Below are 51,236 nucleotides of genomic sequence, written 5' to 3'. Positions count from 1 at the left end.
GGGGGGCCCGGCCCGGGCGCCGGTTTTTTTGGGGGGGGGGGGGGGGGGGGGGGGGGGTTGGGGGGGGGGGGGGGGGGGGGGGGGGGGGCCCGGGCCCCCCCCCCGCCCACCGGCACAATCGGGTGGACCCGGTCGTCCGTCAGCAGCGAGAGTGAGGGCATGACTTCACTCGTACGACACGTCACCATCGACTGCGCCGACGCCTACAAGCTCGGCAGTTTCTGGGCCGAGGTGCTCGGTGCGCAGCTGTCCGACGAGGATCGGCCCGGTGATCCCGAGGCACTCGTCGAGACCCCCGGCGCCGCGCTGCTGTTCATTTCGGTACCCGAGCCCAAGACCGGCAAGAACCGCGTCCATCTGGACATCCAGCCGCAGGACCGTACCCGTGACGAGGAAGTCGAGCGGCTGCTCGCCCTCGGCGCCACTCTCGTCGGCGACCACCGCAAGCCGAACGGCCGGGGCTGGGCGACGCTCGCCGACCCCGAGGGCAATGAGTTCTGCGTGGAGTGCAGCGCCGCGGAACGGGCCACGCTGACGGCGACCCGGCTGCCGGTCACCGCGGACGACGTGACCACCGCGGTCCATCTCTCGCTCGCCGCGCTCCGTGAGGTTCCCGAGGACCACTGGCGGGTGCCCGCCGGGACGTTGGAATGGGACTCCTGGGAGACCGTGGAGCATCTGAACGATGATCTCTTCGCGTACGCAGCCCAGTTGGGCCCGAAGAAGCCGCCGCTGGACCGCGACGTGCCGTACCGCTGGGGAGCCGACCGCAAGGGCGGCCCGGCCAACGCGATCTTCGCCAACCCCGACGCCGGTGCGGTCGGACTGCTGCAGACCCTGGAGGCGAGCGGGGCCCTGCTGACGGCGATGGTACGGACGACCCTGGCGGATGTCCGCTCGTTCCACGCGTACGGGATCTCGGACCCGGAGGGCTTCGCCGCGATGGGAATCGTGGAGACCCTGGTGCATACGCACGATGTCGTTCGGGGCCTGGACATCTCCTGGGCGCCGCCCGCCGATCTGTGCGACCGCGTACTGGCCCGGCTGTTCCCGGACGCCCCGGACGACGCCGACCGGTGGTCGGTACTGCTCTGGTCCACCGGTCGCGCCGAGCTGCCCGGGCGTCCCCGGGTCACTTCGTGGAAGTGGCGCAGTGCGCCACTGGAGGAGGCCGGCCAGGAGCAGTAAGAAGCCGCTAGGGCGGCCGTCCCGGGGTGGCTGCCCCTGCGGCCCGGCAACATGATCTCCTTCGATTTCCTGACTGAGATCGCACCATGACGGACATGGGGTGACTGCTCGCGACACGGGCCCCGGGACGCGGACCCGTCGGTCAGGCTCCACGGGGACCTGCCTCAGAGTTCCGCGTCAAGGATGTTCAAGAACGCTGCGCCGTCCCCGGTCCCGTCGGGTCGGGTCGGGTCGGGGCAGGGGAAGCTCTGCCCAGATGACCTTTCCCTGGGGGGTGTAGCGGGTGCCCCAGCGTTCGGCCAGTTGTGCGACGAGGAACAGGCCGCGGCCTCCTTCGTCCATTGCGGTGGCGTACCGCAGGTGGGGTGAGGTGCTGCTGCTGTCGGCGACCTCGCAGGTCAGGGTGCGGTCGTGGAGTACTCGTATCGTGACCGGTGCGGAGGCGTGGCGGATGGCGTTGGTGATCAGCTCGCTGAGTACCAGTTCCGTGGCGAACGCGAGCTCGGACAGGCCCCAGTCGTCGAGTTTCTCGGTCACGGCGGCGCGCATCCGCGCCACGGCCGCGGGGTCGAACGGTACGTCCCAGTCGGCGACGTGCTCGGGCGGGATCGCCCGTGTGCGGGCGATGAGCAGCGCCACGTCGTCCTTCGGCCGGCCGGGCAGGAGTTCGTCGAGCACTGCCTGGCAGCTTTCCTCCGGTGACCGGTCGGGGTGGGAGGCCAGTGCCTGGCGGAGCAGCTCTATCCCCACGTCGATGTCCCGGGTGCGGTCCTCGATGAGTCCGTCGGTGTAGAGGACGAGTTGTGTACGCTCCGTGAGCTCGAGTTCCGCGGTCTCGAACGGCATGCCGCCCAGGCCCAGGGGCGGGCCGGCCGGCAGATCGGGGAAGGACACGCTGCCGTCGGGTTGGACCAGGGCGGGCAGGGGGTGTCCGGCCCGTGCCATGGCGCAGTGGCGGGAGACGGGATCGTAGATCGCGTACAGGCAGGTGGCGCCCGTGATCCCGGCGCCGGGGGTCGTTTCTACTTCTTCCTCTTCCTGGTCGATGCGCCCGACGAGGTCGTCGAGGTGGCCGAGGATCTCGTCGGGTGGCAGGTCGAGTGTGGAGAAGTTGTGCACGGCGGTGCGCAGCCGTCCCATCGTGGCGGCTGCGTGCAGGCCGTGGCCGACGACGTCCCCGACGACCAGGGCCACCCGGCTGCCCGGGAGCGGGATCACGTCGAACCAGTCGCCGCTCACTCCGGAGAGTGCGGGCAGGTAGCGGTGGGCGACCTCGAGGGCGCTCTGTTCGGGCAGGGCTCGTGGGAGCAGGCTGCGCTGCAGGGTCACCGCCATGGCGTGTTCGCGGGTGTAGCGGCGGGCGTTGTCGATGCTGACCGCTGCTCGGGCGGCCAGTTCTTCGGCCAGGGACAGGTCGTCCTCGTCGAACGGCTGGGGTTTCTCCGAGCGCCAGAAGTTGGCCATGCCCAGGATGACGCCCCGTGCCTGGAGGGGAACCGTGATGAGTGAATGGATGCCGTAATCGACGATCATCCGTGACCGCTCCGGGTCCTGGGCGAGCCAGCCGGGTGCGGCGGACAGGTCGGGTACCAGTTCCGGCCGGCCGGTGCGGAATGCCTGTGCCTGTGGGGTGGAGGGGAGGAAGCTGATCAGGTGACCGGTTTTGTAGAGGGGGTGGTCGTTACGGATGCCGTGAACGATGGTGCGGCGCATGTCGGTGTCCGCACCTGTCGGCTCGTCCCCGTGCATGACCGGGTCGGCCAGATCGACGGTGGCGAAGTCGGCCAGCCGGGGGACCGCGATCTTCGCCAGTTCCTCGGCCGTACTCACGACGTCGAGGGTGGTGCCGATGCCGAGCCCGGCGTCGTACAGCAGCCTCAGGCGCTCGCGGGCGATCTCTGCCCTGCCGGACAGCGACCGCAGCTCCGTGGTGTCGCGCAGGGTCGCGACCGTCCCCTCGGGGCCACCGTGACGATCCGTGAGCCGCTGGTTCACCGCAAGCAGCCTGTCCCCCGCACGGTGTACCTCGTCCGTGGCCGGGCGGCCCGAGGTCAGCAGCTCCACCGTGCCGGGATCGAGGCTGGGCAGGTCCGGGATGTGCTGCCCCTCGGCGTCGTGCGGCAGATCCAGCAGCCGTCTGGCCTCGTCGTTCGCCAGGAGCAGTCGGCCGTCGCTGCCGACAATGAGCACGCCTTCGCGCACGGCGTGCAGCACCGCGTCGTGATGCTCGTACATGCGCGTCATCTCGGCGGGGCCCAGACTGTGGGTCTGCCGCTGCAGCCGCCTGGCCACCAGCGCCGTCCCGACCGTGGCCACGGAGAGCGCGACCGCTCCCGCGACGAGGATGATCGGAATCTGCCGGGACACCATGCCGGTCACTTTCTCGACCTGCATGCCCGCAGACACCAGACCCACGACCTTGTGCCCGTGATCGAAGATGGGGACGGTCGCCTGCACCTCGTAGCCGAGCGGGTCCTTGATGCTCTCGACGTACACATGGCCGGCCAGCGGCGGCCCGATGGTGGCGAAAACCTTCTTCCCGATCAGCTCCGGCCGGGGATGCGTGTAGCGGATCCCCTTTGTGTCCGTCACCACGATGAAGTCGACGCCGGCTGCTTTCCGCGCCGCCTCGGTGAGCGGCTGGAGCACCCTGGAGGGATCGGGGGCCTTCAGTGCGGCCACGACCCCCGGTGAGTGCGCGAACGTCTGCGCGACGGCGACCGAACGATGTCTCGCCTCCGCGTTGCTGTCGCGCTGGGACTGCAGTACGAGCGCCAGCACCGCGGCCGCAACGAGCAGCACCACGACAGCCACCTGCAGAGCGAAGACCTGCCCTGCAAGGCTCTGGGGGTACTTGCCCGTGAGTGACCGAACCTGTCCGCTCCGGAATCGGCCGAAAGGTTGCACCATATCGCCCTTTTTACACCGTAAGCACGAAGATGCGTTCGCCAAGGTCGGCGGGGCCCCCTTCGGACTCCCCTGGGCGGCGGCTGATTCTCCGGGCGCCGGGGGATCAGCCGGGCATCCCGGCGGGCTCAGCCGGCGAGCACGTCCAGGGCCCGGTCCACGTCGGCCTGCGTGTTGTAGAGATGGAAAGCCGCGCGCAGACCACCCGCCCGGTTCGAGACCATCACCCCGGCCCGCGCCAGCTCCGGTTCCCGCCCGCCGAGTCCAGGCACGGCCACGATCGCGGACTCCCCCGGCACCGCCTCGTGCCCCAGCCCGGCCAGCCCCGCCCGCATGCGGGCCGCGAGCCCGGTGGCGTGGGTGTGAAGGGCGTCGATGCCGACCTCGCCCAGCAGCGCGAGGGAGTGCTCGGCACCGTGGTACGACAGAAAGGCGGGCGGTTCGTCGTAGCGGCGGGCGGTCGGGGAGAGCCGCCCGACCGGGCCGTACGTACTGTTCCAGGGGTCGTCGGAGGCGACCCACGCGGCGGAGACGGTCGGCAGGGTGCGCTGCGCCTCGTCGGTGACGGTGAGGAACGACGCGCCCCGCGGGCAGAGCAGGAATTTGAAGCCGCCGGTGACGGTGTAGTCGTACGCCCCGGCGTCCAGCGGCAGCCAGCCGGCCGACTGGGTGGCGTCGAGCAGCGTCCGGGCCCCGTGGGCAGCGGCCGCCGCGCGTACCGCGTCCAGATCGGCGATCCGGCCGTCGGCGGACTGCACGGAGGAGAAGGCGACGAGATCGGTGCCGGGCCGTACCGCGTCGGCCAACCCGTCCAGCGGGACGTAACGCATCTTGAGATCGCCACGCACCGCGAACGGGCTGACGACGGAGCTGAACTCCCCTTCGGGCGCCAGGACTTCGGCCCCCGCCGGCAGCGACGCCGCGATCAGCCCGACGTGCACGGAGACCGAGCTGCCGGTGGCGACCCGGTCGGCGTCCACACCGGCGAGGCGGGCGAAGCCGGCCCGGGCCGCGTCCACCGCCTCGAAGTCGCCGGAGCCGGCCCTGCGGCCCGTGGCGGTCGCCTCGGCGAGCGCCTTCACCGCATCGACGGTGCGCCGGGGCAGCAGCCCGCAGGTGGAGGTGTTGAGGTAGGTGGTCTCCGGTGCGAACTCGTCATCCACCGTACGGCTGAGCGAAGTAGTCTCCATTCGCCCAGCCTGAAGCCCCCTTAACTCATCGTCAATTACCAGGAGTCAAGGGGTGCTCCCAAGCAATGCTCATGTATGCGGCTGAGCGAGGTGTCGGGCGATGGTGCCGGCCTGCGGGCTCAGGCGTTGCTGCCCGTCTGCGGGACCTCGCAGACACCGTCGGCGTCGCACGCCGCCGCGTCCGAGCCGATCGCGGTCAGCGGTCGGTCCTTCCACGCCTGTTCGAGCGCCTGCGCGAACACCTCGGCGGGCTGGCCGCCGGAGATCCCGTACCGCCGGTCGAGCACGAAGAACGGCACGGCGTTGGCACCCAGCTCGGACGCCTCCTGCTCATCGGCCCGCACCTCGGCCGCGTACGCCTCCGGGTCGGCGAGCACGGCACGCGCCTCGTCGGCGTCGAGTCCGGCCTCGGCGGCCAGCTCGACCAGCACCTCGGCGTCGAAGACGGACCGCTCCTCGGCGAAGTTGGCCTTGTAGGCGAGCGTCAGCAGCTCGTCCTGGCGGCCGCGGACCTTGGCGAGGTGGAGCAGCCGGTGAATGTCGAAGGTGTTGCCGTGGTCGCGCCCCTCGGTCCGGTAGCCGAGCCCCTCGGACTGCGCATTGGCCGCGACGTTCGCCTCCATGGCCTGCGCTTCCTCACGCGTACGCCCGTACTTCTGCGCCAGCATGTCGATCACCTGCTGGGTGTCGCCCTTGGCCCGGCCCGGGTCGAGCTCGAAGGACCGGTGCACGACCTCGACCTCGTCGCGATGGGCGAACCCCGCCAGGCCCTTCTCGAAACGGGCCTTGCCTATGTAACACCAGGGGCAAGCGATGTCGCTCCAGATCTCGACGCGCATGACTCTTCTTCTCTCCAGGATGTCGGGACGGACCGCGGGTTGCCCACGGCAGCGCGGAAGCACCCTCCGCGCCCCTGGTGAACGCCTGTCCGGCCCCGGTCATTCCCGCACCAGGGGGTGTCCGGCCCCGATCCGCCGGACACCCCTCAGGGCCCGTCTCTCGGCTCGATGACCGGACGGTCGCCGACCAGGGCGACGATGATCATCGGAGCGTCGCCGTCGCACTGGTTGACGGTGACCGCGACCCATCGGTCGGACCCGCCCGGCCCCCCGGCCACCGGTCCCCACACCGCCAGGTCACCGAGGCAGTCGTGGTCGCACAGCGCCTGGAACAGCGGCTCCATGCTACGGGACAGCCCCCGGGTGAAGGATCTCCGGAGTCAGTGGCTGACCGCGAGGCGCAGCGCCAGATGGGCGCCGTGGCGCGGGTGCTCGGGGTCGGGGGTCCAGCCGTGCCGGACATAGAAGGCCTGGGCACGGGTGTTGTGCACGAAGACCTCCAGGCGGGCGCCGTCTACTCCGGCCCGCCGCCAGGCGTCGACGCAGGCGGTGTGGAGCGCGGTGCCGATTCCCGTACGCCAGTGGACCGGCGAGACATGGAGCTGAGTGAGCGTCATATCGCCTTCACGGACCGCGTAGGCGGCGATGCCGGCGAGGGTCCCGTCCCGTTCCGCACAGAGCACGGTGGCGTCGGGGCGGTCTACCGCACGGGACCAGCCGCCACGGCTGCGTCCGACCTCCGCGGCGCCCGCGTACTCCTCCTCCGGAAGATGCCCCCGGTAGTAGGTGGCGCGGGCCTCCGTGTGCAGCTGGACGATGGCGTCGAGATCGGCGGGCGTGGCAGTTCTGATCATGCGGGGAGGGACGCCACCGGTCGGCCCGTGGTTGCCCCGGGCCGCACTGGCGACGACCCGGCTGCTGCGGGCCGGGGGTACCGGTTCCGTCCTCAATCGCCGGACGGGCTCGGGGTGTGCTGCCCGGCAACGGGGAGGCCCGCGTCCACCCGCTGGTCGTACCGGGACCCCGTGGCCCCACCCCAGTCCGGGGTGCGGGGTTGCGTCCTCGATCGCCGGACGGGCTTGAGTGTGCTGCCCGGCAACGGGGGCGCCGCCGCGCTGTCCGGTGGTGGGGCGGGCGGGGCCCCTCCGGGGCGTCTCCTCGGGACTGGCGCGGAAACCGGCAACGCGGACGAACCCGGCACGTACGCCAGCCCCTGCGGGGACTCCCCTGCACAGCCCCACCCTCGCATCACCCGCGCCCGCGGCCCGGTGGTCGTGACGCGAGGGCGTACCGGGCCGCACCCGCGGGACGGCCGGTCCGGGGCCGTGCAGGGGAGTCCCCGCAGGGCGACGAACAAAGACCCGGGCTCCCCTCGCGTACCCGCCGAACGTTCGTCGCCCGAGGAGACACCCCGGAGGGGCCCCGGACCACCACCCACCGGGCAGGCGACGGCGCCACCACGGGGCCAGACGCACACCTCCAGCCCGTCCGGCGCTTGAGGACGGAACCCCCGCCCCGGACCGGGGCACCACGGCGGCGAACCCCGCCCCGGGGGAACGCGATCCGGTTCACGCGCGACGCCCGTCGACGCGGCGCGGCAGGCCCAGCGGGTTGTCCTCGCGCAGCTCCGGCGGTAGCAGGGACTCCGGCGTCGTCTGGTAGCTGACCGGGCGCAGCCAGCGCTCGATCGCGGTGGCGCCGACCGACGTGGACGTGGAGGTGGTGGCCGGGTAGGGGCCGCCGTGGTGCTGGGCGGGGGCGACGGCGACTCCGGTCGGCCAGCCGTTGACGAGGACCCGGCCGGCCAGCGGGGTGAGGGCCGCGAGGAGTGCGGGGGCGTCGGCGTCGGCGCCTTCCGTGGCGATCTGGAGGGTGGCGGTGAGGTTGCCCGGGAGCCGGGAGAGGACGGCGGTGATCTCGTCCTCGGAGGCGTAGCGGGCGACGACGGTGACCGGGCCGAAGCATTCCTCCAGGAGCGCGTCGTGCGGTCCTTCGGTGGCGAGCAGCTGTGCCGGAACGGTCAGGAAGCCGGCGGAGACGGTGTGGTCGCCGCCCGCGCCGGGGGTGACCGGGGCGTCCACGTCGGGGAGTTCGGCCCGTTCGCGTACGCCTGCGACGAAGGCGTCCCGCATCCGGTGGTCGAGCATGACCGCGGCCTCACTGTCGCTGACCGCCTCGGTCAGCGCCTTCAGCAGCCGGTCGCCGGTCTCGCCGGCGGGGGCCAGGACGAAGCCGGGCTTGGTGCAGAACTGGCCCACGCCCATGGTCATCGAGCCCGCGAGCCCGGCACCGATCTGCTCGCCGCGCTCGGCGGCGGCCGCCTCGGTGACGACGACGGGGTTGAGGGAGCCGAGCTCGCCGTGGAACGGGATCGGGACCGGCCGGGCGGCCGCGGCGTCGAACAGCGCCCGCCCGCCGCGGATGGAGCCGGTGAACCCGGCGGCGGCCACGAGCGGGTGCTTGACCAGCTCGACGCCCGCCTCGAATCCGTGCACCAGGGTCAGTACGTCCGCGGGCAGCCCGACCTTCGCGGCGGCCCGGCGCAGCACGGAGGCGCAGAGCTCCGAGGTGGCGGGGTGGTCCGGGTGTGCCTTGACGACGACCGGGCAGCCGGCCGCCAGGGCACTGGCGGTGTCACCGCCGGGGACGGAGAAGGCGAGCGGGAAGTTGCCGGCCGCGTAGACGGCGACGACGCCGAGCGGGATCTTGTAGCGGCGCAGGTCCGGCCACGGCGGGGTCCGGGTGGCGTCCGCGTGGTCGATGTGGATGTCGAGGAAGGCGCCCTCGTCGACGACTTCGGCGAACGCGCGCAACTGGGCGGTCGTGCGGGCGAGTTCACCGGTGAGTCGGGCCGGGCCGAGCGCGGTCTCGGCGTCGGCGGCCTCGATGACGTGCTCCCCGGCCTCGGTGAGCAGATCCGCCGCGGTACGCAGGAACGCGGCGCGTACGGTGCGGTCGGCGAGCGCGTCGCGTACGGCATGTGCGGTCCGGACCGCACGGTCGACCTCCTCCGCAGTAGCCTCCACGGCAACCTGCTCACGCGGGTTACCGGTGCGGGGGTCGACGCTCCAGACTGGTGCTGCTGACACCGTGTTTCCTTTCGGCCTCTGCCACACATCAGAAGTTGTTCGATATTTTGAACAGAATTCCTGATCGTGAATATGTGGGGACTCTATTTTCGGGCGTTCCGTGTTGGCAAGAAGTGGGCTGGAAGGGGCGAGGGCGATGTCGGTTGCCGAGTCGGGCGGGGCACAGGTCAAGTCCGCGGTACGGACGGTGGAACTGCTCGAGTACTTCGCCGGGCGTCCCGGCATGCATTCGCTGACGGCCGTGCAGGAGACCGTCGGCTACCCCAAGTCGAGCCTCTACATGCTGCTGCGCACCCTGGTCGAGCTGGGCTGGGTGGAGACCGACGCGACAGGGACCCGGTACGGCATCGGCGTCCGGGCGCTGCTGGTCGGCACCTCGTACATCGACGGCGACGAGGTCGTCGCGGCCACCCGCGCGACGCTCGACCGGCTCTCCGACGACACCACGGAAACCATCCACCTCGCCCGTCTCGACGGTACGGACGTGGTCTACCTCGCCACCCGCCAGTCCCAGCACTATCTGCGCCCCTTCACCCGCGTCGGCCGCCGGCTGCCCGCCCACTCCACCTCGCTCGGCAAGGCGCTGCTGGCCACCCACAGCGCCGAGCAGGTCCGCACGATGCTGCCGGAGACACTGCCCGCACTGACCGAGCACACCCTCACCGACCGCGAGAAGCTGATCGAGGAACTGCACCTCATCCGCGAGCAGGGGTACGCCGTGGACCGCGAGGAGAACACCCTGGGGCTGCGCTGCTTCGGCGTCGCGATCCCGTACCGCACCCCGGCGCGCGACGCGATCAGCTGCTCGGTTCCGGTCGCCCGACTCACCCCGGCGCACTGGCCGGCTGCGCGGCCGCGGCCGGGGCGCTGCTGGCCCGCCGTGCTCCGATGCTGCTGGGCCCGACCCCCGACGACCGGCCGGCCGCCGCCGGACGCCGCGCGGCCTGCGGGTCGTCGGCGAGGCGGCGACCGGCGCCGAGGCCGTCTCCGTCGTGCGGGAGCTGCGCCCCGATGTGGTGCTGATGGACGTACGGATGCCGGAGATCGACGGGATCCGCGCCACCGAGCAGATCCTCGCCTCGCTGGACGCGCCCCCGCGGATCGTCGTCGTCACCACCTTCGAGAACGACTCCTATGTGTACGACGCCCTGCGCGCCGGAGCCGCGGGCTTCCTGCTGAAGCGCGCGGCGGCCGAGGACCTGGTCCAGGCGGTGCGGCTGATCGCGCGCAGCGACTCCCTGCTGTTCCCTTCGGCGGTGCGGGAACTGGCGGCCGAGCACGGCAGGCGGCAGGCGTCCGCCGCACCTCCCTGGGTGGCCCGGCTCACCGAGCGGGAGGCGGACGTGCTGCGGCTGATGGCGGCGGGGCTGACCAACGCGGAGATCGCGGAACGGCTGCGGGTGGGGCCGGCCACGGCGAAGACGCATGTGGCGGCAGTGCTGGCGAAGACCGGAACCCGGGACCGCACTCAGGCGGTGATCGCGGCGTACGAGTCGGGGTTCATCACGCCCGGCTGACCCGGGCCCCGTGGCGCGCAGTATGAAGAATGGGTGAGAAGCGGCACAGACGGGAACGCGCCGGACGCCGCCGCTCGTCCTGCCAGTGGGATGAACAGAACAATCAGGCACACCGCGGTCTTCTGCCTGCTGCTGGTCCTCGCCCTGCTGGGGCGGGCGACCTGGGTGCAGGCGTACCAGGCCAAGGCACTCGCGGACAACGACCACAACCGGCGGAAAACCATCGCGCAGTACGCGCAGCCGCTCGGTGACATCATCGTGGCCGGATCACCGGTCACCGGATCGAAGAGGACCCAGGGCAGCGATCTCGCGTACAAGCGCACGTACACGCAGGGCGAGCTCTATGCCGCTGTCACCGGGTACAGCTCGCAGGCGTACGGCGCCACCCAGCTCGAGGGGATCTACAGCCATGTGCTCGACGGCACGGACGACCGGCTGAAGAACCCCGTCGACGTGGTGACGGGCAAGCAGACCGCGCCCGGCAGTGTGCTGACGACGATCGACCCGGATGTGCAGAAGGCGGCGTACCAGGCGCTCGGCAACGACAAGGGCGCGGCCGTCGCGATCGACCCCGCGACCGGGAAGATCCTGGGAATGGTCTCCACCCCCTCGTACGACCCGTCGAAGATCAGCGGGACGAACGACGGCGACATGTGGAAGAAGCTGCTCTCCGACCAGGACAAGCCACTGGTCAACCGTGCTCTGCGGCAGCCGCTGGCACCCGGTTCGACGTTCAAGCTGGTGGTGGCGTCGGCCGCGCTGGAGAACGGTCTCTACAGCTCCGTCGACGAGCGCACGAACAGCCCCGACCCGTACACGCTGCCCGGCACCACCACGGTCCTGAGGAACGAGAGCGCGTCCGCACCCTGCGCGAACGCCACGCTGCGCACGGCGCTCCAGTACTCCTGCAACAACGTCTTCGCGAAGGCCGCCGCCGATCTCGGCCAGGACAAGGTGCGGGCGATGGCCGAGAAGTTCGGCTTCAACACGCAGAAGCTGGATGTCCCGGTGCGCGCCTCGGAGAGCGTCTACCCGTCGGGGATGGACAAGGCGCAGACGGCGCTGACAGGCATCGGCCAGTTCGAGGTCACCGCGACCCCGCTGCAGATGGCCATGGTCTCCTCGGCCCTCGCCAACGGCGGTGAGCTGGCGGCCCCGCACATGGTGTCGAAGGTGACGGACTCCAAGGGCAACACCCTGCAGTCCTTCGCGGACGGCGACACGAAGCGGGTCGTCTCCGCCTCGACCGCCGAGCAGATGCGCAGCGCGATGGTCACCGTCGTCGAGCAGGGCACCGGCACCAACGCCCGGATCGACGGGGCGGAGGTCGGCGGCAAAACGGGCACCGCGCAGAACGGTGTGGGCAACAGCAACACGCCGTACGCCTGGTTCACCTCGTACGCGAAGTCGAAGTCCACCGGCAAGGAGGTCGCGGTCGCCGTGGTCGTGGAGGATTCGGGCTCGGCCCGCTCGGAGGTCAGCGGCAACGGGCTGGCGGCGCCGATCGCGCAGAAGATGATGAAGGCGGCGCTCAAGGGGTGAGAAAGCCGGGCGCGGAGGGCCGGCTGCGGCTGTCAGAATCCGGATCATGGCCTCGGGGAGCGCGACGCTCCTCCACTTCACATCAAGCCCTGCGTCCGCTGCACAGGCAACAGCACGGGTGCCGAGCCGACCGAGACGGGCAGCGGCCCCGGCGGCACGTCCTGCCGCTGCACCGCCTCGGACATCACCTACGACCGACCGGGGTCACCGATCGGCCGCGGTGGGTGGGCCGTCACTGGCCCGCCCACCGCTTCACGGTCGCCTCCGCAGCGGCCCGGTCCGCCGGCTTCAGCTTGGAGATCAGGGCGCCATGGTTGCTGTTCGGTGCCTCGAAGAGCATCGAGTCGTGCTTGCTCGGCTTGAACCGCTCGGCGCTCCACGGGTCGTTCTGTCCGTAGACGAACATCATCCGCTCGCCGCGAGTGGCGACCCAGCGGTCGACGTCCTTGATGGTGCGCCCGTCGTACCCGACCCGCATGTCGGCGGGCAGCACCGAGTTGGGCTGATAGATGCCGGGGTAGTGGCGGACGTCGGCCAGATGCTTGAACTTGAGGTCGGCCCAGCCCAGTTGGGCTGCGGCCTGCCGGTAGTACGGTCCGCTGCCCTCGGCGCCGTTGCCCTGGTCGGCGTACGGGCTGAGTCCGTGCCCCAGCGACCAGGTGTACAGCTCGTCGTCGGTGGCGGTCCTCGCGTCGGGGATGGCCGGGCAGTCGGCGTACGTACCGCTCTGCCAGAAGTTCCACACCTGGTCCAGTACGGAGAACTCGTAGGCCCGGTCGGCCGATCCGAGGTATTGGAAGGTGAGACCCTGCTTCTCGGCGGTGGCCTCGAAGCGGGGCAGCATCCGATCCCGCCGGACCAGCATCTCGCGCTGCACGGCGTTCAGGGCGGCCCGGCATTCGGGGGTGCCGACGGTCTCGAAGAACTTCTCGTAGCCGCTGTCGTCGTTGTTGGCGGCGTCGTTCGGTGCGACGTACGCGATGACGGCGTCCAGGTCGTCCGGGTAGAAGCGCTCATGGTAGACCTGCGTCATCCCGCCCTTCGACGCGCCCGTGCCCAGCCACTTGGCCCCGTAGATCGTCTTGAGGGCCTGGACGACTGCGTGTTCGTCACTCGCCTCCTGCTGGACGTTCAGGTCGTTCCAGTCGACCGTCGCGGGGCGGGACCGGCTGAAGTAGCGGTGCTCGATACTGACCTGGTTGGCGCCGAGAAGCGTGGTGATCTCACGGGTGGAGCTGGAGAGCGAGTAGCCGCCCGTGTAGAGGACCATCGGCGCGGTCTCGGACTTGTGCCAGAGCGTGAGGCGCTGCTCGAACGTGCCGCGGTCGGGGTGCCCGTGGTCGATCGGCTGGGTCAGCGTGAGGGTGTAGTAGGGGAATCCCTCCTTGGTGGTCTGCGAGACGACCGCGAGTCCCGGTATCCGGTCCAGCCGTTCGCGTACGTCGGTGGCCTGGGCAGTCGCCTCGGCGGCGGAGGAGGTGGGGCCGGCGGACGGGACGGGAGCAGCGGCGGTCGCGGCCGTGCCGGTGAGCAGGCTGGTGGCGGCGACGAGCCCGGTGCAGAACAGGGCGGGAAGCAATGGGTGACGCAACGCGGGATCCCCTCGGACGGGTGTGGTGCTATGGACACGACGGCGGCATATTAACCGCTTGCCGCAGCCATGTGATCACTTCGCACCGAGGGGATCCGTGGGCCGGTGGACGCCCAACGGCTTTTGCTCGGACAGGTTGTTGACGATCCGTCGGTCGGCGAGCGAGTGACACGGTGGTGCTACCTCTCTGCCAGGGGAGGTACCGGCGGCGGGGCGCGCCCCGGACCGCCGCCGGCCCCCCGGTCACCGGGGCGACAGCGAAATTCCGGCAATCCCGGTGTAGGGCATCTGCCCGATGCCCCGGCCCGTCCTTAGTCGCCAGCATGAGTCCGTATCGGAACCGCGGGTCAACGAGGAACGGGGAGCGCAAAAATGACAGGGTCGGCGGCAGGAAAGGTGCTGCGGGACCGCAACGCCGGGCTGTATCTGACGGCGGTGGTGGTCTCCGGCTTCGGGACGTCCGCGATGTGGCTCACCGGCGGGATCTGGGTCAAGTCCCTCACCGGGTCGAACAGTCTGGCGGCGCTCGCCGTGTTCGCCATGTGGCTTACTGTGCTGACCGGTCCCGCACTCGGCGCGATCGCCGACCGGGTGCCGCGCAAACCCTTGCTGATCTGGGCGAATCTCGCCATGGCAGGGCTGCTCACCTCGCTGCTCGCGATCGATTCGGCGGGGCGGATCTGGATCCTCTTCGCGGTGCTCGTGCTGTACGGGGTGAGCGGCGTGCTGATGGACGCGGCCGAGTCAGCGCTCGTCGCGCACACCGTCGATCCCCGGCTGCTCGGAGACTTCAACGGGTTCCGGATGATCGCGAACGAGGGCATGAAGCTCCTCGCACCACTGACCGGCGCCGGCCTCTATGCGCGGTTCGGCGGCGGCGCGGTGGCGCTCCTCGACGCGGCGTCGTTCGCCCTGGCCGCCGGGGTCTACGCACTGCTGCGGGTACAGGAGCCGGCCCGGCCCGCCCGCACGGACCGGCGGGGCGAACTGGCGGCGGGGTTCCGGCAGGTGTGGGGGTCACCGGTGCTGCGGCCGCTGGTGCTGGCGGGTGCGGTGACGATGCTGTGCGCCGGGCTCAACGGAGCCGCGCTCTACGCCGTCATCGACGACGGGCTCGGGCACTCCCCCACGTACGCGGGTGTGCTGTACGCGGTGCAGGGCTGCGGGTCGATCGCGGTCGGGCTGCTGGCCGGTCCGCTGATGCGGCGTCTGCCGGAGCGGGTGTTCACCGCGGCCGGGATCGCTCTGTTCGCGCTGGCGGTGGGGGTGCGGGCGCTGCCGTACGACGCGGTAGCGCTGGTCGCGAGCGTCGCGATCGGGGCGGGGCTGCCGTGTGTGCTGATCGCGGCGATGACGGCGGTGCAGCGCGAGACGCCGGACGCCGTGCTGGGCCGTACGAGCGCGACCGCCAACTCACTGATGATGGTGCCGAACGCGGTGGCGCTGGCGCTCGGCGCGGGGCTGGTCGCGGTGCTGGACATCCGGGTGCTGCTGCCACTCATCGGTGCGGCGGGCCTGCTGACGGCGGCCTTGCTGGTCACGGACCGGCGGGGGCGGCCGGCGGGCACCGCCACCGGTCCGCTTCCGTCATCGACCGAGGCGTGAAAGCGCCTCGGCGACGGCCTCGATGTCCGGGTCGGATACCAACCCGACGTGGTACCGAGGTGGCGTCCGGGGACGCCCAGCTGGTGACGGCCCGCTGGACCGGCGCGTACCAGCACGGCAACGAGCGGGCGGCCCGCAGCCACCCCCGTAACCAACCCGGCCGAAGGTAAGGGAACGGCAAAGCGGGGTTGTTCGTTACCTCGTGCATGACCGCTATGACACCTGGCTCGAACATCCCTCTCTCCGCCGCCCGTGTGGCGGTGGACGTCGCCGCCCCGGTGCGGCTCGACGTCTCGGGCCTGCTGCTCACCGTCGACGGCAAGGTGCGTTCCGACGACGACTTCATCTTCTACAACCAGCCCACGGGCCCGGGCGTGACCTACCGCTCAGGCGGCGGCACGGCGCCGGACGCGATCGTGGTGGACACCGCTGCGGTGCCCCCCGGCATCGAGAAGATCGTCGTCACGGCCAGCCCGGACGCGGCGGGCCAGACCTTCCAGGGCATCGAGCCCACCGCCACCGTGCGTAACGCGGACGACGGCAGCGTCCTCGCCACCTTCACCCCGCCCCGGCTGGGCGCCGAGACGGCGCTCGTGGTCATCGAGGTCTATCTCCGCAACGGCGCCTGGAAGGCCCGCGCGGTCGGCCAGGGCTATGCGAACGGGCTGGCCGGCATCGCCACGGACTTCGGCGTGTCGGTCGAGGAGGAGCCGGCCGCCGCGCCCGCCCCGGTCGCACCCCCGGTGCCCGCCGCCGCTCCCGTGGACCCGCGGATCGCCGCTCCCCCGGTCCCGGCCGCGCCGCCGGCTGCTGCTCCGGCGCCCGCCGGCTCGGGCAAGATCAACCTCGACAAGGGCCGGGTCAGCCTCCAGAAGAACCAGACGGTGTCCCTGGTCAAGGGCGGCCGCCCGCTGCTCTCGCAGGTCAAGATGGGGCTCGGCTGGGAGCCCGCGTTCCGCGGCAAGGACATCGACCTCGACGCCTCGGTGATCGCCTACGGCCCCAACCGGAACCACCTGGACAGCTGTTACTTCGGCAAGCTCTCCATCCTGAACGGCGCGGTCAAGCACTCCGGTGACAACCTCACGGGCGAGGGCGCGGGCGACGACGAGGTGATCGTCGTGGACCTCGGCCGGATCCCCCCGGAGGCGACCGGGCTGGTCTTCACGGTCAATTCGTTCAGCGGCCAGAAGTTCACCGAGGTGGCCAAGGCCTACTGCCGGCTGATCGACGCGGCGACCGGTGAGGAGCTGGTCCGCTTCGACCTGACCGGCGCCGAGCCGCAGACCGGCGTGATGATGGCGAAGCTGATCAAGCAGTTCTCCGGCGAGTGGGAAATGACGGCGATGGGCGACTTCGTGAAGTCGCGCACCGTCCGCGGCATGGTCAAGCCCGCCGCCCAGGCGCTGTAGGGCGGCGAAAAGCCCCCAGCACGGCTTCAGGGGCACCTGCGGGTGCAGGTGCCCCTGAAGCCGGAGAGTGTGACGGGGACGCGGACTCTGCGCGTGCTCGCCGCCTCTCTCAGAGCTTGGTCAGCTTGGAGTACGGGCTCAGGATCCTCCCCTGTCGCCCCGAGAAATCGATGAGCACTGCGTCGTTGTCGCCCTCGACGGCAAGGACTCGACCGAGTCCGAACTGGTCGTGCGACACCCTGTCGCCCACATCGAACAATTCGACCGGTGGGGCCGCCTGGGCCGGGCGGTTGAAGGGACTGGAAGGCAGGTGACGCCGGGATCCGGCTGACTGTTTCATTACCTTGAGTATGCGCCCTGGAAACGCCCGACGCCATGCCCGACCACTCCTGGGGGCGCACTGATGCCGGATTCGTAATCAGCGATTCCAGGGCCAGTCGGCGTCCCTACCCGCTTCCAGCAGGGGCACCATGCGGAATGCCGCGTCCGAAAGCCCCCCGAAGGTGTGGCGGTTCGCGCTTCCCGACGGGGCGTGACCGACCCGGTATCCGGCCAGATTCCAGGTGTGGACTGGCACGTCGGACGGCACGGCCGCGGTGGCATCCGCGGCGTACGAGAACGACGCCCGCTCGTCGGTGACGATCAGTACCCGGTCGTGCTTCCGGAAGTGCCGGCGCACCGCCTCCGCGGTGTCGGTGCCCGCCGAGTTCACCGAAGCGCACCCTGCAGCCGGCCCGCGAGGGCCTCCCACGTCATGCCCGCCGCGGCCGGTCGGTCGGCCCCGCCGGGTGCGGTCACGGCGGCCCGCCGCTCCTCGACCGGCAGCTCCATCAGCGCCCGGTGGGCGGTGAGGATGCGGGTCGAGGCGGACGGAACCGCCGCCTCCGGGTGTCAGCGTCGGTTCGGCTGCCGCTTCCACGGGCCCGTGATGGCAAGCATGATGCCGGGCGTCTGGATGTTGGCGAACAGCGTCTTCCCGTCCGGCGAGAAGGTGACCCCGGTGAACTCGCTGTACTCCGGCTTCTCAGCCGTGCCCGCGTTCAGCTCGTTGCGCGCGATCGGGTACGTACGGCCGCTCTCGGTCGCCCCGAAGAGGTGCTGGATGCCCTCGCCGTCCTCGGCGATGACCAGACCCCCGTACGGCGAGACGGTGATGTTGTCCGGGCCGTCGAACGCGCCGTCCATCAACGGGTCGGCGTTCACCCCGAGGAGCACCTTCAGCGTCAGCGTGCGGCGCTTCGGGTCGTAGAACCAGACCTGGCCGTCGTGCCGGACGGGGCTCTCCGCGCGGGCGAACGAGGAGACGATGTACGCGCCGCCGTCGCCCCACCACATGCCTTCGAGCTTGCGGGCACGGGTGACGTCCTGGCTGCCGAACTGCTTGCGCACGGAGACGGTCTTGGCGTCACGGTCGACGACGTCGACCCAGTCCACGCCGTACACGGTGCCGATCTTCGTGGCGCGGGACAGGTCGTCGACGAACTGGCCGCTGCTGTCGAAGCACTTGGTGGCCTGGAGGACACCGGCGTCGTCGGCGAGCGTGCGCAGCCGGCCGCGGCCGTGCTTGAAGCCGTGCGGCGGGACCCAGCGGTAGAGCAGCCCATTGGGACCGGCCGCGTCCTCGGTCAGGTAGGCGTGGCCGCGCTTGGGGTCGATGACGACGGCCTCGTGGGCGTACCGGCCGAACGCCTTGATGGGACGCGGGTCGCGGTTGGCGCGCTTGTCGTACGGGTCGACCTCGAAGACGTAGCCGTGGTCCTTCAGCAGACCGTTCTTGCCGGCCTTGTCCTCGGTCTCCTCGCAGGTGAGCCAGGTGCCCCACGGGGAGGCGCCACCGGCGCAGTTGGTGGACGTGCCGGCGATACCGACCCACTCGGCCGTGTGGCCGTCGCGGCGGGTCTCGACGACGGTGCAGCCACCGGCGGCGATCGGGTCGTAGACGAGACCCTCGGCGAGCGGGACCGGGTACTCCCAGCCGGCCCGGGTGCCGCTCAGCTCGTGGTTGTTGACCAGCAGGGTGACGCCGCGCGGGCCCTCGAAGGTGGCCGTGCCGTCGTGGTTGGAGGGGGTGTACTCGCCGGAGTCCAGCTTGGTGACACCGCTGTGCGTGATGACGCGGTACGAGAATCCGGCGGGAAGCGCGAGTATGCCCTTCGGGTCGGGGACCAGCGGCCCGTAGCCGGGCTCGTCGTCATGACCGTGACCGGGGTCGTCGTCGTGGCCCTGCCGGGAATCCTCGGCGGCAAGGGCGCCGGGGGCGGTGGCCAGGGCGGCGACGGTACCCGTCAGGGCAATGCCGGCGCCGGTGAGGGCGGACTGCTTGGTGAATTCCCTGCGCGTGAAGGGCATCACGAACTCCTGGAGCAGCTGGGGTGGGTGGGTTGCGGGCTCACGCTCCCGCCCCTGCGCCAACGGAAGTTGAACTGACGGCGACGTCGATCGGCACGCTTCCTGTGAACCTTCACGGAGTTCCTGCCGACGTCGTTCCCTCAGAGCCTGTCGGGCGACCGCCCCGGCCGCCGTGCCCGGCTTCAGCCGCCCGACCGCGACCGTGCCTTGAACGCCGCCTTGCGGGCGTCCTTCGCCTTCTTCTTGTCGCCGTGCAGCTGCCCCATCGCCTCCAGGACGTCCGCCGTCGCGGGGTGCTCCACCCGCCACGCCTGGTCGAAGAAGCCGCTGTGCTGGCCGGACAGCCCTTCGACCAGCCCTTGGAGCTCGCCCAGGTCGCCGGCCGCCTCCAGCTGCGCGGCGATCGTGTCGATGGCGAGCCAGAAGATCATCGCCTCCGGCGGCGGGGGCACGTCCGCCGCACCGTGCTCCGCGAGCCAGACCCGGGCGAGGCCGCCCAGCTCCGGGTCGTCGAGCACCGCGCGGACCGCGGGCTCCGCCTCCGCGCCGACCAGGGCAAGCGCCTGCTGGCAGTGCAGCCGCCGGAGCGGGGCCTGCTGGTCCGCGCCGCGAGCCGCGTCCAGCAGTTCCGCCGCGGCGCCGTCCGCGCCGCGGCGGGCGAGCCACTGCTCGACCTCGCTGCGGGCCGCCGCCTCCGGGTAGTACGCGACGCCGCCGAGGAGCGCGTCGGCGCCCTTGTCGGCGAGATCGCCGATCGCGGGGGCGTCGACACCGGCTTCCAGCATCCGGGCCCGGATGCCGTACAGACCGAGGGGGGTCAGCTTCACCATGCCGTACCGGCTGACGTCCTCGTCGTCGGCGGGCGGCTCCGCCGGGTCGCCCTCCTCGACGAGCAACGCCTCGTCCACCGGCCGGTATGTGACGAGCCCGATCGGCTCGAGGACCCGGAACTGGTCATCGAGGCGCATCATCGCCTCCGACACCTGCTCCAGGATGTCGTCGGTGGGCTCGCCCATGTCGTCGGGCACGATCATCGACGCGGCGAGCGCGGGCAGCGGGACGGGTGCCTCGCTGCCGCTGCCGTCGCCGACCGTGAGCAGGTACAGGTTGCCGAGCACGCCGTCGAGGAATTCGGCTTCCGCCTCCGGGTCCCAGTCCAGGGCGTCGAAGTCGATCGAGCCGTCCTCGCCGACGAGGTCGGCGAGGTCGTCGAAGAAGGGCGCGGTGGCATCGGCGAGCACGGCCTCCAGGCCGTCGAGCCAGATCGCGAGGACGTCCTGCGGAGAGCCGCCGGTCAGCAGCCCCAGATTCTCGCCCGCGGACACGGTCCCCTCCGCGTCGTCCCCCTCCGCGTCGCCCTCCGGGTCGTGGACGTCGAGAAGCCCGGTGTCGACCGCGAGCCGCCACGCCTCGCTGGCCTCCGCCGCGCCGTCCTCGTCCGCCGCCAGTCCGAGGTGCTCGGCCGCCGCGGGCAGCTGTGTTTCGACGAGCTCGCCACCGGCGCCGACCCGGGTCTCCGGTCCCGCCCAGCGGGCGAGCCGGACTGCGCGGGCGAGCAGCGACGCGACGAGCGCGTCCCGTGCCAGCTCCGCCTCGGTGTGCAGCCGTACCGGCGGCAGGGTGGGGCGCTCTGCGGACATCAGGTGGTTCTCCTCGGGCGACGGGTTTCGGTCCGGCCGGCAATGGGGGCGGCGTCACGGGGCTCGGGCACGCACCTTCTCCCACCCTCATGTGCCGGTCGGTCTCAGGCCGCCCAAGCGTAGACGCTTTTCGCCCGATGCCGCCTGGTTCATGCAAAAGACGGCGGACGGCCGCCCGGGGACCCCTGACACCTCCCGTACACAACCAAGAGATTGACGCGCATGGATCTCTCCCCGGTGCCCGCGCCGGTCACCGTCCCGGACCGCTCGGCGCCGTCCCGCCGAACGCCGCCGGGCCACCCGGCGGCAGGCGGCAGGCGGCAGGCGGCAGGCGGCAGGCGGCAGGCGGCAGGCGGCCTGGCGTACCAGGGGCGTTCCATCGCCCCCGAGGACAAGGAGGACGGCGGCGAGCCGAGGGCGGTATCCACCTGGCCCGCTACCTGCCGGCCCGCAGACTGAGCGCGGGTGTGTAGCGGTGCACGCCGCCGCCGGATACCCCCGGATAGGACTGCACCCGCTCCCACTGCGGCGTCCTCGACCCGACGCCGTCCCCGGGAGCGCCGAGCGCGTCGATGTGCGCCTGCGCACTGACCCATTCCGCGTAGTTGAGTACGCGGGCCCCGTCGACGCTCACGTGGAAGTGCCCGGACATACCGCCGGGGGCCGGCGCCGGGTCCGTGCCGAGCGCCTCGAACACACCGTCCACCCAGTCCCGTTGACGCGCTGCGTCCGGCCCGTCGAACTCGACGTCGACGATCACGATGCACCCCGGCTCGCGAGGGTCGCCCTCCTTCCGCACCCCGGAGCGGTAGAGCCCGTACGTGTGCAGCCCGAGCCGCCGGATCCCGGGCGCGGCTGCGTCGATGTCGGCGTCGCGCGCGTCCCGGCCGCTGCGGACGAACTCCTGCCAGGCTTCCTGGCCGCTCCACTGCGCGTAGTGGAACAGCGTCCTCCCGTCGTCCCCCACGTGCACGGTGTACGCGAGCAGCCCCGGATGCGGCCAGTCCCGGCTGCCCCACGCGCTGCGGATGGCGTCGACGGTCTCCCGCTGCCGCCCGGGGGTGCCGACGTCCCAGGTGCCGGCCTCGACGAGGCCCACGTCGTTGCGGGCGATGACGGGACGGGACACGAACTGCACGCTCTCGCTCACGGCGATTCTCCTCACCGGCGCACCCCTGCGGTGCACCGCTGACGGCCACCCTGATACGTCAAGTCCGCTTGAGGTCAACCGCCGGCTACACGGGTCCCCGGTTCACCCCGGCGCCGACGGCACAGCACATGCAGCAGACCGTCGAGCACCCCGGCCCGACCGTCGCCGTCTCCGCGAGCCCACGCCGTTCCTGCTGCGCCTGTTGAGCGACATGTCCGGGGCCGCGCACCGTGCCGCTCGGTCACGCGGCCGCACCCATATCCGACTACTGACCTCTCCGGCGCCCGTGCCAGACTCCGGGGCATGATCCTGCGCGTCGCCAGCCGCCCCGACCTGCCCGCCGTCCTCGCGCTCCTCTCCGACGAGGAGCGGGTCGCCGACCCGGCCTCGGTCGTGGTCGACGAGGCGTACGAGAAGGCCTTCGCCGCCATCGGGAGCGACCCGCGCAACGAGATGCTGGTGCTGGTGGACGGCGACACCGTGCTGGGCTGCCTGCAGGTGACGTACATACCGGGGCTCGGCAGGCACGGCGAGGAGCGGGCGCTGATCGAGGCGGTACGGATCAGGGCGGACCGGCGGGGCTGCGGGCTGGGCCGGGAGCTGATGAAGCAGGCCGTCGACCGGGCCCGGCTGCGGGGGTGCGGGCTGGTGCAGCTGACCAGCGGCAAGCGGCGCACGGACGCGCACCGGTTCTACGAGTCGCTGGGCTTCGCCCGCAGCCACGAAGGCTTCAAGCTCGCCCTCTGATCCCCTCCCGGGGCACTACTGGGGCGAAACGGCTCGCCAGGCGGTCATGTTCAGCTCGTCGAGCAGCCGTACGTCGCTCCCCTCCAGCGGGAACGTGCGCGCCTCCAGCCCCGGGGCCGGCGCGATCTCCAGCGCGTCGCCCTCGATGAGGTCGCCGCCGGTCGGGGTGGACACCCAGGCGAGCAGCGCGTTCAGTGTCTCCCCCGGCTTCAGCATGACCTCCTTCGGCCCCGGGTCGGTCCCCATGTACGAGGAGCCCGGGTTCACCGGAACCGGCAGCGGATCGCCTTCGTCGTCCAGGGCCCGCACAGATGGGTAGCCGTCCACCCGGAACGGCTTGCTGCCACAGTTGGTGAGGGTGAGCGACACGGCCCGGTGGCCCAGCGCCGCTTGCACCTCACCCATGTCCACGACGACGCCGGAGGACGGGCAGTCGCCGGTGACGACGGCACTCGGGGTGGGTGTGGAACCGGGAACGTCCCCTGTGGGCGGCCTGTCGGGGGACGGGGCGATGGCCAGGTCGGACGGATCCAGCTTGTCCGCGTGCACGTCCGGCGTGTACGACGCGCTCGGAGTCGGCTCCGGCTCGCCCTCGCCCGCCGGTACGAGAAATCCGGCGCATCCCGACAGCGTCAGAGCCAGCGCCCCGGCGAGGCAGGCGGCCACTACCCCTCTCCGCGCTCCGGTGCCCGTCCTGGTACCCACCGGTCCCCGCATACCCGTGCACCCGCCCCCGCATCGGCCTGCCGCATAGGCGTTCGATCATGCCAGACCGCGGTCCCGGTCCTCACACCAATGGTTGAGCATTTCTACTCCTTCACCTCAAGCAGAACTAAGTGGACCTTCACGGTCGGGGCGGCGGACACTTCGGACATGACAGTCCCTGAAGCCCCTGCCACCCCCGCAGCCCCCTTCGGCCGCGCCCTCTGCGCCATGATCACGCCGTTCACCGCCGACGGCGAGCTGGACCTGGACGCCGCCGGGACCCATGCCGCCGGTCTCGTCGCCGACGGCTGCGACGGCCTGGTGCTCAGCGGCACCACCGGTGAGTCCCCGACCACCACCGACACCGAGAAGACCGCGCTGCTGCGCGCGGTCCGTGAGGCGGTCGGCGCCGGTGTGCCACTGGTCGCCGGGGTCGGCAGTGCGGACACCCGGCACACCGTCGAGCTGGCCCGGCAGGCTGAACAGGCAGGCGCGGACGGCCTGTTGGTCGTGACGCCCTACTACAGCAGACCGCCGCAGCCCGCCGTCGAGGCACACTTCAGGCGCGTCGCCGACGCGACCGGTGTTCCGCTGATGCTGTACGACATCCCCGGCCGCACCGGCACCCGCATCGAGCCGGAGACCCTGCTGCGGCTCGCGGACCATCCGCGCATCGTGGCGGTGAAGGACTGCGCGTACGACCTGCTCGGCTCGACGAAGGTGATCGGCGCGGGCTCGCTCTCGTACTACTCGGGCTGCGAGGAGCTCAACCTGCCGCTGTACGCGGTGGGCGCTGCGGGCTATGTGAGTACGGTCGCCAATGTGGCGCCCCGGCAGCTGCGGGCGGTCCTGGACGCTTTCGACGCCGGGGACACCGCCGAGGCGGCACGGCTCAACCGGCTGACCGTTCCGCTGGCCGAGTTGATGATGTCGTCCGGGCTGCCCGGCACCGTGACGGCCAAGGCGCTGCTCGGTGCCGGACCGGTCCGGGAACCGCTGCAGCCCGCCGGGCGCGAGGCGGCCGACGGGCTGCGGAAGGCATACGAGGAACTCCTCGCCGCTACACGCTAGTGCCGTGACCGGCGGTGTCTGCCCCATGGGGAGCTTCGTCGAGCGGGCGCGCCGGACGGCGCGACGGGGCAAAACCTGCCGGGAGGGCCACTAGTTGTGGCTGTGCAGGACCTCGTTGAGGCCGCCCCACACCGCGTTGTTCGGGCGGGCCTCGACGGCGCCGGTGACCGAGTTGCGGCGGAAGAGGACGTTCGAGGCGCCGGAGAGCTCCCGCGCCTTGACGATCTGGCCGTCCGGCAGGGTGATGCGCGTACCCGCGGTGACATACAGCCCCGCTTCGACGACGCACTCGTCGCCGAGCGCGATCCCGACGCCCGCCTCGGCGCCGATCAGGCAGCGCTCACCGATGACGATGCGCTCCTTGCCGCCGCCGGAGAGGGTACCCATCGTCGAGGCACCGCCACCGATGTCGGAGCCGTTGCCGACGACGACGCCCGCGGAGATGCGGCCCTCGATCATCGACGTGCCGAGCGTGCCGGCGTTGAAGTTGACGAAGCCCTCGTGCATGACCGTCGTACCGGCGGCGAGGTGCGCACCGAGCCTGACCCGGTCGGCGTCGGCGATCCGGACGCCCTTCGGGGCGACGTAGTCCGTCATCCGGGGGAACTTGTCGACCGAGGTGACCTGGAGGTGCAGGCCGTCCGCGCGGGCGTTCAGCCGCACCTTCTCCAGGTCGTCGACGGCGACCGGACCGAGCGACGTCCAGGCGACGTTGGTCAGGAGGCCGAAGACGCCGTCCAGGTTCTGGCCGTGCGGCTGAACGAGACGGTGCGAGAGGAGGTGCAGGCGCAGGTACGCGTCGTGGGCGTCGAGCGGCTTGGCGTCGAGCGAGGCGATGACCGTGCGCACGGCGACGACCTCGACCCCGCGGCGGGCGTCCACGCCGACGGCCTTGGCCGCGCCCTCGCCGAGGAGGTTCACGGCCTGGTCGGAGGTGAGCCGTTCGGTTCCGGCCGGACCGGGCCCGTCGGAGAGCTCGGGGGCGGGGAACCAGGTGTCGAGAACGGAGCCGTCGCCGGCGATGGTGGCGAGGCCGGCGGCGACGGCGCCGGTGGTGCGGGAAGTCGTGTCGGTCATGACACGAAACCTAACCGGCAGGGCCCCGCCGGAGCCAACCGGTCTCGCCGGATGGTCGCGACGGGGCCCCACCCGCCCGGAACACCCGGTCAGCCGGGCTGCGCCTGCCGCTCGGGCATCGGAGTCCGCGCCGGGGCCACCACGCGCTCCGGCCCCCGCAGCCGCCGCGCCGCCAGCACCGCCACCCCCGCGCCGCCGGCCAGCACCGCGCACACCGGCCAGAGCAGCTCGGGCGCGGCGCCGCGCCGCTCACCAGCGCGCCCGTCAGGAGCATCCGGCGGTGACCGTAGTGGTCGCCGAACCAGCCGCCGGGAAGTTACCGGCGACCAGGCCGATGCCGCCGATGCCCGCGATCACTCCGGCCTGCGGCACGGTGAGTCCGCGCGGTCCGGTCAGATAGACGAAGAGATAGACGAAGGTAAAGCTGACGACTCCGTTGAGGAAGGCTCCCAAGGCCAGCAGCCGTACCGTGCGTGGTACGTCCCGCACCATCCCGAAGATCCTCATCCGCAGCGCCCTCCCCCGCGAGTTTCTTTTGGGAACGGACTATGACAGCATGCTTTCCGCAGGTCAATCCGGTAAGGGGCGGCCTCGGCACGAGCAAGAACGGAAGAAGACGAAGTCATGCCGCAGCGCACCAGCCTGTCCGACGCCGACTGCGCGATCGCCCAGGCCCTCGATGTCGTCGGCGACTGGTGGACCCTGCTGATCGTGCGCGACACCGCGCGCGGGGTGCACCGCTTCGACGCGCTCCAGCACGAGCTGGGCATGTCCCGCAAGGTGCTCACCGAGCGGCTGCGGCTGCTGGTGGACGCGGGCGTGCTGTCCCGGGATCCGTACCAGGACCGCCCGGTCCGGTACGAGTACCGGCTCACCCCGCGCGGCCGCGCGCTGCTGCCGGTACTGATCGCGCTCCAGGACTGGGGCGACACCTGGGTGATGGGAGAAGGGGAGACGATGGCGACGGCCACGGAGACGTCCAAGGAGGCGGCACGGGTGCACGCCCTGGTGGGCACCCGCCTGCCGGAGCTGCAACTCCTCGACTACGACGGCGTGTTGCGCGACCCGGTCGCCGACACCCCGTACACCGTCCTGTACTGCTTCCCCGGCGCGTACGCCCGCCGGGACGCCTACCCGCCGGGCTGGGCCGAGATCCCGGGCGCGAGCGGCTGCACCCTCGAATCCTGCACGTACCGTGACCAGTTGGCCGAGTTCACCGCTGCGGGGGCGACGGTGCACGGAGTGTCCACCCAACGCCCCGACGAGCAGCGGGCGTTCGCGGACGCGGAGGGGCTGCGCTTCCCGCTGCTGTCCGACGCGGAACTGGAGTTGGCGGCGGCGCTGCGACTGCCGACGTTCCGGGCGGCGGGAGTCAGCCGGCTGAAGCGGCTGACCGTGGTGGTGGACCGGGACCGGACGGTCCGCGAGGCGCAGTATCCGATCACGGACATCGAGGCGAGCGTGCAGGCGGCCCTGGCGGCGGTCCGCCGCTGACATCCCGGCGCCCGCCCGGGGCCGCCCGCCGCCGGACCTGCCGACGCCCCGGGGCGGCCGACGCGGTCAGCCGATGATCCGCGCCAGCATCTCCCGGGCGTACGCCGCGTCGTAGCTCCCGCCCGTCAGCAGCACCTGCAGACAGATCCCGTCCATCAGCGCGATCAGTGCCCGCGCGGTGGCCGGGTCGGTGCGCCCGGCCAGCAGCTCGGCGGTGACATCCGTCCACTCGGCGGCGACCGGCTGCAGGACGGGCCGGCGCAGCGCCGCGAGGTAGAGCTCGTACTCCAGCTCCAGGCGCCCGCGCCCGCCGGAGAACCACTCCCCCAGCAGCCGGGCCAGCGCCTCGGCGAGATCCGCGTCCGGAGCGAGAAGGGCCTCGCTCTCCCGCATGGCCCGGGAGAAATTCTCGTTCGAGCGGCGCAGCGCGGCGACCAGCAGCTCGTCGAGCGAGGCGAAGTGATACGTCGTCGAGCCGAGCGGCACATCCGCCTCCGCGGCGACGGAACGGTGACTGAGCCCCGCGATGCCCTTGGTACCGACCACCCGGATCGCCGCATCGATGATGCGACCGCGCCGCTCGGGGTCGTACCGGCGGATCATCAGTGCGCTCCACCCAGGTTGAGCACGACCACACCGGCGATGATCAGCGCGATGCCCGCCACCTTGACCAGGTTTCCGGACTCGCCCATGAAGAAGACCCCTATGGCGGCGACCGCCGCCGTGCCGATCCCGGCCCAGATGGCATAGGCGGTGCCCATGGACACCGTCTTCAGGGTCTGTGCGAGCAGCGAGAAGGCGAGCAGATAGCCGACGACGGTGATGAGCGAGGGCCAGAGCCGGGTGAAGCCCTCGCTGTACTTCATGGCCGTCGTCCCGGCCACCTCCGCCGCTATGGCCGCGGCCAGCAGTCCGTATCCCATGTGTACGAGTGTACGCATCGATGCGTACACTCGTACACATACCGTGGTGCGCAGAGTGGTGCGCAGAAGGGATCCGCTGCCCCACCAGGAGCGCTACCGTGTCCCGGCCAGCACATGGACCCCGACACGACGGAGCAGCAGTGACGCAGGACGCAGGGTGGGGCGGCGGTCCCGGGGGCCCGCCGTACGGAGGAGTGCCGTACGGAGGACCCCCCGGACCGCCGGGATGGGGCGGCTGGATGCCGCCGCCGAAGCCAGGGGTGATACCGCTCGCGCCGCTGAGCCTCGGGGACATCATCAACGGCGCGTTCTCCACGATAGGCCGCTACTGGAAGCAACTGTTCGGCATAGGTGCGGCCGTGTACGGCGGGGCCGTCGTCGTGGTCGGCGCGGCGGTCGCGATCGCGTACTCCGCGGTCAGCGACCATCTGCACCGGGTCGTCGAGCTCTCCGCCGAGGAGAGCGCGCCCACGGAGGACATCGCCCCGCTGATGATCGCCTTCGGCGCCGTCTGGCTGGTCGCTCTTCTGTCGCTCATGATCGGCACCGCCATGATGTACGCGACCGTACCGGCGGTCCTGCAGGACGCGGTCCTGGGGCGGCGGACCACGTTCGGCATCATCTGGCGCCGGGCCTGGGCGCGCGTACCCGCGGTCATCGGCACGGTGATCCTGACCGGGCTGATCACATTGATCCCCCTGGTCTTCATGATTGTCGCCGTGGTGTCCGCCATCGTCGCGGCCATCGGCCTGGACGCCGGGTCCGGCGCCACGGCGCTGATCCCGCTCGGCTTCCTCGGCGCCCTGGCGACGTTCCCGCTGGCGGCCTGGCTCTGGGTGAAGTTCTCCCTGGCCCCCTCCGCCGTCGTCTTCGAGGAACAGGGCCCGGTCTCGGCGCTGCGCCGCTCCTCGCAGCTGGTGCGCGGCGACTGGTGGCGGATCTTCGGCATCTCGCTGCTGGCGCTGATCATGGCGGCGGTGGCGAGTTACATCATCCAGATGCCGTTCTCGTTCCTCGGCCTGTTCCCGGGCGTGGTCGGCACAGCGAACCTGGACTCCGAACCGAGCGTCGCGGCCGTCATCGTCGCCGTGAGCGGCTACCTGGTGGTCATGCTGCTGGGCCAGCTGATCGGCCAGCTCGTCTCGGCGACGTTCCCGCAGCTGGTGATCGGGCTGCTGTACGTGGACCGGCGGATGCGCAACGAGAACCTGGGCCCGGTCCTCGCCGAAGCAGCCGCCGCGCCCCCGCAGTTCGGTCCGTGAGCGCGGGTCACGCCGCTCAGACCGACCGGCACATGGGGGGTGGGAGCAGGAGCGGGCTGGGTGCGTGCAGCTGCAAGGCGAAGGGGGTCCCCCCATGCCTTCAGGGCTATGGGGGAGTTGTTGACTGACGACAACGCCGCAGATGTGCGTGCCCAGCCCCGCGACGCCGCCTCCCATGTGCCGGTCGGTCTTAGAGCCTGTCGGGTGACCTTCGATCGGAAAGCGGACGCGGTCTGGTGCGTGCGATTCCAAGGCGCTGGAAGGTCCTCGTAGCGGAGCTACTAGGGCATTTCGGCAACGCGGGAAGCGTGCGTGCCAGGGCGTGGCCGCCCGATCAGAGGTCACCCGACAGGCTCTTAGTCGATGAGCGAGTTCTTCGGGCTCAGCACGCAGAACTCGTTCCCCTCGGGGTCCGCCAGCACCACCCAGCCCACATCGGCGGGCTGGCCGACGTCCGGCCGGGTGGCCCCGAGGCCGATGATCCGCGCGACCTCCACGGCCTGGTCGTCGGGGGCGAGATCGATGTGCAGCCGGTTCTTGACCGTCTTCTCCTCCGGTACGGGAACGAAGGTGATGCCGGGCACGGCGTCCTTGTCGGCGCCGATGACGATTTCGTCGTCGGCGTCGAAGAGCACCGTCCAGTCGAGCACCCGGCACCAGAACCGGGCCTGTGACGGCAGATCGTGGGCGTCGACGACGATGGAGTAAAAGGAAACGGCCATGACCGCCAGTCTGCCCGGCGGTCATGGCCGTTCGCCACCGAATCGCGAAGCCGCGCTCGTCCGTCGGCCGTTGACGGTGAACCAGACGGAGCGGAAGGCGCGACCGGCGGACGAACAACGCCGAACGGCCTCCGGCTCGAGCCGGAGGCCGTTCGGAAGCGCAGAGGATCAGACGTTGAAGCCGAGCGCGCGCAGCTGCTCGCGTCCGTCGTCCGTGATCTTGTCCGGGCCCCACGGCGGCATCCAGACCCAGTTGATCCGCAGCTCGTTGACGAGGCCGTCGGTCGCGGACTTCGCCTGGTCCTCGATGACATCGGTCAGCGGGCAGGCCGCGGACGTCAGGGTCATGTCGAGGGTGGCGATGTTGGCGTCGTCGATGTGGATGCCGTAGATCAGGCCCAGGTTGACGACGTCGATACCCAACTCGGGGTCGACGACGTCGTACAGCGCCTCGCGGACCTCCTCTTCGGAGGCCGGCTTGGTGGTCAGTACTTCCGGCGTACCGTGATCGCTCATGCCATCTTCCCTTCGGACAGCGCCTTCGCCGTCGCGTCCTTCCACGCCATCCAGCTCAGCAGCGCGCACTTGACCCGGGCCGGGTACTTCGAGACGCCGGCGAACGCGACCGCGTCCTCCAGCACCTCCTCCATCGCGTCGTCCGGCTCGAGCTGGCCCTTCGACTGCATCAGCTCCAGGAAGGTCTCCTGGATCTTCTGCGCCTCGCCCAGCTCCTTGCCGACCAGCAGCTCGTTCATCACCGAGGCGCTGGCCTGACTGATGGAACAGCCCTGGCCCTCGTACGACACATCGGCGATGGTCTCGCCGTCGTACTTCACCCGGAGCGTGATCTCGTCTCCGCACGTCGGGTTGACGTGGTGCACCTCGGCGTCGCCGTCCCGCAGGCCGCGCCCGTGGGGGTGCTTGTAGTGGTCCAGGATCACTTCCTGGTACATCGAATCAAGCTTCACCAGTCAACCCTCAGCCGAAGAAGTTCCGTACGTGCTCCAGACCGTCCACCAGGGCGTCGACCTCGGCGGGCGTGGAGTACAGATAGAACGACGCGCGCGTCGTCGCAGGAATTCCGTACCGCAGGCAGACCGGCCGTGCGCAGTGGTGTCCGACCCGGACCGCGATGCCCTGCTCGTCGAGGACCTGGCCCACGTCGTGCGGGTGGATGTCGCCGAGCGTGAAGGAGATCGTGGCGCCGCGGTCCTCCGCGGTGGACGGACCGATGATCTTCAGGTCCGGGACCTCCAGGAGGCGCTTCACCGCGTACTCAGTGATCGCGTGCTCGTGCTGGAAGATCTTGTCCATGCCGATCGCCGAGAGGTAGTCCACGGCCGCGCCGAGGCCGACAGCCTGCGCGATCGGGGGCGTACCCGCCTCGAACTTGTGCGGCGCCGGGGCGTATGTCGACGAGTGCATCGACACGGTCTCGATCATCTCGCCGCCACCGAGGAACGGCGGCAGGTCCTCCAGGAGCTCCTGCCGTCCCCAGAGCACGCCGATGCCGGTCGGGCCGACCATCTTGTGGCCGGTGAAGGCCACGAAGTCGGCCTGCAGCGCCTGCACGTCGAGCACCATGTGCGGGGCGGCCTGCGAGGCGTCGATACAGACCAGCGCGCCGACCTGCTGGGCGCGGCGGACGATCTTCTCGACCGGGTTGATCGTGCCCATGATGTTGGAGACCAGCGTGAAGGTGACGATCTTCGTCTTCTCCGTGATGATCTCGTCTATGTTCGACAGGTCGAGACGGCCGTCGTCGGTGATGCCGAACCACTTCAGCTTCGCACCGGTGCGCTGCGCGAGCAGCTGCCACGGCACGATGTTGGAGTGGTGCTCCATCTCCGTGGTGACGATCTCGGTCTCGTGGTCCACCCGGTAGGGCTCGTCGGCCCAGCCGAGCATGTTGGCAACGAGGTTGAGCGACTCCGAGGCGTTCTTGGTGAAGATCACCTCGTTGCGGCTCGGCGCGTTGATGAAGGCGGCGACCTTGTCGCGGGCGCCTTCGTACAGCGCCGTGGCCTCCTCCGCGATCGTGTACACGCCGCGGTGGACATTGGCGTTGTGCCGCTCGTAGTACTCGCTGAGCGCGTCGAGGACCTGGCGCGGCTTCTGCGAAGTCGCCGCGCTGTCCAGGTAGACGATCTTCTTCCCGTCGTGGACCGTACGATCCAGCAGGGGGAAGTCCTTGCGGATCGCCTCGGTGTCGAGGAGGCCCGGCAGCTGTGTCACGCGGAAGCGCCACCCTTCACGTATGCCTCGTAGCCCTCGTTCTCCAGCTTGTCGGCGAGCTCGGCGCCGCCGGACTCGGCAATACGGCCGTTGGCGAAGACGTGCACGAAGTCGGGCTTGATGTAACGGAGGATCCGCGTGTAGTGCGTGATCAGCAGCGTGCCGACCTCGCCGGTCTCGCGCACCCGGTTGACGCCCTCGGAGACGACGCGCAGGGCGTCGACGTCGAGGCCGGAGTCGGTCTCGTCGAGGATCGCGACCTTCGGCTTGAGGAGCTCCAGCTGAAGGATCTCGTGGCGCTTCTTCTCACCGCCGGAGAAGCCCTCGTTGACGTTGCGCTCGGCGAACGCGGGGTCCATCTGGAGGTCGGCCATCGTCTCCTTGACCTCCTTCACCCACGTGCGCAGCTTGGGCGCCTCGCCGCGGACGGCGGTGGCGGAGGTGCGCAGGAAATTGGAGACCGAGACACCGGGGACCTCGACCGGGTACTGCATGGCCAGGAACAGGCCGGCGCGGGCGCGCTCGTCGACGGTCATCGCGAGGACGTCCTCGCCGTCCAGGGTCACCGTGCCGCTGGTGATCGTGTACTTGGGGTGACCTGCGAGGGAGTACGCGAGGGTCGACTTGCCGGACCCGTTGGGGCCCATGATGGCGTGGGTCTCGCCCTGCTTCACGATCAGGTCGACGCCCTTGAGGATCTCCTTCGTGGCGTTGTCGGCCTCGACGGAGACGTGCAGGTCGCGGATTTCAAGCGTTGCCATGGGTGACTCAGGACTCCTGGGTGACGGAGACGAGCACATCGTCCCCTTCGATCTTGACGGGGTATACGGGGACGGGGCGCGTCGCGGGAAGGCCGGACGGCTTGCCGGTGCGCAGGTCGAAGCTGGAGCCGTGCAGCCAGCACTCGATCATGCAGTCCTCGACCTCTCCCTCGGACAGGGAGACGTTCGCGTGCGAGCAGATGTCGTTGATCGCGAACACCTCCCCCTCGGTACGGACGAGAGAGACCGGCGTTCCGTCGAGTTCCACCCGCTTCGGGGTGTCCTCTTCCAGCTCGCTCAGCGCACAGACTTTGACGAAGGCCATCAGACGGAAGCCTTCAGCTCGGCCTCGATCTTGTCGAGCAGACGGGCCTCGACGTCCGGCAGACCGATCTGCTGGACCAGCTCGGCGAAGAAGCCGCGCACGACGAGCCGGCGGGCGTCCTCGGCCGGGATGCCGCGGGACATCAGGTAGAAGAGCTGCTCGTCGTCGAAGCGACCGGTCGCGGAGGCGTGACCGGCGCCGACGATCTCGCCGGTCTCGATCTCCAGGTTCGGCACCGAGTCGACCCGCGCGCCGTCCGTGAGGACGAGGTTGCGGTTCATCTCGTAGGTGTCGGTGCCCTCGGCCCTGGCCTGGATGAGCACGTCGCCGATCCACACCGCGTGCGCGCCGTCGCCCTGGAGCGCGCCCTTGTAGACGGCGTTGGACTTGCAGTGCGGGGTGTTGTGGTCGACGAAGAGACGGTGCTCCTGGTGCTGGCTCCTGTCGGTGAAGTACAGACCGAAGAGCTCCGCCTCGCCGCCGGTGCCCGCGTAGGAGACCCGCGGGTGGAGGCGGACCAGGTCTCCGCCGAAGGTGACGACGATCGACTTGAAGGTGGCGTCCCGGCCGATCAGCGCGTTGTGCTGAGCGGCGTGGACGGCGGTGTCGTCCCAGTCCTGGACGGAGACGACGGTCAGCTTCGCACCGTCACCGAGGACGTAGTCGACGTTGCTCGCGACGACCGCGTCACCGGTGTGGTCGATGACGACCACGGCCTCGGCGAAGGCTCCCAGCTCGATGACCTGGTGGGCGTAGGCCACACCGCCCTCACCGTGCACGGCGATCCGGATCGGCTCGGCGAGCACGGCCTCCTTGGCGACCGTGATGACCGAGGCCTTCTCGAAGGACGAGTACGCCTGGGCGGCGACGCGGTCCACCGGGGTGCCCGCCCTGCCGAGCCGCGCGTCGTCGCGGCCGACGGTCTCGACGGTGACGCCCTCGGGGACGTCCACCTCGACCTTGACGGCGCCACCGGTCGCGACGGCCGTGCCGTCGTGCAGGCCGCGCAGCCGCTCCAGCGGCGTGAACCGCCACTCCTCCTCGCGGCCGTGCGGAACCGGGAAGTCCGCGACGTCGAAGGACGGGGGCGCGCTCATGCGCGTGGCGACGGTCGACTCGGCGGCCACCGCGATGGACCCGGTGGTGGTGGACCCCGCCGGAATGTTCTGGGCCTCAGCCATGGCTGTCGTAGTGCTCGCTTTCTCTGTCAAAGTCGGGGATTCGGTCGTCAGGCTGTGCTAGGCCGTGTTAGCCGACCGAGCCCTCCATCTGCAGCTCGATCAGCCGGTTGAGCTCAAGCGCGTACTCCATGGGCAGCTCGCGCGCGATCGGCTCGACGAAGCCGCGCACGATCATGGCCATGGCCTCGAACTCGGTCAGACCGCGGCTCATCAGGTAGAAGAGCTGGTCCTCGGAGACCTTGGAGACAGTGGCCTCGTGACCCATGGACACGTCGTCCTCACGGACGTCCACATACGGGTACGTGTCGGAGCGGGAGATCGTGTCGACCAGGAGCGCGTCGCACAGCACGTTGGACTTGGAGCCCGCGGCGCCCTCGCCGATCTCGACCAGGCCGCGGTACGAGGTACGGCCGCCGCCTCGCGCCACCGACTTGGAGACGATGTTGGAGGAGGTGTTCGGCGCCATGTGGACCATCTTGGATCCGGCGTCCTGGTGCTGGCCCTCGCCCGCGAAGGCGATGGAGAGCGTCTCGCCCTTGGCGTGCTCGCCCATCAGATAGACGGCCGGGTACTTCATGGTGACCTTGGAGCCGATGTTGCCGTCGACCCACTCCATGGTCGCGCCCTCGTACGCCACGGCGCGCTTGGTGACCAGGTTGTAGACGTTGTTCGACCAGTTCTGGATCGTCGTGTAGCGGCAGCGGCCGCCCTTCTTCACGATGATCTCGACGACGGCGGAGTGCAGCGAGTCCGAGGAGTAGATCGGCGCGGTGCAGCCCTCGACGTAGTGGACGTAGGCGTCCTCGTCGACGATGATCAGCGTCCGCTCGAACTGGCCCATGTTCTCCGTGTTGATACGGAAGTAGGCCTGCAGCGGGATGTCGACGTGGACACCCTTCGGCACGTAGATGAACGAGCCACCGGACCACACGGCCGAGTTCAGCGAGGCGAACTTGTTGTCGCCGACCGGGATGACGGTGGCGAAGTACTCCTTGAAGAGCTCCGGGTGCTCCTTCAGCGCGGTGTCCGTGTCGAGGAAGATGACGCCCTGCTCCTCCAGATCCTCACGGATCTGGTGGTAGACGACCTCGGACTCGTACTGCGCGGCGACACCGGCGACCAGGCGCTGCTTCTCCGCCTCCGGGATGCCGAGCTTGTCGTACGTGTTCTTGATGTCCTCGGGCAGGTCCTCCCAGGACTCCGCCTGCTTCTCGGTGGACCGCACGAAGTACTTGATGTTGTCGAAGTCGATGCCCGACAGGTCCGAGCCCCAGTTCGGCAGGGGCTTCTTGTCGAACAGCCGCAGGCCCTTGAGGCGGAGCTTCAGCATCCACTCGGGCTCGTTCTTCTTCGCCGAGATGTCACGTACGACAGCCTCGGAGAGGCCGCGCTTGGCCGCCGCGCCTGCCGCGTCGGAGTCGGCCCAGCCGAATTCGTACGTACCCAGACCCTCGAGCTCAGGGTGGGTAGTCTCCGTGGGGAGCGTCATGCGGGGTTCCTCCCGGCCGTGCTTGCAGATGCTGATGTGGTGGTCTGTGCGGTTGGGGGTCCGCCGCGCGGTACGAACGTCGTGCACACCCCGTCGCCGTGGGCGATGGTGGCCAGCCGCTGCACATGGGTCCCGAGCAGACTGGAGAAGAATTCCGTCTCCGCCTCGCACAGCTGCGGGAACTGTTCGGCGACATGGGCGACCGGGCAGTGGTGCTGGCACAACTGCTCGCCCTGCTGGGGGCCCGGCGCGCTGCGCGCCGTAGCAGCGTACCCGTCGGCGGACAAGGCCTTGGCCAGCGCCTCGGTGCGCTCCTCGGGGTCCGCGGCCTCCATCGCCTTGCGGTAGGCCACCGACTGGGCGGCGGTCCTGGCACGGGCGAAGGCGGCGACCGCGTCGTCGCCCGCGGTCTCGGCGATCCAGCGAAGAGCGTCGGCGGCAAGCTTGTCGTAGGACTGGTCGAAGGCGTCCCGGCCACAGTCGGTCAGGGCGAACACCTTGGCCGGACGGCCGCGGGTCCGCGCCCCGTACACCCGCTGTTCGCGGGCCTCGACGACATCGTCGGAGAGGAGGGCGTCGAGATGGCGGCGGACGGCGGCCTGGGTCAGTCCGAGCCGCTTCGCCAGGTCGGCGACGGTGGACGGGCCGTGGTCCAGGATGGAGCGCGCGACCCTGTTGCGCGTCGAGCGCTCGCCGGTCGCGAGTTCCTCCTGCCGAGCCTCGCCCTGGTATTTCACAACGCCATTGTTGCGTAATTCCTCCGGCCCTGACAACCACGGTCCGAAACGATCAACGGTGGAGTTCGTCACTAAGGGTTACCTAATCCGGCCCCCGGGGACTCGTCCGCCGGGCCGCTGCCTAGACTTACCGGCCATGAAGAACGAGCCGGTCGTGCAGATCCGTGGCCTGGTGAAGCGGTACGGCGCCAAGACCGCCGTGAACGGCCTCGACCTGGGCATACGCACCGGTGCGGTCACCGCCGTCCTCGGCCCCAACGGCGCCGGCAAGACCACCACCGTCGAGACCTGCGAGGGCTACCGCCGCCCCGACTCCGGGACCGTACGCGTCCTCGGCCTCGACCCGGTCGCCGACGCCGCGGAGCTCCGCCCCCGGATCGGCGTGATGCTGCAGTCGGGTGGCGTCTACTCCGGGGCGCGCGCCGACGAGATGCTCCGCCACATGGCGAAACTGCACGCCCACCCGCTCGACGTCGACGCGCTGATCGAGCGTCTCGGTCTCGGCAGCTGCGGCCGGACGACGTACCGCCGGCTCTCCGGCGGCCAGCAGCAGCGCCTCGCCCTGGCGATGGCCGTCGTCGGCCGCCCCGAGCTGGTGTTCCTGGACGAGCCGACCGCGGGCCTCGACCCGCAGGCCCGCCACTCCACCTGGGATCTCGTACGGGAGCTGCGCGCCGACGGCGTGTCGGTCGTCCTCACCACCCACTTCATGGACGAGGCCGAGGCGCTCGCCGACGATGTCGCCATCATCGACGCGGGCCGGGTCATCGCCCAGGGCAGCCCGGAGCTGCTGTGCCGCGGCGGCGCCGAGAACACCCTGCGCTTCACCGGCCGCCCCGGTCTCGACCTCGGCTCGCTGCTGAAGGCGCTGCCCGACGGCACGCAGGCGGCCGAGCCGACCACCGGCACGTACCGCATCACCGGCCAGGTCGACCCACAGCTGCTGGCCACCGTCACCTCCTGGTGCGCGCAGCACGGCGTGATGCCCGATGGCATCTCCGTCGAGCGTCACACCCTGGAGGACGTCTTCCTGGAACTGACCGGCAAGGAGCTGCGCGCATGAGCGCCGGTACGTACGCCCCGCGGCCCGGTGCCGCCCCGCTGCCCCGCATGATCGGTGCGCAGACCGCGCTGGAGACGCGGATGCTGCTGCGCAACGGCGAGCAGCTGCTCCTCACGGTGATCATTCCGACGCTGCTGCTGGTGCTGTTCAGCGCCGTCGACATCGTGGACACCGGCGCGGGCAGGTCCGTCGACTTCCTGGCGCCGGGCATTCTCGCGCTCGCCGTGATGTCCACCGCCTTCACCGGCCAGGCCATCGCGACCGGCTTCGAGCGGCGATACGGCGTGCTCAAGCGCCTCGGTGCCTCACCGCTGCCCCGCTGGGGGCTGATGACCGCGAAGACCCTCGCGGTACTGGTCACCGAGGTGCTGCAGGTCGTGCTGCTGACGGTGATCGCGTTCGCGCTGGGCTGGTCGCCGCACGGCAACCCGCTCGCCGTCCTGCTGCTGCTCGCGCTCGGCACCGCCGCGTTCTCCGGGCTCGGCCTGCTGATGTCCGGGACGCTGAAGGCGGAGGCGACGCTCGCCGCCGCCAACCTGGTCTTTCTGCTGCTGCTGGTCGGCGGCGGGGTCATCGTGCCGCTGGACAAGTTCCCGGACGCGGCGCAGTCCGTGCTGGGGCTGCTGCCGATCGCGGCCCTGTCCGACGGGCTGCGGGACGTACTCCAGCACGGTGCCTCGATGCCGTGGGGCGATCTCGGAATCCTCGCGGTCTGGGCGGTGCTCGGGCTGGGCGCGGCGGCGAAATTCTTCCGCTGGGAATGACCGGCGGCGACGTGCCGCATGACGTTTCGAGGTAACTCGTCCCCCTCGTGAAAGCTTGCACAAGCCGCCGCTTACGATGGTGCGCGTGCCCAAGCTGACCCGAGCCGAAGTCGCTCAAGCCGCGCGGAACCCGCTCCTCTACATCGCCGAACGCTGGACCCCGTCCCCCCGGACGGTCCGCCGCGCGGCGATGTCGGCCGTCGTGATGGCCGTCGTCATCGTGGTCACCGGCGGTGCGGTGCGGCTGACCGGCTCCGGTCTCGGCTGCCCCACCTGGCCCAAGTGCACCGACGAGTCCCTGACGGCGACGAGCGCGATGGGCGTCCACGGCGCCATCGAGTTCGGCAACCGGATGCTCACCTACGTGCTGTGCGCGGCGGTCGGCTGGGCGATCATCACGGCCCGCTCCGCGCGGCCCTGGCGGAGCAGCCTCACCCGGCTCGGCTGGGCGCAGTTCTGGGTGGTCATGGGCAACGCCGTGCTCGGCGGCATCGTCGTGCTGGTCGGCCTCAACCCGTACACCGTCGCGGCGCACTTCCTGCTCTCCACCGCGCTGCTCACGGTCGCCGTCGTGACCTGGCAGCGGGTTCGGGAGGGCGACGCGGAGCCGCGTCCGCTGGTCGGCAAGGCGATCTCGCAGCTGACCTGGCTGCTGGTGGCCGCGGCCGGCCTGCTGATCGCCGTCGGCACCGTCGTGACGGGTGCCGGACGGCATGCGGGCGACTCCAGCGACGTCCACCGCATCCCGCTCGACTGGAAGATGATCGCGCAGCTCCACGCGGACCTGGCCTGGGTCGTGGTGGCGCTGACGGTCGCGCTCTGGTTCGTACTGAAGGCCGTCGACGCGCCGGTCGGTCCGCTGCACCGCACCCGTGATCTCTTCCTGGTGCTGATGGCGCAGGGTGTGATCGGGTACGTGCAGTACTTCACCGACACCCCGGAGATCCTGGTCGGGCTGCACATGCTCGGTTCGTGCCTGGTGTGGATCGCCGTCGTGCGGGTTCTGCTCTCGCTGCGCGAGCGCCCGGTGACGACCGCCCCGGTGCCCGCCCCCGCCGCGGAGACCCCGGAGCCCGCAACCGCCGGCTGAGATCCTGTCGGGTGACCTCTGATCGGGCGGCCACGCCCTGGCACGCACGCTTCCCGCGTTGCCGGACGCGATCGTCGCGGCGACCCGCGTGGCGTCAGTGCGCGACCACGCGCCGTCCGCCACCCAGCACCCTGCCGAGCCCGGCCGTCGCGGCGGCGAATCCGGCCGTCCGCCGGGGGCCGGTGGTGCGCAGCTGCAGCGTCCGCCCGCAGGCGGTCCCAGCTCGGTGCGGAGCACCCCGTGGCAGTGCTGGTCGACCGGATCCGCCACGGGCAGTGCGCCGGTCATCCGGAGCTCCCTGCGACGACGTGGGTGTACCCGTCCTCACGGGTGACCCCGGTGTCAGGTGTTGCTCCTGCCCCGTGGGATGCGCCCGGAGGCGTCCCGGGCGGCGGCTCAGCCCTTGTTGGAGGGGCCACCGACCTGGATCCCGGCCATCCGCGTCCACTCGTACGGGCCGGTGCGGACCTTGGCGGCGAACTCTCCGTCGAAGGACTCGTGCATCGTGATCCCAGCCTTCGCGGTGGCACGCTCGGCGACCGCGTACGAGGGTGCGACCAGGTCGCCCCAGCCGCCGTCCTCGCCGACCAGCACGATGCGGGTGCCCATCTGCCCGATGTAGGCGAGCTGCCCCTCGGCGCCGCCGTGCGCCTTGGCGAAGGCGCCGATCTGCTTGGCGAGCCTGGCTGCCCTGCGCTCCGCGCGGGCGGCCTGCTTCCTGTCGTCAACCTGGTGGGTCTCTGCCGTGTCTGCCATGCAACGGATGCTACCGATGGGTAGATCAACTGGCGACGGGCGGGGCACGTGGCATGGGCCACGTGCCCCGCCCGTCGGCAGGAGCGAAACGGTGTCAGCGCAGGAACGGGTCGACCGCGACGGCGACGAACAGCAGCGACACATAGGTGATCGACCAGTGGAACAGTCGCATTTCCTTGAGCTTGGCACCGGAGACCCCGGCCTTCGCCCGGTTCTGCAGGCCGTGCGCCTCCCAGAGCCAGAACCCGCCGGTCAGCAGCGCCACGGCCGTGTAGAACCAGCCGGTGTAGCCGAGCGGGGTCAGCAGCAGCGACACCGCCACCATCACCCAGCTGTAGATGACGATCTGGCGGGCCACCACCCGGTTGGACGCGATGACCGGGAGCATCGGTACGCCGACACGGGCGTAGTCGTCCTTGACCTTCATCGACAGCGGCCAGTAGTGCGGCGGCGTCCAGAAGAAGATGACGGCGAAGAGGATGACCGCGGCCCAGGACATCGAGTCGGTCACGGCGGACCAGCCGATGAGGACCGGCATGCAGCCCGCGATGCCGCCCCAGACGATGTTCTGCGAGGTGCGCCGCTTCAGCAGCATCGTGTAGACGACGACGTAGAAGAGCAGCGCGCCCAGCGACAGTGCCGCCGACAGCCAGTTGACCAGCAGCCCGAACCAGACCGTCGAGATCACCGCGAGGGCAATACCGAAGGCCAGGCACTCGCGCGGGCTCACCATGCCGGTGACCAGCGGACGCTGCGACGTACGGTCCATCAACGCGTCGATGTCGCGGTCGATGTACATGTTGAGCGCATTGGCGCCACCCGCGGAGAGATATCCCCCGATGGTGGTAGTGAGTACGAGCCACAGGTCGGGCACACCCTGAGCGGCCAGGAACATCACCGGAACAGTGGTGATCAGCAACAGCTCGATGATCCGCGGCTTGGTCAGTGCCACGAATGCCTTGATACGGGCCCCGAACGGGCGATGGCCCCCTGGGCTCGGAGTCAAGGCGACCCCTGCGGGTCGGGACTCGACGGCCGTCACGCACACCCCTGACAGAGAAATCCCAGCAAGCTCCGGACATGAAGGCCCAGTAAAGACTTGCGCGAACCAGACCACTGTAGACGTTGGGGACAGGCCGTTCTTCGCGGGGGTGGCGTCGTGTTGGTGTGGCGCAGAAGCGCCCTGTCCGATGAGCGCATAAGTAAGGAGTGGCGCTCATCGGAGTAACGCAGAAGTGAGCCGTTGCGCTCATACGGGAGGCGAACTCAACGGGTCGCCCGCACCCTGGAAAGCACCCGGAAAATGCGTGTTGCGTCGGGGGTAGGCTCGACGATGCCCGGTGCGGTCACCAGTCACCGGTTTACAACAGTGGAGAGGAGCCCTGACTCAGGGTGAGCACCAAGCCGACCACCACAGACCTCCAGTGGACCGAATTGGACCAGCGGGCCGTGGACACTGTCCGCGTCCTTGCCGCTGACGCCGTACAGAAGGTCGGAAACGGCCACCCGGGTACGGCGATGAGCCTGGCTCCCGCCGCGTACACGCTCTTCCAGAAGGTGATGCGGCACGACCCCGCCGACGCGGACTGGACCGGTCGCGACCGTTTCGTGCTCTCGGCGGGTCACACGAGCCTGACCCTCTACATCCAGCTCTACCTCGCCGGGTACGGCCTGGAACTCGATGACCTCAAGGCGTTCCGCACCTGGGGCTCGAAGACCCCCGGTCACCCGGAGTACGGCCACACCACCGGTGTCGAGACGACGACGGGTCCGCTGGGCCAGGGTGTCGCCAATGCCGTGGGCATGGCTATGGCCGCCCGCTACGAGCGCGGCCTGTTCGACCCGGAGGCGGCCCCTGGCACCTCTCCGTTCGACCACATGGTCTGGGTCATCGCTGGTGACGGCTGCCTCCAGGAAGGCATCTCCGCGGAGGCCTCCTCGCTGGCCGGGCACCAGAAGCTCGGCAACCTGGTCCTGCTGTGGGACGACAACCACATCTCCATCGAGGGCGACACGGAGACCGCGGTCTCCGAGGACACCCTGAAGCGGTACGAGGCGTACGGCTGGCACGTCCAGCGCGTCGAGCAGCTGCCGAACGGCGACCTGGACCCCGCGGGTCTCTTCCAGGCGCTGCAGGCGGCCAAGGCCGAGACCGAGCGCCCGTCGTTCATCGCGGCCCGCTCGATCATCGCCTGGCCGGCCCCGCACGCCCAGAACACCGAGGCCTCGCACGGCTCGGCGCTCGGCGAGGACGAGGTCGCGGCGACCAAGAAGGTCCTGGGCTTCGACCCGGAGAAGACCTTCGAGGTCTCCGACGAGGTCATCGCGCACACCCGTGAGGCGCTGGACCGCGGCCGCGAGGCCAAGGGCGAGTGGGAGAAGACGTTCGCCGCGTGGCGCACCGCCAACCCGGAGCGCGCCGCCGAGTTCGACCGGATCTCCGCGGGCGAGCTGCCCGAGGGCTGGGAGGACAGCATTCCGGTCTTCGAGCCGGGCAAGAGCGTCGCCACCCGCGCCGCCTCCGGCAAGGTGCTCCAGGCGCTCGGCGAGATCATCCCCGAGCTGTGGGGCGGCTCCGCCGACCTCGCGGGCTCGAACAACACGACGATCGACAAGACGTCGTCGTTCCTCCCTGCGGGCAACCCGCTGCCGGGCGCGGACCCGTACGGCCGCACGATCCACTTCGGTATCCGCGAGCACGCCATGGCCGCGGCCATGAACGGCATCGCACTGCACGGCAACACCCGCATCTACGGCGGCACCTTCCTGGTGTTCTCCGACTACATGCGCAACGCCGTGCGGCTGTCCGCGCTGATGCACCTGCCGGTGACGTACGTGTGGACGCACGACTCGATCGGTCTCGGCGAGGACGGCCCGACCCACCAGCCGGTGGAGCACCTGGCCTCGCTGCGCGCCATCCCGGGCCTGAACATCGTCCGCCCGGCCGACGCCAACGAGACCTCCATCGCCTGGCGCGAGATCCTGCGCCGCTACACCAAGGTGTTCGGCAAGGGCGCCCCGCACGGCCTGGCGCTGACCCGTCAGGGCGTGCCGACGTACGAGGCGAACGAGGACGCGGCCAAGGGCGGCTACGTGCTGTTCGAGGCCGAAGGGCCCGAAGGGCAGAACACAGCGCCGCAGGTCCTCCTGATCGGCACGGGTTCCGAGGTCCACCTCGCCGTCGAGGCACGCGAGGAGCTGCAGGCGGCCGGCATCCCGACCCGGGTGGTCTCGATGCCGTCGGTCGAGTGGTTCGAGGAGCAGGACCAGGAGTACAAGGACAGTGTTCTGCCGCCGTCCGTGAAGGCCCGCGTCGCCGTCGAGGCGGGCATCGGGCTGACCTGGTACCGGTACGTCGGAGACGCCGGCCGGATCGTCTCGCTGGAGCACTTCGGTGCCTCGGCCGACGCCAGGGTCCTCTTCCGCGAGTTCGGTTTCACCGGTGAGCACGTTGCCGCCGCAGCGCGGGAATCTCTCGCCGTCGCCGCGCGCTGACGCCGTTATACGACTAGTAGGAGATGCAATTCTCATGACAGACGCACTCAAGCGCCTCTCCGACGAGGGCGTGGCGATCTGGCTCGATGACCTGTCGCGCAAGCGGATCACCTCCGGCAACCTCGCCGAGCTGATCGACCAGCAGCACGTCGTGGGCGTCACCACCAACCCGTCCATCTTCCAGAAGGCGATCTCGCACGGAGACGGTTACGAGCAGCAGCTCACCGACCTGGCGACCCGCAAGGTCACGGTCGACGAGGCCATCCGCATGATCACGACGGCGGACGTCCGCGACGCCGCCGACATCCTGCGCCCGGTCTTCGACGCCACGGGCGGCCGGGACGGCCGGGTCTCCATCGAGGTCGACCCGCGTCTGGCACACCACACCCACGCCACGATCGCCGAGGCCAAGCAGCTGGCCTGGCTGGTCGACCGGCCGAACACGCTCATCAAGATCCCGGCGACGAAGGCCGGTCTGCCGGCGATCACCGAGGTCATCGGCAAGGGCATCAGCGTCAATGTCACGCTGATCTTCTCGCTGGAGCGCTACCGCGAGGTCATGAACGCCTACCTGGCCGGCCTGGAGAAGGCGCAGGCCGCAGGCCTGGACCTCTCCAGGATCCACTCGGTGGCGTCGTTCTTCGTGTCCCGTGTGGACTCCGAGATCGACAAGCGGCTCGACACGATCGGCACCGACGAGGCCAAGGCGCTGAAGGGCAAGGCGGCGCTCGCCAACGCCCGGCTGGCGTACCAGGCGTACGAGGAGGTCTTCTCCTCCGACCGCTGGGCGGCTCTGGACAAGGCGCAGGCCAACAAGCAGCGTCCGCTGTGGGCCTCCACCGGTGTCAAGGACCCCGCGTACAAGGACACGCTGTACGTCGTCGACCTGGTCGCCCCCGGCACGGTGAACACCATGCCCGAGGCAACCCTGGAGGCCACGGCCGACCACGGGCAGGTCACCGGCAACACCGTCGCCGGCACCTACGAGCAGGCGAGGGCCGAGCTCGACGCCGTCGCGAAGCTCGGGATCTCCTACGACGACGTCGTGCAGCTCCTCGAGGACGAGGGCGTCGAGAAGTTCGAGGCGTCCTGGATCGATCTGCTCAACTCCACCGAGGCGGAGCTCAAGCGTCTCGCTCCTTCGGAGGGCTGACCACATTGTCTGGTGTTCCCGGAGCCAACCCGCTCCGTGACGCCCAGGACCGCCGGCTCCCGCGTATCGCGGGGCCGTCGGGTCTGGTCATCTTTGGCGTCACGGGCGATTTGTCCCGTAAAAAGCTGATGCCCGCTGTCTATGACCTGGCCAACCGCGGCCTGCTGCCACCGGGCTTCTCGCTCGTCGGCTTCGCGCGCCGCGAGTGGCAGGACGAGGACTTCGCCCAAGAGGTCCACGACGCCGTCAAGCAGCACGCCCGCACGCCGTTCCGTGAGGAGGTCTGGCAGCAGCTCATCCAGGGGATGCGCTTCGTCCAGGGCAACTTCGACGACGACGAGGCCTTCGAAACCCTGAAGGCCACCATCGAGGAGCTCGACAAGGAACAGGGCACGGGCGGCAACTTCGCCTTCTACCTGTCCGTGCCACCGAAGTTCTTCCCGAAGGTCGTCCAGCAGCTGAAGAAGCACGGACTGGCGGACCAGACGGAGGGTTCCTGGCGGCGCGCCGTCATCGAGAAGCCGTTCGGTCACGACCTCACCAGTGCGCAGGATCTCAACCAGATCGTGCACGACGTGTTCCCGCCCAATGAGGTCTTCCGGATCGACCACTACCTGGGCAAGGAGACGGTCCAGAACATCCTGGCGCTGCGGTTCGCCAACACGATGTTCGAGCCGATCTGGAACCGGAGCTACGTCGACCACGTCCAGATCACGATGGCCGAGGACATCGGCATCGGCGGCCGGGCCGGCTACTACGACGGCATCGGCGCCGCCCGTGACGTCATCCAGAACCACCTGCTGCAGCTGCTGGCGCTGACCGCGATGGAGGAGCCCGGCTCCTTCCACCCGAAGGCCCTGGTCGCCGAGAAGCTCAAGGTGCTCACGGCGGTCGAACTGCCGGAGGACCTGGGCAAGCACACCGTGCGCGGCCAGTACGCCCACGCCTGGCAGGGCGGCGAAGAGGTCCTCGGCTATCTGGAGGAGGACGGCATCGACCCCAAGTCGAAGACCGACACCTTCGCCGCGATCAAGCTGACGATCAACAACCGCCGCTGGGCGGGGGTGCCGTTCTACCTCCGTACCGGAAAGCGGCTCGGCCGCCGGGTCACGGAGATCGCGGTCGTCTTCAAGCGCGCCCCGTACCTGCCGTTCGAGTCGGGGGCCACGGAGGAACTGGGCGGCAACGCGCTGGTCATCCGGGTCCAGCCGGACGAGGGCGTGACCGTGCGGTTCGGCTCCAAGGTGCCCGGCACCTCCATGGAGGTCCGGGACGTCACGATGGACTTCGCCTACGGCGAGTCCTTCACCGAGTCCAGCCCGGAGGCGTACGAGCGGCTCATCCTCGATGTGCTGCTGGGCGACGCCAACCTCTTCCCCCGCCACCAGGAGGTCGAGCTCTCCTGGAACATCCTCGACCCGATCGAGGAGTACTGGGACAAGCACGGCAAGCCCGCGCAGTACCAGGCGGGCACCTGGGGTCCGGCAGAGGCGGACGAGATGCTCGCACGAGACGGACGGAGCTGGCGTCGGCCATGAAGATCGATCTCACGGAAACCACCTCCAGCAAGATCAACCAGGCGCTGGTGTCGGCTCGGCGTGCCGTCGGCACGCCGGCCATCGGCATGGTGCTGACCCTGGTCATCGTCACCGACGAGGAGAACGCGTACGACGCCCTCAAGGCGGCGAGCGATTCCTCCCGCGAGCACCCCTCGCGGATCATCGCGGTGATCAAGCGGGTCAGCCGCTCGCCGCGCAGCCGGCGCGACGCGCGGCTCGACGCCGAGGTACGGGTCGGTTCCGACTCGGGCTCCGGCGAGACCATCGTCCTGCGCCTCCACGGTGAACTGGCCAACCACGCCCAGTCGGTGGTCCTGCCGCTGCTGCTGCCGGACGCCCCGGTCGTGCTGTGGTGGCCCGAGGACGCGCCGTCCGACCCGGCGAAGGACCCGCTGGGCGCGCTCGCCCAGCGCCGGATCACGGACGCCTACTCGGCGGAGGCGCCGAGCGCCGAACTCGAGCTGCGCGCCCGGTCGTACACCCCGGGCGACACGGATCTGTCCTGGACCCGCATCACCCCGTGGCGCTCGATGCTGGCGGCCGCGCTCGACCAGAAGCCGGTCGAGGTGCTGTCGGCGACGGTCGAGGGCGAGTCGGAGAACCCCAGCTGCGAGCTGCTCGCCATGTGGCTCGCGGACCGGCTCAAGGTACCGGTGCGGCGCACGCTGTCCGCCGGTCCCGGTCTGACGGCCGTACGGATGGAGACCAAGGACGGCACCATCGTCCTGGACCGCCCGGACGGTTCGCTGGCCACGCTCTCCATGGAGGGACAGCCGAACCGTGCGGTGGCGCTCAAGCGGCGGGAGACCGCCGAGCTGCTCGCCGAGGAGCTGCGCCGTCTGGACCCGGACAACACCTACGAGGCCACGGTGAAGTTCGGTGTGGAGAATCTGGCCGGCGCACCGAAGGCCGACGAGCCCGCCGCAGCGAAGGCGTCCGAGCCCGCCGCCACCCCGACCGCGGCGAAGAAGACCGCGGCGAAGAAGACCGCGGCGAAGAGGGCGGCAGCGAAGTGAGTGTCCCTCAACTTGTCGTGCACCGCGACAAGGAGCTGATGGCGCAGGCCGCCGCGGCCCGGCTGATCACGAAGATCGTGGACGCCCAGGCCGCCCGCGGCTGCGCCTCGGTGGTCCTCACCGGTGGGCGCAACGGCAACGGCCTGCTGGCCGCGCTCGCCGCCGCGCCCGCCCGGGACGCGATCGACTGGTCGCGGCTCGACCTGTGGTGGGGCGACGAGCGGTTTCTGCCGGACGGCGATCCGGAGCGCAATGTCACGCAGGCCCGTGAGGCCCTGCTGGACTCGGTGCCGCTTGACCCGTCCCGGGTCCACGCGATGCCCGCTTCGGACGGTCCCTGCGGCAATGACGCCGACACGGCCGCGGCCACGTACGCCGCCGAACTGGCCACCGCGGCCCGTCCGGAGGACCACGGCCCGGTCCCGACGTTCGATGTGCTGCTGCTGGGCGTGGGCCCGGACACGCATGTCGCGTCGCTCTTCCCGGAGCTGCCCGCGGTACGGGAGACCGAGCGCACCGTCGTCGGTGTGCACGGCGCTCCCAAGCCGCCGCCCACCCGCATCTCGCTGACGCTGCCCGCGATCCGGGCCGCGCGCGAGGTGTGGCTGCTCGCGGCGGGCGAGGACAAGGCGGAGGCCGCGGCCATCGCACTGTCGGGCGCCGGGGAGATCCAGGCCCCGGCGGCGGGCGCGTACGGACGCAGCCGCACGCTGTGGCTGCTGGACTCGGCGGCGGCCTCGCAGCTGCCGCGCGCGCTGTATCCGCCGGCCTCTCCCTGAGTGGTCGTCAGCGTGGCCGACAACAGGCCCGGCCCGCTCCCAGGAGCGGGCCGGGCCTGTCTGTGTCCGGCACCTGTGGGAGCGATCCGCCGAGCCGGGGCCGTGCCACGGGTACGTCCGCGTCGACGGCGGCTGCGAGGCCGAGCCGTCCGGCCAGGCCGAGCGTGGTGGGTGCTGCGGTACCGCCAGCGGGGGGAAGAGGACGGCGCAGGCCGCACCGAGGACCGCGAGGACCACGGCGGGCAGCAGCAGCCAGAACCGGGCGGGCGCGATGAGTGTGCCCAGCACGGCCAGGACGGCCACCGGCGCCGCGGTCAGCAGCAGCCACCGGGTCCGCCACCAGCCGACGGCCTCGGGTCCCGCGTGTTGTTCGGCGGCCGGAGCCGCACCGTCCTCCCCCCCGAGGTCATCGGATCAGCGGCCCCGCCGCGTGCGGTACGCGGCGACGAGGGCGGCGGTCGAGCTGTCCAGCTGCTCGCCCCCTGTGCCCTCGGTCAGCACCGGCTCGATCTTCCTGGCGAGAACCTTGCCGAGCTCGACGCCCCACTGGTCGAAGGAGTCGATGTTCCAGACGGCGCCCTGGACGAAGACCTTGTGCTCGTACAGCGCGATGAGCTGGCCGAGGACGGACGGCGTCAGCCGGTCCGCGAGGATCGTCGTCGTGGGGTGGTTGCCCCGGAAGGTCTTGTGCGGCACCAGCTCCTCGGCGACGCCCTCCGCGCGGACCTCGTCCGGCGTCCTGCCGAAGGCCAGCGCCTGGGTCTGGGCGAAGAAGTTGGCCATCAGCAGATCGTGCTGGGCGACGAGCCCGGGCAGCAGGTCGGCGACCGGCTCGGCGAAGCCGATGAAGTCGGCCGGGATGACCTTGGTGCCCTGGTGGATCAACTGGTAGTAGGCGTGCTGCCCGTTGGTGCCGGGCGTGCCCCAGACGACCGGTCCGGTCTGCCACTCGACCGGACTGCCGTCCCGGTCCACGGACTTGCCGTTGGACTCCATGTCCAGCTGCTGCAAGTAGGCGGTGAACTTGGACAGATAGTGGCTGTACGGCAGCACGGCATGCGACTGGGCGTCGAAGAACGCGCCGTACCAGATGCCCAGCAGGCCGAGCAGCAGAGGGGCGTTGTCCTTCGCCGGGGCGGTGCGGAAGTGTTCGTCGACGAGGTGGAAGCCGTCGAGCATCTCGCGGAACCGGTCCGGTCCGATGGCGATCATCAGCGAGAGACCGATGGCCGAGTCGTACGAGTAGCGGCCGCCGACCCAGTCCCAGAACTCGAACATGTTGGCGGTGTCGATGCCGAAGTCCGCGACCTTCCCGGCGTTGGTCGAGAGCGCCACGAAGTGCTTGGCGACCGCGTCCTGATCGGCCCGAAGGCCGGTCAGCAGCCAGTTGCGGGCGGAGGTGGCGTTGGTGATCGTCTCGATCGTGGTGAAGGTCTTCGACGCGACGATGAACAGGGTCTCGGCGGGGTCGAGGTCGCGAACGGCCTCGTGCAGGTCGGCGCCGTCGACGTTCGACACGAAGCGGACGGTGAGCGAGCGGTCCGTGAAGGAGCGCAGCACCTCGTACGCCATGGCGGGGCCGAGGTCGGAGCCGCCGATGCCGATGTTGACGATGTTCTTGATCGGCTTGCCGGTGTGGCCGGTCCACTCCCCCGACCTGATGCGGTCGGCGAAAGCCGCCATCCTGTCGAGCACGGCGTGCACGGCGGGCACCACGTTCTCGCCGTCGACCTCGATCACGGCGTCGCGCGGGGCGCGCAGCGCGGTGTGCAGGACGGCGCGGTCCTCGGTGGTATTGATCTTCTCGCCGCGGAACATGGCGTCACGCAGCTCGGCGACTCCGGTGGCGTCGGCGAGCTCGCGCAGCAGTCGGAGCGTCTCGTCGGTGACCAGGTGCTTGGAGTAGTCGAGATACAGATCGCCGACCCGGAGGGTATATCCGGCCCCGCGCTCCGGATCATCGGCGAACAGCTGCCGCAGATGCGTCTGCCCGAACTGCTCGCGGTGCTTGCCGAGAGCGGTCCACTCGGGCGTCTGATTCAGCTTGGTTCGGCTTCGTGCGTTCATCCCGGATATCAGCCCACTTCTTCTCGTACGTCCACATGCCCCGCTGCCCCTCCAACTTAATTGATCAGAGGGGTTGACGAGGCGACGGAGAGCCGCGGCGCCGACACATGCACTCCGGCCGGGCACCCATGGGGTGACCGGCCGGTGAACAAGAACTAGATTTCGCCCCGGAGTTTGGCCAGGGCCTCGGCGAGGATGGCCTCGCCGTCCGCATCGCTGCGACGCTCACGTACGTACGCGAGGTGCGTCTTGTACGGTTCGGTGCGCGGCGGGTCCGGCGGGTTGTCCCGGTCCTGACCGGCCGGGAAGCCACAGCGCGGGCAGTCCCAAGTGTCCGGTGTCTGCGCGTCACTGGCGAAGCTCGGCTGCGTCTCGTGCCCGTTCGAGCACCAGAAGGAGATGCGGAGACGCGGCGCGGACTCGCCCCGCTCGGCCTCACCCATCGGCCCCGCTCCGACCCGGCTTCCCCGGATCGCGTTGCCACTTGCCACGGTCGTAACTCCCTGCGTGATGGTGCTCGAAGATGCCCCAGTCTACGTAAGGCCCAACGCGCGTCCAGTGAAAGGAGTTACACCCTCACCGGGAATCGCGGACGCCGGGTCAGTTGTCCAGCTTCATCAGCAGACCGAGCACGACAATGCATGCGAACCATCCCAGACCGACCACCACGGTGATCCGGTCGAGGTTTCGCTCGGCGACCGAGGAGCCACCGACGGACGACTGCATACCGCCACCGAACATGTCGG

47 protein-coding genes and 4 pseudogenes (1 of these 51 cut by a window edge) are annotated in these 51,236 nt (G+C 70.4%); 19 read left to right on the top strand and 32 right to left on the bottom strand.

Features of this window, described 5'->3' with window-relative positions; all coding sequences use genetic code 11:
- The first annotated feature begins 159 nt into the window (after positions 1-159).
- Positions 160-1,188 (top strand): VOC family protein, encoded by a 1,029-nt coding sequence (locus ACGFSA_RS12635; protein WP_393303353.1) that lies wholly within the window; start codon positions 160-162, stop codon positions 1,186-1,188.
- 177 nt (positions 1,189-1,365) lie between these two features.
- Here ACGFSA_RS12635 and ACGFSA_RS12630 read toward each other — a convergent pair whose 3' ends face one another.
- The 6 genes from ACGFSA_RS12630 to ACGFSA_RS12605 form a co-directional block, all read right to left on the bottom strand.
- Positions 1,366-4,098, bottom strand: a complete 2,733-nt coding sequence (locus ACGFSA_RS12630) for a SpoIIE family protein phosphatase (protein ID WP_393303351.1) — start codon at positions 4,096-4,098, stop codon at positions 1,366-1,368.
- Between the two features lie 125 nt (positions 4,099-4,223).
- A complete protein-coding gene (locus tag ACGFSA_RS12625) occupies positions 4,224-5,285 on the bottom strand; it encodes an aminotransferase class V-fold PLP-dependent enzyme (RefSeq protein WP_393303349.1) in 1,062 nt (353 codons plus the stop codon).
- A 119-nt stretch (positions 5,286-5,404) separates the two neighbouring features.
- Positions 5,405-6,124 carry a DsbA family oxidoreductase gene (locus tag ACGFSA_RS12620; protein WP_393303347.1) on the bottom strand — a complete coding sequence of 240 codons (720 nt, stop codon included), beginning with the start codon at positions 6,122-6,124 and terminating at the stop codon, positions 5,405-5,407.
- A 146-nt stretch (positions 6,125-6,270) separates the two neighbouring features.
- Positions 6,271-6,468 (bottom strand): hypothetical protein, encoded by a 198-nt coding sequence (locus tag ACGFSA_RS12615; protein WP_393303345.1) that lies wholly within the window; start codon positions 6,466-6,468, stop codon positions 6,271-6,273.
- A gap of 36 nt (positions 6,469-6,504) precedes the next feature.
- The gene (locus ACGFSA_RS12610) at positions 6,505-6,978 is read right to left on the bottom strand and encodes a GNAT family N-acetyltransferase (RefSeq protein ID WP_393303343.1); all 474 of its coding nucleotides are present in this window, start codon (positions 6,976-6,978) and stop codon (positions 6,505-6,507) included.
- 714 nt (positions 6,979-7,692) lie between these two features.
- Entirely contained in the window at positions 7,693-9,213 is a 1,521-nt protein-coding gene (locus ACGFSA_RS12605; RefSeq protein ID WP_393303341.1) for an aldehyde dehydrogenase (NADP(+)), read from the bottom strand.
- 136 nt (positions 9,214-9,349) lie between these two features.
- Here ACGFSA_RS12605 and ACGFSA_RS12600 point away from each other — a divergent pair.
- The 3 genes and pseudogenes from ACGFSA_RS12600 to ACGFSA_RS12590 form a co-directional block, all read left to right on the top strand.
- Positions 9,350-10,051 (top strand): annotated as a pseudogene (locus ACGFSA_RS12600) (IclR family transcriptional regulator); the annotation flags it as partial.
- Between the two features lie 7 nt (positions 10,052-10,058).
- Positions 10,059-10,730 (top strand): response regulator, encoded by a 672-nt coding sequence (locus tag ACGFSA_RS12595; protein ID WP_393303476.1) that lies wholly within the window; start codon positions 10,059-10,061, stop codon positions 10,728-10,730.
- Between the two features lie 90 nt (positions 10,731-10,820).
- On the top strand, positions 10,821-12,272 hold the full coding sequence (locus ACGFSA_RS12590) for a peptidoglycan D,D-transpeptidase FtsI family protein (protein ID WP_393303339.1): 1,452 nt from the start codon (positions 10,821-10,823) through the stop codon (positions 12,270-12,272).
- A gap of 232 nt (positions 12,273-12,504) precedes the next feature.
- Here the strand turns inward: ACGFSA_RS12590 and ACGFSA_RS12585 are convergent, their stop codons facing one another.
- Positions 12,505-13,863 carry a S28 family serine protease gene (locus ACGFSA_RS12585; protein WP_393303337.1) on the bottom strand — a complete coding sequence of 453 codons (1,359 nt, stop codon included), beginning with the start codon at positions 13,861-13,863 and terminating at the stop codon, positions 12,505-12,507.
- 372 nt (positions 13,864-14,235) lie between these two features.
- On the opposite strand from ACGFSA_RS12585, the gene ACGFSA_RS12580 reads away from it, so the two are divergent.
- Together ACGFSA_RS12580 and ACGFSA_RS12575 are read left to right on the top strand one after the other, a co-directional pair.
- Positions 14,236-15,468: an MFS transporter gene (locus tag ACGFSA_RS12580; protein ID WP_393303335.1), complete on the top strand. Its 1,233-nt coding sequence runs from the start codon at positions 14,236-14,238 to the stop codon at positions 15,466-15,468.
- Positions 15,469-15,674: 206 nt separating this feature from the next.
- Complete coding sequence (locus ACGFSA_RS12575; protein ID WP_393303333.1) at positions 15,675-16,880, top strand: TerD family protein; 1,206 nt, start codon at positions 15,675-15,677, stop codon at positions 16,878-16,880.
- 109 nt (positions 16,881-16,989) lie between these two features.
- On the opposite strand, the gene ACGFSA_RS12570 is transcribed toward ACGFSA_RS12575, so the two are convergent.
- The 4 genes and pseudogenes from ACGFSA_RS12570 to ACGFSA_RS12555 all read right to left on the bottom strand — a co-directional run bounded on the left by ACGFSA_RS12570 (position 16,990) and on the right by ACGFSA_RS12555 (position 20,869).
- A complete protein-coding gene (locus ACGFSA_RS12570; protein ID WP_037711258.1) occupies positions 16,990-17,220 on the bottom strand; it encodes a hypothetical protein in 231 nt (76 codons plus the stop codon).
- Positions 17,221-17,298: 78 nt separating this feature from the next.
- Positions 17,299-17,768, bottom strand: a pseudogene (locus tag ACGFSA_RS12565) (hypothetical protein); the annotation flags it as partial.
- Positions 17,769-17,771: 3 nt separating this feature from the next.
- Entirely contained in the window at positions 17,772-19,229 is a 1,458-nt protein-coding gene (locus ACGFSA_RS12560; RefSeq protein WP_393303331.1) for an alkaline phosphatase PhoX, read from the bottom strand.
- Positions 19,230-19,411: 182 nt separating this feature from the next.
- The gene (locus ACGFSA_RS12555) at positions 19,412-20,869 is read right to left on the bottom strand and encodes a hypothetical protein (RefSeq protein ID WP_393303329.1); all 1,458 of its coding nucleotides are present in this window, start codon (positions 20,867-20,869) and stop codon (positions 19,412-19,414) included.
- A 222-nt stretch (positions 20,870-21,091) separates the two neighbouring features.
- On the opposite strand from ACGFSA_RS12555, the gene ACGFSA_RS12550 reads away from it, so the two are divergent.
- A complete protein-coding gene (locus ACGFSA_RS12550) occupies positions 21,092-21,328 on the top strand; it encodes a hypothetical protein (RefSeq protein ID WP_393303327.1) in 237 nt (78 codons plus the stop codon).
- Here the strand turns inward: ACGFSA_RS12550 and ACGFSA_RS12545 are convergent.
- A complete protein-coding gene (locus tag ACGFSA_RS12545; RefSeq protein ID WP_393303474.1) occupies positions 21,306-22,025 on the bottom strand; it encodes an antibiotic biosynthesis monooxygenase in 720 nt (239 codons plus the stop codon). The genes ACGFSA_RS12550 and ACGFSA_RS12545 overlap by 23 nt on opposite strands.
- Before the next feature lie 297 nt (positions 22,026-22,322).
- Here ACGFSA_RS12545 and ACGFSA_RS12540 point away from each other — a divergent pair, with 297 nt between their 5' ends.
- Positions 22,323-22,766 carry a GNAT family N-acetyltransferase gene (locus ACGFSA_RS12540; RefSeq protein ID WP_393303325.1) on the top strand — a complete coding sequence of 148 codons (444 nt, stop codon included), beginning with the start codon at positions 22,323-22,325 and terminating at the stop codon, positions 22,764-22,766.
- Positions 22,767-22,781: 15 nt separating this feature from the next.
- On the opposite strand, the gene ACGFSA_RS12535 is transcribed toward ACGFSA_RS12540, so the two are convergent.
- Positions 22,782-23,483 (bottom strand): DUF4232 domain-containing protein, encoded by a 702-nt coding sequence (locus ACGFSA_RS12535; protein WP_393303323.1) that lies wholly within the window; start codon positions 23,481-23,483, stop codon positions 22,782-22,784.
- Between the two features lie 156 nt (positions 23,484-23,639).
- Here ACGFSA_RS12535 and dapA point away from each other — a divergent pair, with 156 nt between their 5' ends.
- Positions 23,640-24,542, top strand: coding sequence for a 4-hydroxy-tetrahydrodipicolinate synthase (gene dapA / locus ACGFSA_RS12530; RefSeq protein WP_393303321.1), 903 nt, complete (start codon positions 23,640-23,642; stop codon positions 24,540-24,542).
- Positions 24,543-24,632: 90 nt separating this feature from the next.
- On the opposite strand, the gene dapD is transcribed toward dapA, so the two are convergent.
- Positions 24,633-25,619 (bottom strand): 2,3,4,5-tetrahydropyridine-2,6-dicarboxylate N-succinyltransferase, encoded by a 987-nt coding sequence (gene dapD / locus ACGFSA_RS12525; RefSeq protein WP_393303319.1) that lies wholly within the window; start codon positions 25,617-25,619, stop codon positions 24,633-24,635.
- Between the two features lie 241 nt (positions 25,620-25,860).
- Positions 25,861-26,126 (bottom strand): annotated as a pseudogene (locus ACGFSA_RS12520) (MFS transporter); the annotation flags it as partial.
- A gap of 117 nt (positions 26,127-26,243) precedes the next feature.
- Between ACGFSA_RS12520 and ACGFSA_RS12515 the strand changes: the two are divergent.
- The gene (locus ACGFSA_RS12515; protein ID WP_393303317.1) at positions 26,244-27,113 is read left to right on the top strand and encodes a winged helix-turn-helix transcriptional regulator; all 870 of its coding nucleotides are present in this window, start codon (positions 26,244-26,246) and stop codon (positions 27,111-27,113) included.
- A gap of 66 nt (positions 27,114-27,179) precedes the next feature.
- Here ACGFSA_RS12515 and ACGFSA_RS12510 read toward each other — a convergent pair whose 3' ends face one another.
- Together ACGFSA_RS12510 and ACGFSA_RS12505 are read right to left on the bottom strand one after the other, a co-directional pair.
- A complete protein-coding gene (locus tag ACGFSA_RS12510; protein WP_366692925.1) occupies positions 27,180-27,716 on the bottom strand; it encodes a TetR family transcriptional regulator in 537 nt (178 codons plus the stop codon).
- Positions 27,716-28,036 (bottom strand): DMT family transporter, encoded by a 321-nt coding sequence (locus tag ACGFSA_RS12505; RefSeq protein ID WP_393303315.1) that lies wholly within the window; start codon positions 28,034-28,036, stop codon positions 27,716-27,718. Before ACGFSA_RS12505 ends, ACGFSA_RS12510 begins: the two co-directional genes overlap by 1 nt.
- Before the next feature lie 239 nt (positions 28,037-28,275).
- Here ACGFSA_RS12505 and ACGFSA_RS12500 point away from each other — a divergent pair, with 239 nt between their 5' ends.
- Entirely contained in the window at positions 28,276-29,298 is a 1,023-nt protein-coding gene (locus ACGFSA_RS12500) for a hypothetical protein (protein WP_393303313.1), read from the top strand.
- A 356-nt stretch (positions 29,299-29,654) separates the two neighbouring features.
- Here the strand turns inward: ACGFSA_RS12500 and ACGFSA_RS12495 are convergent, their stop codons facing one another.
- The 9 genes from ACGFSA_RS12495 to ACGFSA_RS12455 all read right to left on the bottom strand — a co-directional run bounded on the left by ACGFSA_RS12495 (position 29,655) and on the right by ACGFSA_RS12455 (position 36,748).
- A complete protein-coding gene (locus ACGFSA_RS12495) occupies positions 29,655-30,020 on the bottom strand; it encodes a VOC family protein (RefSeq protein ID WP_393303311.1) in 366 nt (121 codons plus the stop codon).
- 168 nt (positions 30,021-30,188) lie between these two features.
- Positions 30,189-30,536: a metal-sulfur cluster assembly factor gene (locus ACGFSA_RS12490; protein ID WP_037691711.1), complete on the bottom strand. Its 348-nt coding sequence runs from the start codon at positions 30,534-30,536 to the stop codon at positions 30,189-30,191.
- The gene (sufU, locus tag ACGFSA_RS12485; protein ID WP_393303309.1) at positions 30,533-30,988 is read right to left on the bottom strand and encodes a Fe-S cluster assembly sulfur transfer protein SufU; all 456 of its coding nucleotides are present in this window, start codon (positions 30,986-30,988) and stop codon (positions 30,533-30,535) included. The genes ACGFSA_RS12490 and sufU overlap by 4 nt, the downstream gene beginning before the upstream one ends.
- 10 nt (positions 30,989-30,998) lie before the next feature.
- Positions 30,999-32,255, bottom strand: a complete 1,257-nt coding sequence (locus tag ACGFSA_RS12480; RefSeq protein ID WP_393303307.1) for a cysteine desulfurase — start codon at positions 32,253-32,255, stop codon at positions 30,999-31,001.
- Complete coding sequence (gene sufC / locus ACGFSA_RS12475) at positions 32,252-33,016, bottom strand: Fe-S cluster assembly ATPase SufC (protein ID WP_037691717.1); 765 nt, start codon at positions 33,014-33,016, stop codon at positions 32,252-32,254. Before sufC ends, ACGFSA_RS12480 begins: the two co-directional genes overlap by 4 nt.
- Positions 33,017-33,023: 7 nt before the next feature.
- Positions 33,024-33,341 carry a bifunctional 3-phenylpropionate/cinnamic acid dioxygenase ferredoxin subunit gene (locus ACGFSA_RS12470; RefSeq protein WP_030919832.1) on the bottom strand — a complete coding sequence of 106 codons (318 nt, stop codon included), beginning with the start codon at positions 33,339-33,341 and terminating at the stop codon, positions 33,024-33,026.
- Positions 33,341-34,522 (bottom strand): Fe-S cluster assembly protein SufD, encoded by a 1,182-nt coding sequence (gene sufD / locus ACGFSA_RS12465; RefSeq protein WP_393303304.1) that lies wholly within the window; start codon positions 34,520-34,522, stop codon positions 33,341-33,343. Before sufD ends, ACGFSA_RS12470 begins: the two co-directional genes overlap by 1 nt.
- A gap of 67 nt (positions 34,523-34,589) precedes the next feature.
- A complete protein-coding gene (gene sufB / locus ACGFSA_RS12460; RefSeq protein ID WP_393303302.1) occupies positions 34,590-36,011 on the bottom strand; it encodes a Fe-S cluster assembly protein SufB in 1,422 nt (473 codons plus the stop codon).
- Entirely contained in the window at positions 36,008-36,748 is a 741-nt protein-coding gene (locus ACGFSA_RS12455; protein WP_393303300.1) for a helix-turn-helix transcriptional regulator, read from the bottom strand. The genes sufB and ACGFSA_RS12455 overlap by 4 nt, the downstream gene beginning before the upstream one ends.
- A gap of 136 nt (positions 36,749-36,884) precedes the next feature.
- Between ACGFSA_RS12455 and ACGFSA_RS12450 the strand changes: the two genes are divergently transcribed.
- The 3 genes from ACGFSA_RS12450 to ACGFSA_RS12440 all read left to right on the top strand — a co-directional run bounded on the left by ACGFSA_RS12450 (position 36,885) and on the right by ACGFSA_RS12440 (position 39,665).
- Positions 36,885-37,811 (top strand): ABC transporter ATP-binding protein, encoded by a 927-nt coding sequence (locus ACGFSA_RS12450; protein ID WP_393303298.1) that lies wholly within the window; start codon positions 36,885-36,887, stop codon positions 37,809-37,811.
- Positions 37,808-38,575 (top strand): ABC transporter permease, encoded by a 768-nt coding sequence (locus ACGFSA_RS12445; protein WP_366692919.1) that lies wholly within the window; start codon positions 37,808-37,810, stop codon positions 38,573-38,575. Before ACGFSA_RS12450 ends, ACGFSA_RS12445 begins: the two co-directional genes overlap by 4 nt.
- A gap of 76 nt (positions 38,576-38,651) precedes the next feature.
- Positions 38,652-39,665, top strand: a complete 1,014-nt coding sequence (locus tag ACGFSA_RS12440) for a heme A synthase (protein ID WP_393303296.1) — start codon at positions 38,652-38,654, stop codon at positions 39,663-39,665.
- 396 nt (positions 39,666-40,061) lie between these two features.
- Here the strand turns inward: ACGFSA_RS12440 and ACGFSA_RS12435 are convergent, their stop codons facing one another.
- Both ACGFSA_RS12435 and ACGFSA_RS12430 read right to left on the bottom strand, forming a co-directional pair.
- A complete protein-coding gene (locus tag ACGFSA_RS12435) occupies positions 40,062-40,421 on the bottom strand; it encodes a hypothetical protein (protein WP_393303294.1) in 360 nt (119 codons plus the stop codon).
- A 94-nt stretch (positions 40,422-40,515) separates the two neighbouring features.
- A complete protein-coding gene (locus tag ACGFSA_RS12430; RefSeq protein WP_393303292.1) occupies positions 40,516-41,469 on the bottom strand; it encodes a heme o synthase in 954 nt (317 codons plus the stop codon).
- A 344-nt stretch (positions 41,470-41,813) separates the two neighbouring features.
- Between ACGFSA_RS12430 and tkt the strand changes: the two genes are divergently transcribed.
- Genes tkt through pgl form a run of 5 tightly spaced genes read left to right on the top strand, consistent with a single transcriptional unit; the run spans position 41,814 to position 48,423 of the window.
- The gene (gene tkt, locus ACGFSA_RS12425) at positions 41,814-43,916 is read left to right on the top strand and encodes a transketolase (protein WP_393303290.1); all 2,103 of its coding nucleotides are present in this window, start codon (positions 41,814-41,816) and stop codon (positions 43,914-43,916) included.
- 34 nt (positions 43,917-43,950) lie between these two features.
- Entirely contained in the window at positions 43,951-45,069 is a 1,119-nt protein-coding gene (gene tal, locus ACGFSA_RS12420) for a transaldolase (protein WP_393303288.1), read from the top strand.
- Positions 45,070-45,074: 5 nt separating this feature from the next.
- On the top strand, positions 45,075-46,607 hold the full coding sequence (zwf, locus tag ACGFSA_RS12415) for a glucose-6-phosphate dehydrogenase (protein ID WP_393303286.1): 1,533 nt from the start codon (positions 45,075-45,077) through the stop codon (positions 46,605-46,607).
- Positions 46,604-47,644: a glucose-6-phosphate dehydrogenase assembly protein OpcA gene (gene opcA / locus ACGFSA_RS12410; protein WP_393303284.1), complete on the top strand. Its 1,041-nt coding sequence runs from the start codon at positions 46,604-46,606 to the stop codon at positions 47,642-47,644. Before zwf ends, opcA begins: the two co-directional genes overlap by 4 nt.
- The gene (gene pgl, locus ACGFSA_RS12405; protein WP_393303282.1) at positions 47,641-48,423 is read left to right on the top strand and encodes a 6-phosphogluconolactonase; all 783 of its coding nucleotides are present in this window, start codon (positions 47,641-47,643) and stop codon (positions 48,421-48,423) included. Before opcA ends, pgl begins: the two co-directional genes overlap by 4 nt.
- 192 nt (positions 48,424-48,615) lie before the next feature.
- On the opposite strand, the pseudogene ACGFSA_RS12400 reads toward pgl, so the two are convergent.
- The 4 genes and pseudogenes from ACGFSA_RS12400 to secG all read right to left on the bottom strand — a co-directional run.
- Positions 48,616-48,833, bottom strand: a pseudogene (locus ACGFSA_RS12400) (PH domain-containing protein); the annotation flags it as partial.
- A gap of 4 nt (positions 48,834-48,837) precedes the next feature.
- Positions 48,838-50,490 carry a glucose-6-phosphate isomerase gene (gene pgi / locus ACGFSA_RS12395; RefSeq protein ID WP_393303280.1) on the bottom strand — a complete coding sequence of 551 codons (1,653 nt, stop codon included), beginning with the start codon at positions 50,488-50,490 and terminating at the stop codon, positions 48,838-48,840.
- Positions 50,491-50,645: 155 nt separating this feature from the next.
- Positions 50,646-50,981, bottom strand: coding sequence for an RNA polymerase-binding protein RbpA (locus ACGFSA_RS12390; protein WP_078839979.1), 336 nt, complete (start codon positions 50,979-50,981; stop codon positions 50,646-50,648).
- A 109-nt stretch (positions 50,982-51,090) separates the two neighbouring features.
- Positions 51,091-51,236 carry the 3' portion of a preprotein translocase subunit SecG gene (gene secG, locus ACGFSA_RS12385; RefSeq protein WP_078839980.1) on the bottom strand. It continues 91 nt past the right edge of the window, so only the last 146 of its 237 coding nucleotides appear in the window; its start codon lies beyond the right edge, outside the window; its stop codon occupies positions 51,091-51,093.

Origin of the sequence: Streptomyces sp. NPDC048496 (genome assembly GCF_043200055.1) — a bacterium.
GTDB lineage: Bacteria > Actinomycetota > Actinomycetes > Streptomycetales > Streptomycetaceae > Streptomyces.
This window is presented reverse-complemented; position numbering and strand designations above follow the sequence as displayed.

Bases quoted from the DNA above. Each gene is read 5' to 3' on its own strand.
- ACGFSA_RS12635 (WP_393303353.1), top strand. From the start codon at position 160: ATGACTTCACTCGTACGACACGTCACCATCGACTGCGCCGACGCCTAC.
- ACGFSA_RS12630 (WP_393303351.1), bottom strand. From the start codon at position 4,098: ATGGTGCAACCTTTCGGCCGATTCCGGAGCGGACAGGTTCGGTCACTC.
- ACGFSA_RS12625 (WP_393303349.1), bottom strand. From the start codon at position 5,285: ATGGAGACTACTTCGCTCAGCCGTACGGTGGATGACGAGTTCGCACCG.
- ACGFSA_RS12620 (WP_393303347.1), bottom strand. From the start codon at position 6,124: ATGCGCGTCGAGATCTGGAGCGACATCGCTTGCCCCTGGTGTTACATA.
- ACGFSA_RS12615 (WP_393303345.1), bottom strand. From the start codon at position 6,468: ATGGAGCCGCTGTTCCAGGCGCTGTGCGACCACGACTGCCTCGGTGAC.
- ACGFSA_RS12610 (WP_393303343.1), bottom strand. From the start codon at position 6,978: ATGATCAGAACTGCCACGCCCGCCGATCTCGACGCCATCGTCCAGCTG.
- ACGFSA_RS12590 (WP_393303339.1), top strand. From the start codon at position 10,821: ATGAACAGAACAATCAGGCACACCGCGGTCTTCTGCCTGCTGCTGGTC.
- ACGFSA_RS12580 (WP_393303335.1), top strand. From the start codon at position 14,236: ATGACAGGGTCGGCGGCAGGAAAGGTGCTGCGGGACCGCAACGCCGGG.
- ACGFSA_RS12575 (WP_393303333.1), top strand. From the start codon at position 15,675: ATGACCGCTATGACACCTGGCTCGAACATCCCTCTCTCCGCCGCCCGT.
- ACGFSA_RS12570 (WP_037711258.1), bottom strand. From the start codon at position 17,220: ATGAAACAGTCAGCCGGATCCCGGCGTCACCTGCCTTCCAGTCCCTTC.
- ACGFSA_RS12560 (WP_393303331.1), bottom strand. From the start codon at position 19,229: ATGCCCTTCACGCGCAGGGAATTCACCAAGCAGTCCGCCCTCACCGGC.
- ACGFSA_RS12555 (WP_393303329.1), bottom strand. From the start codon at position 20,869: ATGTCCGCAGAGCGCCCCACCCTGCCGCCGGTACGGCTGCACACCGAG.
- ACGFSA_RS12550 (WP_393303327.1), top strand. From the start codon at position 21,092: ATGGATCTCTCCCCGGTGCCCGCGCCGGTCACCGTCCCGGACCGCTCG.
- ACGFSA_RS12540 (WP_393303325.1), top strand. From the start codon at position 22,323: ATGATCCTGCGCGTCGCCAGCCGCCCCGACCTGCCCGCCGTCCTCGCG.
- ACGFSA_RS12535 (WP_393303323.1), bottom strand. From the start codon at position 23,483: ATGCGGGGACCGGTGGGTACCAGGACGGGCACCGGAGCGCGGAGAGGG.
- dapA (WP_393303321.1), top strand. From the start codon at position 23,640: ATGACAGTCCCTGAAGCCCCTGCCACCCCCGCAGCCCCCTTCGGCCGC.
- dapD (WP_393303319.1), bottom strand. From the start codon at position 25,619: ATGACCGACACGACTTCCCGCACCACCGGCGCCGTCGCCGCCGGCCTC.
- ACGFSA_RS12515 (WP_393303317.1), top strand. From the start codon at position 26,244: ATGCCGCAGCGCACCAGCCTGTCCGACGCCGACTGCGCGATCGCCCAG.
- ACGFSA_RS12510 (WP_366692925.1), bottom strand. From the start codon at position 27,716: ATGATCCGCCGGTACGACCCCGAGCGGCGCGGTCGCATCATCGATGCG.
- ACGFSA_RS12505 (WP_393303315.1), bottom strand. From the start codon at position 28,036: ATGGGATACGGACTGCTGGCCGCGGCCATAGCGGCGGAGGTGGCCGGG.
- ACGFSA_RS12500 (WP_393303313.1), top strand. From the start codon at position 28,276: ATGCCGCCGCCGAAGCCAGGGGTGATACCGCTCGCGCCGCTGAGCCTC.
- ACGFSA_RS12495 (WP_393303311.1), bottom strand. From the start codon at position 30,020: ATGGCCGTTTCCTTTTACTCCATCGTCGTCGACGCCCACGATCTGCCG.
- ACGFSA_RS12490 (WP_037691711.1), bottom strand. From the start codon at position 30,536: ATGAGCGATCACGGTACGCCGGAAGTACTGACCACCAAGCCGGCCTCC.
- sufC (WP_037691717.1), bottom strand. From the start codon at position 33,016: ATGGCAACGCTTGAAATCCGCGACCTGCACGTCTCCGTCGAGGCCGAC.
- ACGFSA_RS12470 (WP_030919832.1), bottom strand. From the start codon at position 33,341: ATGGCCTTCGTCAAAGTCTGTGCGCTGAGCGAGCTGGAAGAGGACACC.
- sufD (WP_393303304.1), bottom strand. From the start codon at position 34,522: ATGGCTGAGGCCCAGAACATTCCGGCGGGGTCCACCACCACCGGGTCC.
- sufB (WP_393303302.1), bottom strand. From the start codon at position 36,011: ATGACGCTCCCCACGGAGACTACCCACCCTGAGCTCGAGGGTCTGGGT.
- ACGFSA_RS12450 (WP_393303298.1), top strand. From the start codon at position 36,885: ATGAAGAACGAGCCGGTCGTGCAGATCCGTGGCCTGGTGAAGCGGTAC.
- ACGFSA_RS12445 (WP_366692919.1), top strand. From the start codon at position 37,808: ATGAGCGCCGGTACGTACGCCCCGCGGCCCGGTGCCGCCCCGCTGCCC.
- ACGFSA_RS12440 (WP_393303296.1), top strand. From the start codon at position 38,652: ATGGTGCGCGTGCCCAAGCTGACCCGAGCCGAAGTCGCTCAAGCCGCG.
- ACGFSA_RS12435 (WP_393303294.1), bottom strand. From the start codon at position 40,421: ATGGCAGACACGGCAGAGACCCACCAGGTTGACGACAGGAAGCAGGCC.
- tal (WP_393303288.1), top strand. From the start codon at position 43,951: ATGACAGACGCACTCAAGCGCCTCTCCGACGAGGGCGTGGCGATCTGG.
- opcA (WP_393303284.1), top strand. From the start codon at position 46,604: ATGAAGATCGATCTCACGGAAACCACCTCCAGCAAGATCAACCAGGCG.
- pgi (WP_393303280.1), bottom strand. From the start codon at position 50,490: ATGAACGCACGAAGCCGAACCAAGCTGAATCAGACGCCCGAGTGGACC.